Here is a 54,829-nt window from a genome sequence, read left to right as displayed (position 1 = left end):
GCCGGAGCCGGTGCTGGCGCCCGGCGACGACGAATGGCAGGCCTGGGAGTGGCCCGGCGGCTGCGAGGATCCGCGCGTGGTCGAGGCGCCGGACGGAAGCTTCGTCTGCGCCTACACAGCCTTCGACGGCAAGGCCGCGGCCCTGTTCATCGCCACATCGCCCGACCTGAGATCCTGGACCAAGCACGGCCCCGCCTTCGCGGGCACGCCGTATGTGCGCCGGGCCAGCAAGTCGGGAGCGATCGTCACCGAGCTGAAGGACGGGCGCCTGGTCGCCGCCCGCGTCGACGGGCGGTTCTGGATGTACTGGGGCGAGGGCATGACCTACGCGGCCACGTCCGACGACCTGATCCGCTGGACGCCGCTGGAGAGTGAGGTCGCGCCGGAGCGCTACCTGACCCTCAAGCCCGCCGCCGCCGGGCGACAGGCCGAGGCGGGCAGCACGCCCTCGTGGCGCATCGACCGCGTCCGCGGACCGCAGGCGCTGCGCCCGCTGGCCGGGCCCCGTCGCGGCCGGTTCGACTCCATGCTGACCGAGCCCGGTCCGCCGGCCGTGCGCACGGCGGACGGCGTGGTGCTGATCTTCAACGGCGCCAACCATCCGAGCCAGGGGGCGCCGGGTGTTCCCGGCTTCGCCTACCAGCCCGGCCAGATGCTGTTCGACGCCAGCGACCCGACGGCGGTGATCGCCCGGCCCGCCGACCCCTTCCTGCGCATCGACCCGGCGGAGGCCGACGGCCAGGTGGGCAACGTCTGTTTCGCCGAGGGGCTGGTGGCCTTCAAGGGTCAGTGGTTCCTCTATGTCGGCCTGGCCGACTCCCGTCTGGGCGTCTCGACCGCGCCCATGGGCGCCTGAGACCCACCGGCGGCCGGCGCGGACGCCACTGTGTCCCCCGCGCAACGTCGCCGAAGCTTCGATGAACGGCGGCTGACCGCCCCCTCCAGCGGCCGTTCAGGCTCCCCATCTGATGCTCAAGCTATGGGACGCCCGCCCTGACCCAGAGGCTCCTGATCTCCAGGAACCCGACGGAAGCGTCCCCTGGAGTGATGCGATGTCGACGCCCCTGCGTGTCGTGACGACCGGTGCGGTCCCGATGACCGCGACCCCGAACCCGGCCGCCCCTGCCCCCGCCCCCGCCGCGCAAAGCCTGGCCGAGCGCGTGCGGCTGCTGCAGGCCGAAGCCCGCAGCCTGGCCCGCGACCATGTGGACAACCTGCATGACAGCCTGCTGGCCGTCAGCCACCTGGCCGCCGAGGTGGCCGAGGGCGGCGAGGCCTATCCGCCGGGCGTGCGCGAACTGGCCCGGCGCATGGTCGAGGAGAACGCCGCCCGCGCCGCGACGCTGGAAGCGATCCTCGGCCGGGTCTGATCCGCGCCATCCGCCGCTTCGACGGGCGCGGGGGTCGGCCCCCGCCGTCGAGGGCTGGGAAAGCACGGCGGGAGCCGGGCCACCCGCCTGAGCAGCGTGGCCACTGGTCTCTACGCAGGCCGTCGGCGAACGGATCAGCCGGCGTTGATGTGCAACTGCAGCCCGTCGATCGGCGCCAGCATCGTCTGCGGCGCGCCTGGCGCGGCCAGATCGAGCCGCAGGGCGCCGGGCAGGCTGGCGACCACGACCAGCTGCGCAGGCCCGAGCGCAAACGCATGGGCGCCATCCACCGCCCAGGGTGACGGCAGGGCGCCGCAAGGCCGGCCGCCCAGATCGCTCAACGCAAGGCGCGCGGCGGCGGGGTCGTCGACCGGCAGCCAGACCCGGTCGAGACAGGCCGCCCCGGTGCATGGCCCGGCCGGATCGTAGAGCGGCACGGCGTAGTCGGCCGGGGTCGTGGCCCCGGGGTGATAGTCGATGGCGAACAGTTGCGAGAGCAGCCCCTGCCCCCGGCGGAACGAGACCAGCGACCAGGGCGGCTTGCGGTGGGGGTCGGCGGAGTCCTCCCGGCGATCCGGCTTCACCCGCCAGCCGTGGCGATCGGCGAGGCCGACGATCTCGTCCACCGGCGCCCGCAAAGCGACCAGCGCCCTTGCCGGCCCGGCGGGCGCGGCGTCTGGCAGCTGATGCACGTCCAGGAACGGCCCGTTGGCGAAACGCACGCCGCGGGCGACGACCTGGCCGTCCGGGCTGTAGCCATCGACCGCCGCCATACCCGCGGCATCGGCCAGGGCGGCCAGCAAGGCGTCGCGCCGGTGCGTCCAGATGGCGATGTGGTCGAGCGAGGGCACGCGCCAGCCTAGCAGCCGCCTCGAGCCGGGAAAGCCTCAGAGCGTCAGCACGACCTTGACGCAGTCGCCGTGGTGCTGGGCTTCGATGGCCTCATTGATGGCCTCGAAGGGATAGGTCTTCACCAGCTTTTCCAGCGGCAGGTTGCCGGCGCGCCATTCCTCGATCAGGCGCGGCAGGAACTGGTCGGGATCGCTGTCGCCCTCGATGATGCCGCGGACGGTCTGGCCGAAGGTCAGCACGGTCCCCATGTCGCCCGGCAGGCCCGACCCCGGCTGCGGGATGCCGACCACGCCCAGCACCCCCTTGGGCGCCAGGCAGGCCATGATCGCCGACAGCACGTCCGAGCGGCCGGTGGTGTCGAAGGCGTAGTCGACGCCCATGGGGACGATCGCGCGCACGGCGGTCGGCAGGGCCTCGCCGGCCGGGTCGAGGACGTGGGTGGCGCCCAGATCGAGGGCCAGCTGACGGCGCGCGGCGTGCGGCTCCAGCACGATGATCGTGGCGCAGCCCTGGATCCTGGCCCCCATCACCGCGGCGAGCCCGACGGCGCCGCCGCCGGTGATCAGGATCGCCGAGCCCGCCGGGGGCGCCAGCGCCAGCATCACCCCGCCGGCCCCGGTCTGGATGCCGCAGCCCAGCGGCGCGGCGAGTTCGAACGGGATGTCCTCGGGCAGCTTCACCACATTGCGCTCGTAGGCCAGCGCATGGGTGGCGAAGGACGACTGGCCGAAGAAGTTGGACGACACCGCCGCGCCCTCGTCGCTGAGCGCCTTGGAGCCGTCCAGGCGCGAGCCGATGTAGTTCATCGCCGGCATCATGTAGCAATAGGCCGGGTCGCCGCTGCGGCAGCGCGCGCAGGTTCCGCAGGAGCGGAAGGTGATGCCGACGCGGTCGCCCGGCTTCACCTTGCTGACCGCCTCGCCCACGGCCTCGACCACCCCGGCGCCCTCGTGTCCGAACACCGCCGGGAAGGCCATGGGCATGCCGCCATCGCGCGCCACAAGGTCGGTGTGGCACACGCCCACCGCAGCGATGCGCACGCGGACCTCGTCCGCGCGCGGCGGCTCCAGCTCCAGGGTCGCGATCTCGAACGCCTGCCCCGCCCCGCGGGTGATCGCCGCCTTGACCTGCATGGATGGTTTCTCCCGCGCCTGTTATGGCGCCGGCTTAGCACCCTGTCGGGGCGGCTTCCATTTCACGTAAGGTGAGGCTCGTAAGCCCTATTCCGGCGGGTTGGGCGGGATCTGGCGGTACCAGGCGAGCTGTTCGCTGGTGGCCAGCAGCTTGCCGTCGCGCCGCCAGTAGCTGGAGCGCTCGTCCGAGGCGCCGCCGCCACCGGTGCGCCCTTCGCACTCCACCAGGATGAAGTCGTCGCCGATGCCGGCCAGGTCCTCGACGGTGGCGTGCAGGTAGACGGTCAGCGACAGGGTGGTGGTCATCACCCGCGGGCCCAGGGCGTACATGGCGCGCGGCGCGGAATGGTCGGTGACCATGCCCAGCAGGGCCTTGTCCCAGGCGCCGGACCGGGCGCGCACCCAGGCCAGCGAGCGGGAGTCCTTGCCCGGCTGCGGCGGGAAGCCTTCCAGGGTGCGCCGCTCGAAGGCCGCCGCGCCGAAGTGCATCGCCACGCCAGCCCGGGATTCCGGAACCGGCAGGCTCTCCGGCTCGGGGGCCTCGGGAATGGCGGCGAAGGCGAACGGCGGGGTCGGCGGACGGCGGGCCATGGTGACCATGGCGTGCACCCCCACCTCCTCCGAGCCGGCCGGCGAGACCTGCACCTCCCACACGCCGATCGACCCGCCCTGGCGCAGGCGCCGGGTGCGGATGTCCAGCGCGCCGGACGGCAGGGCGGAGGCGTAGGTCAGGGTGATCGACAGCGGCTCGCCCACCGCCTCGGGCTCGGCCTCCAGCACCCGCACGGCCAGGCCGATGGCGTAGCCGCCCCACAGGCCGCCGCCGGGATTGCGCCAGGCTGGCGCGGCCTCGGTGCGCCAGCGGCCGGGGCCGGCGGGGATCAGGGTGATGTCGTGGTCGGGGGTCGCGGTCGGGCTCATCGGAGCGTTGTGTACTCAGCAGACGCAGGGATATGGAAGAGGGTGTGTGCAATCCTCTCTCCTGACGTCATGGCATGACGCCCGCCCTGCCGCGCCGACACTTGGCCTGGTTGATTACGGCCGTCCTTGGCGTCGCCGGCTGCAGCGGCCACCGCCTTCCGGCGGCCGGCCTCAGCGACGAAGACATCCTCGCTGCGATCGACCGGCGGACGGCGCCACAGGGGCCAGGGAGCGAAATGCATTTCCTGGTTCGCAGCGCACGTGGCGGAGAAGAGATCGCGTGCGGCTATGCCGGCCCACATCCCCACACTGCCGCCACAGGTCCGCCCGTCTTGGCGCACGACACCATCTTCATCGCGCGCGGCCATCGTCTCATGCTTGAAGGCGATGTGCCCGACGCAGACTTCGAGCGCTTGCAGAACAGATTTTGCGGCCCGGATTGGATCGCACCGCCTCACATCCCGGCCGTACCCTGATCGATCGGCTTCGGCCCGGATCCGGCCCCGCGGCGCAGCTTCCTAGCCGCCCGGCCGATGGGCGCGGCGGGCCGACCAGGCGGCGCCGTCAAGGACCAGGGTGCGCAGGGTGTCGTAGGCGCGGGCCAGCTGCGTTAGGTCGGCGGCCTTGTACTCGATGCGGCGGACAAAGCGGGAGTCCGGCGCCTCGGGCGTCAGGTCGATCTCCAGCCAGGTTCCGCACTGGGCCAGCCGCGGGTCGGCGGCGGCGACCACCTGTCCGGCGTAGTAGTCCGCCCCGACCGAGCTCCCCCGCGCGCCCAGCCCGAGGGCGCTCCTGCAGGCCTGCGCCAGCGAACCCGCCGGCCCCAGCCTGTCGAGGCCCTCGGGTCTCGCCAGGGTGATCACCGGCGAGGACGACCAGTAGAGCGCCCGGGGATTTCGCCGCGCATCGCGGACCAGCAGGTCCGGAGGGCCGAAGCGATCGGTAAGAGCCTGCAGGACGACCGTGAAGGTCTGGGCGTCGTCGGGATCGAAGACGTCGGCCTTGTGCAAGCCGATCACCCGGGCGGCGGTCGCGTTCGAAACCCACGGCACGCCCGCCGGTCCGGTCCCGGAGGGCGACGGGCCGCCGCCGAAGATCAGCCGGAAGCTGACCCCGTCGGCCTGCGCCGCCGCGCCGAACAGCACCTCGGGGGTGGCGTAGGCGCCCATCTGCGCCGCACCCCGGCGCAGACCGGCCCCGCGGGCGTCGGAGAGCTTGCCGAGCGCGGCCACCGCCTCGCCCGCCGGCGCACCCAGGGTGACGCCGGCCACCGCGGCCTGGGCGAAGGTCCCGCCCTGGGCCAGCGCGGACGCCGGCGCCAGCGCAAGCGCAACCAGGCAGAGGGTGACGGCCAAGGCGCCGCGCCCACGTCCGCCGCCGCTGTCCATCCCAGCCGCCCGCATCCCGGCCTCCCCCGCGTTCATCGCGCCACTATGCCGGTGATGCGACACCGCCCGCAAACCTTGCCGTGAGGCTGGATTCGCGGGCGGCGGTTGTGCAAGCGACGCGCGGGCCGGCCGGCCTTCGCCAGGAAGGCGGGCGGCGACGCCTCGATCAGTACTTGGCGCGCAGGCGGACGTACCAGAAGCCGCCGTTGATGCCGAACGGACCGCCGCTGCGCGGATAGATCTGGCCGTCGGCGGTCGAGCCGGTGATCGGATAGATCGGGTTCGACGACGACTGGGCGATCCGGTCCGGGTGGGCGTTGAACAGGTTCAGCACGCCGGCGGTGAAGGTGTAGTGCTCGCCGCCGAAGGCGTAGCTGACATCCAGGTCGGTGGTGCCCTTGGCGCCGAACTTCTGGCCCGGGTAGTCCACCTCGTCGCGCCAGGAGCTGTAGAAGTTCTCCCGGGCGTTGACCGACCAGGGGCCCATGCTCCAGTTCGCCGAGGCGACGATGCGGTGCGCCGGGGCCAGGCGGGCCACGTCGGTGATCTGCGCCGCGCTGATCACGGCGGGATCGAACTTGGTGACGTTGCTGACATTGTAGTTGTAGGCGAACGTCAGGTTCAGCCGGCCGCCGAGGGCCTCGGTGTGGTGGGTGGCCACCACGTCCAGACCGTGGGTCTCGGTGTCGAAGCCGTTGGTGAAGTAGTTCACCGCGCCGCCCACGCCCACGGCGGCCAGCGCCGGCTGGGCGATCACGTCGCCTGCCAGCACGGTGAAGTTCTGCGAGATGCCGATGCGGTTGTTGACCTTGATGTAATAGGCGTCGGCGGTGATCACCGTGGAGGGCGTGGGCTTGAAGATCACGCCGGCGCCGACGTTGGTCGACTTCTCGGGCTTGAGGGTGCTGGCGCCGTAGTACTGGGCGATGGCGCTGGTGACCGGGTAGGTGCCGGTCTGCACCTGGTTGCCGGCCACGAAGTTGGTGGTCAGGATCTCGTCGTTGGACTGGCCGGGCGACGGGGCGTGGAAGCCGGTGCCGACCGTGGCGCGGAACGAGAACTGGTCGGTGAACTTGTAGATGCCGTTGATCTTGAACACCGCGGTGCCGCCGAAGGTGTCGTAGTGCTCGTAGCGCACCGCCGCCCCGACGCTGAAGTTCTGCACCAGGTCGGCCTCGGCGTCGCCGTAGAGGGCGTAGCTGGTCTGGCTCCAGGTGCCGGCGGCGGCGGGGCTGGTGCCGCCGTAGCCGCTGGCCCCCGGCGACATCGCGTTGTTGGTCCCCGCGAAGGTGTAGACCCCCGGCGTCGCGGTCGGGGCGTACAATTGCTGGGCGACGGCATAGGGGCCGGCGCCGTAGGACTGCACGTCCCCGGCCGTCTGGGTGTAGCTCTCACGCCGATACTCGGCGCCGCCCGACAGGGTGACGGGGCTGGCCAGGCCGCCCACCGCCCAGGGGTAGCTCAGGTCCAGGTTAACGTCGGTTTCCTTCTGGATAAGGTTGCCGAACTTGAAGCTGGTCTGCGAGTTCGGGCCGTAGGACGGGCTGAGCGAGCCGGTCATCGACAGGTCGAGGGTGTTGCGGCTGAGCGTGCCGGACAGGTCGTAGGACAGGCCAAAGCCGGTCTTACCCTTGTAGCCGACGGTGCCGTACAGTTCCTCGGTCTCGCCGATGAACCTGGGCGTGAAGCCCGCAGGGTAGAGCGACTGGAACGAGAAGGTGGACCCGGTGCTGATGAAGCCGGTCGCCGGGCAGGTGGCGTTCGCGGCCGGGCACGGCGTCAGATAGAAGGTGTTGGCCAGCGCGCCGTTGGGGTTCAGCGTGTGCGACACGCCCGCGGAGTCAAGGAAGGTCCCCGAGTTCACCGGACGATAGTTGAAGCTCTCGTTGGTGTGCGACCAGGCGTAGTTGATGAAGCCGTAGAGCTTGCTGTTCTCGGTGACATCGATGCCGGCGTTGGCCAGCAGCTTGTAGCCGTGGCTGGGCGAGGAGCCCCAGATCTGCGCCGGCAGGGGATAGTTGGGGATCTGGCTGGCCAGGTTCGGGTTGGTCTGGGCCAGAAGGGCGGCCAGCGGGCGGGTCGCGCCGCGGCTGGTGCCGTCGTCGTGGTCGTATTCGCCGCTGATGTTGACGAAGGCGCGCTCGCCCAGGCCGAAGCCCGCGTTGGCGGAGATCTGCTTACTCTGGCCATCGCCGTTCTGGTAATACTGGCCATAGCGGGCGTCGACCTCGACGCCGCGCGAATTGTCCCGCAGGCCATAGTTCAGCACGCCGGCGATGGCGTCGGTGCCGTACTGGGCCGTGGCCCCGTCGCGCAGCACTTCCAGGTTCTTGACCGCGATCGCCGGGATGGCCGAAAGGTCCGACCCTTGCGAGCCGAACGACAGGCCGGTGTCGCCGCCGGTGTAGACCTGCACCAGGGCCGAGCGGTTGTAGCGCTTGCCGTTCAGCATCACGAGCACCTCGTCGCCCGGCAGACCGCGCAGCGACGGCGCGCGCACGAAGCTGGAGGCGTCCGAGATGGTGTTCTGCGGCACGAAGAACGACGGGACGATGTTCCTGATCTGATCGAGCATGTTGCCCGCCGGCTGCTGCTGCAGCTCGGCGTTGCTGATCACGTCCACCGGCGAGGGCGAGGTGGTGACGCTGCGGTCGCTTCGCCGGGTGCCGATCACCACAACCTGGTCGACGTTAGTGTTGTCGTTGGCGGTGGACGCCGCGGCGCCCGCCTGGGCGTCTGCGGCCAGGGCCGGCGTGGCGAACAGCGCCGCCACGGCGGCGGCCGACGCGTACACGGATACGGCAAGGAGAGCCTTGCGGCTGGTTTTCATGGTTTCCCCCGATTGCTTCTGCTGGAAGTGATCAGGGTTGAAATCAGCCCTGTCTCTCCCTTGGGGCCAAGGGTTAGGCCCAATCGGGGTCTTGTCAACGCGAGCCCCCAGTCAGGGCAAACTGACTTGTACCCATTTTGCCGCGAGATCAGCTGGATCGGCTGAAAATCAGCGTTGATTTCAACTTTCACAGCAGTCGATTTCTGCTCGCCAAGCCTTGCAGGACTTGGCGTTGACGGGGTTCGGCGACCTCTCAACCTCGCCATGCGAACGAACGCCAAAAGGTCGCCAATAGTGGCGCCGATGACACGATTCTATTGCTTGACTCAGGCAAGTTCATTGGCCGCCCGGCGCGTGAACCACGGCGCCGTCTCGCGGGATTCGGCCGTCTGTAAACATGGTTCAGATAGGCGACGACTTTCTCCAGGTTGCGTTCTTTCCCGCGAGTCCTTCAACCGGCGGGAGATTTGCTCACGCTCCGCGCGCGGACGAACGCCAGGGCGCCCCACGGCGCCGGCCCTTTCCTGGGCACACTCGCAGCGCGTGGCGTCACGCTGGGAAGCAAACTCAAGGCTGTGAGGAACCGGGGTCGGGATGGGACGTTCCCGAAGGTTGCCTGCCCTGCGCGCGGGCGGTTCGCGACCGGCGCGGTGGGGGGTGCAATGGCTCTGGTAAAACGAACGACGCTGGCCAGGTCGGCCGGAATGGCCGCCGCCAAGCCCGCGGCGACGCCCGCTCCGGCGCGCGAGAAACCGACCGCACGCCGCCCCAGCGGCAAGCGCCAGACCGCCGGCGAGCGCATCGCCGCGGCGACCCAGGAACTGGCCGCCGGGGTGGCGCAGTCGGCATCCGCGGCGGAAGAGCTGCGCCGCGCCCTGGAGCAGATCAGCGCGGCGGCCGAGGAGGCCGCCGGCGCGGCCCACGAATCCCTCAGCGCCGTCGGCAGCCTGTTCGAGAGCTTCGCCGAAGCCCGGCGCCAGGCGTCCGAGTCCCGGCACGCGTCCGAGGGGCTGCAGACCCTGCTGGCCGAGGTGGGCGGGCAGATCGAGGCCCAGGTGCTGGCGATCCAGCGCAACGCCGCGCGCCAGCTGGCGTCGGTGGACGTGGTCGTCGCCCTGGAGGGCAGCGCGGCCGGCGTTCGGGAGACCTCGCTGGCGGTTTCGGAGATCTCCGACCAGACCAACCTGCTGGCGCTCAACGCGGCCATCGAGGCCGCCCGGGCGGGCGACGACGGGCGGGCGTTCGCGGTTCTGGCCGATGAGGTGCGGACGCTGGCCGTGTCCGCCGAGGCGCGGGCCGCCGAAATCCAGCGCACCGCCGAGGCGATCGGCGACGAGGTGCGGCGGCTGGCCGAGCGGCTGCGCGCCGCCGCCGCGGCGGCGACCAGCGAGGCGGCGACCGGCAACGAGGTGGCGACCGCCCTCGCCGAGCTGCGCCAGGACATCGCCCGCATCGCCGAAGAGGCTCAGGGCGTGCTGGTGGCCGCCATCGAAGCCGAGGGCGCGGCCCGCGAGGCCCAGCGGGGCGCCGAACAGGTCGCCGCGGCCGCCGAGCAACAGTCGGCCGCCGCTGCAGAGGCGCAACGCGCCGTGCAGCAGCAGGCCATCGCGCTGGAAGAGAGCCAACGCACCGCCGAGGGTCTGTCGGAGATGGCCGACAGCCTGCGCGGCGACGGGTCCGGCGCGAGCCTGGCCAGCGAGATCGGCGCAGCCGCCGAGGAGCTGTCCTCGGCCGTACAGGAACTGTCCGGCGCGGCCGGCGAGATCCTGACTGCGCTGGACCAGATCAGCCGCGGCGCGCAGGCGCAGGCCGCCGCCGCCGCCCAGTCGCAGGCCGCGCTGGGCCAGATCCGGCGTTCGGCGGAGCTGTCGCGCGACAACGCCTCGGCCAGCGTCGGGCGGGTGGAGTCCGTGCGCGCGGCCCTGGGCGGCGGACGCGGGCGGATCCGGGCGCTGGGCGACGGCGTGGCCAACGCCCTGACGGAGGCGCGCGCCACCATCGACAGCCTGCTGGCCCTGGAGCGGGAGGCCCGCAGCATCGAGCGCGTTGTGGACGCCGTCGCGCTGACGGCGGTGCGGGTGGGCATGCTGGCGGTGAACGGGGCCGTGGAGGCCGCCCGCGCCGGCGACAAGGGCCGGGGCTTCGCCAACGTGGCCGGCGACATCCGCGGCCTGGCCGCCGACGCCTCGACCAACGCGGACGAGGCCAAGGAAATCGTCCGGGGCATCCAGCGCCAGATCAACGATGTGCGCCGCGACCTGGAACAGATCGCGGTGATCGCCGAGGAGGAGGCCACCCGCAACCTTGCCCTCGAACAGCGACTGAGCGCGCTGGAAGCCGAGGCCGCCACGGTCGCCGCCGGAGCGCGCGCGATCCAGGAGGGCGCCGGCGCGATCCTGGGCTCCGCCGCCGAGGTGCTGGCCGGGGCGGGACAGATCGCCACCGCGGCCAGCGAAGCGGACGCCGCTGCGGCCGAGTCCGCCGCCGCAGCCCGCCAGCAGGCCCAGGGCGCCGAGGAACTGGCGGCGGCCATCGAAGAGATCGCCCTGCTGGCCGACGAGCTGCAAGCCGCGGGGACCTGATGGCAACCCCCTCCTCCGCGGCCAGGCGCGTGCTGACGTTCGAGGTGGGCGGGCGGCAGTTCGGCATCGAGGCCTCCACGGTGGAGAGCGTCATCGCCGCCCCGTCCCTCACCCGCGTGCCCCAGGCGCCGGCGGCGCTGAAGGGCCTGGCCAATGTCCGCGGCCGGGCCGCCCCGATCGTCGCGGTCGAGCTGTTGCTGGAAGCGGGGCTCGGCGGCGCGCGACCCGATGCTCTCCGCGGCGGCGGCCGGGTGATCATGCTGGGCGGCGACACGCCGGTCGGGCTGGCGGTGGATGCGGTCAACGCCATCCGCGAGGCCCAGACCAGCTGGGCCGAGGGGGAAACCCCGGCCACCATCGAGACCGCGCAAGGCCCTGTGCGGCTGCTGCAGCCTCGGACCCTGCTGGCCTCGGCCTTCGCCAGCGTGGCGGCGCCCCGCGCCAACCGCCGCGTCGCGGCCCCGCTGGTGGCGACCGAGACGACAGCCCAGGCCCGGGACATCGCCTTTCTGGCGTTCGGTCTGGCCGGGCAGGCCTATGCCCTGGCGCTGGACGGCGTGCGCGAGATCAGCCGCGCGCCAGCCGAGATCCGGGCGCTGCCGGGGGCGGACGCCGCCATGCTGGGCCTGGTCAGCTTGCGCGGACGGCTGCTGCCGGTCGTCTCGACCGCCTCGGTGCTGGGCTTGCCCGTGCGCCCGCCGGCCTCCTCATCCCGGATCATCGTGGTGGCGGTCGGCGAAGCGGAAATCGGCCTGCTGGCCGACGAGGTGCGCGGCGTGGTGCGCGCGCCGCCCGAGCGGGTGTCCGCCGCGCCGGCGATCCTGAACCGGTCCGCCGGCGAGGCCCGCATCGATCAGATCCTGCGCACCGACGCCGGCCTGGTGTCGATCCTGGCGGCGGAGCGCGTGCTGGACGAGGCCAGCGTGGCCAGCCTGCTGGCCGATGGCGCGGGACGGGCCGGCGCGCCGGTGGCGGAACTGGGAGACGGCGCCGTGCAGAGGTTCGTGATCTTCCGCCTGGGCGAGGAAACCTATGGCCTGCCGATCGAGCAGGTGGACGCCGTGATCCGCCTGCCGGACGCCGTCACCCGCGTGCCCGGCGCCCCGCCGTTCGTCGCCGGGCTGATCAGCCATCGCGGCCAGGTGACGCCGCTGGTCGACCAGGCGCTGCGGTTCGGCGCCGCCTCCGCCCCCGGGGCCCGACGGCGCGTGATCGTCACCCATCTGGACGGGCTGGCCGCCGGCTTCATCGTCGACGCCGTCGATCAGGTGGCGTCGATCCCCGAGGCGGCGCTGCAGGAAACCCCCGGCCTCGCTGCGGGCGACTCCGGGATGTTCGATCGGGTGGCCAGCGTCGAGCATGACGGGCGCCTGGTGCTGCTGGTCGATCCGCGCCAGCTGCTGGACCAGGCCGAACGGGACATCCTGCGCGCGCTGGCCGCCGGCGCGGACGCCAGTCCCACCCCGTGATCAAGCTGCTCGTCGTGGACGACTCCCCCCTGATGCGCCGCCTGTTGGGCGACCTGTTCGCCGCCGAGGGCGACTTCCAGGTGGCGTTCGCGCGCAACGGCGCCGAGGCGCTGGCGGCGCTGCACGCCGACCCGCCCGACGTCATCACCCTGGACGTGCAGATGCCGGAGATGGACGGGCTGGCCTGTCTGGACCGCATCATGCTGGAGCGGCCAACGCCGGTGGTGATGGCCTCGTCCCTGACCCTGCAAGGCGCCGCCGAGGCGCTGAGCGCCCTGGAGCTCGGCGCGGTCGACGTGATCGCCAAGCCCAGCGGCGCGGTGTCGCTGCGGATGGATGAATTCGGCCCGCCCCTGGTCGAGAAGGTGCGCGCGGCGGCGGGCGCCAGGCTGTCCACCGCGCGGCGGCTCGGCGAGCGGATGCGCGCCCGCGCCGCCCGGACGGGGCTGGCGCAGACCCGCACAGCCCCGGCGCCGACGCCCCGCCTGCGGGGGCTGCGTGCGGGCGCCGGGGAAGCGGGACTGGTGATCATCGGCTGTTCGACGGGCGGGCCGCCGGCCCTGGACGCCGTGCTGTCGGCCCTGCCGGCGCACCTGCCCTGGCCGGTGGTGATCGCCCAGCACATGCCGGGCAGCTTCACCGGGCCACTGGCGCGGCGTCTCGACCAGCTGTCGGCGCTTTCGGTGGTCGAGGTGACCGAGCCGACCGTGCTGCAGGCGGGCTGGGCCTATCTGGCGCGCGGCGACGCGGACCTGATCCTGAGCCTGCGCCGGGACGGGCTGACGGCCCTTAACGCGCCGGCGGACCCGGACCACCGCTGGCACCCCAGCGTGGAGCGTCTGATGGAGAGCGCCCTGTCGGTGCTGCCGGCGCGGCGCATCGTCGGCGTGCTGATGACCGGCATGGGCAACGACGGCGCGCCGGCGATGACCCGGCTGCGCGCCCAGGGCGGCCAGACCATCGCCCAGAGCGAAGCCACATCCGTCGTTTGGGGCATGCCCGGCGAGCTGGTGCGCGCCGGCGGCGCGGGGCGGGTGGAGGACCTGGACCGGATCGGCGAGGCCGTGATGCAGGCGGTGGCGGCATGAGCGAGCCGGCCCGCCTGGAGATGGCGCTGTCGGCCGACGAGGTCACGCGCTTCTGCGAATTCCTCTACCGCCGCACCGGCATGACCTTCGGCGAAGGCAAGCGCTATTACATCGACCGGCGCATCGCCGAGCGGATGGCAGCGACGGGCGACGAGAGCTTCGCCGAGTACTTCGCCCGCGTGCGCAACGAGCCGGGCGAACTGGAGGCGGCGATCAACGCCTTCACCGTCAACGAGACCTATTTCTATCGCGAGCTGCACCAGCTGGAGGCGCTGTCGGCGCACATCCTGCCCGAGATCGTGCGCGGCAAGGGCGCCGGCGACCGCGTGCGCGTGTGGTCCCTGCCGTGCTCGACCGGCGAGGAGCCCTATTCGATCGCCCTCTGGCTGCTGGAGAACTGGCGGCTGGTCGACGCCTACCACATCGAGATCGACGGCTCGGACATCGACACCCGCGCCCTGAGCGAGGCCCGTGCCGGCCGCTATGCGCCCCGCTCGCTGCAGCGCCTGCCGCAGAAGGTGCTGGACGACTATTTCGAGCCGGAGGTCGACGGCCAGCGGACGCTGATCCGCGACATCCGCGAGTCGGTGACCTTCTCCACCGCCAACCTGGTGGACCGCGCCAGCCTGCAGCGGCAGGGCGCGTTCGAGGTGATCTTCTGCCGCAACGTGCTGATCTATTTCGACGACGCCGCGCGCCGGACGGTGGCGGAGAACCTGTACGAGAGCCTGGCGCCTGGGGGCTTCGTCTGCCTGGGGCATACGGAATCGATGGGGCGCATCGACGACCGTTTCCGGGTGCGCCGGTTCGGCGACACCGTGGTCTACCAGAGGCCGCCGGCATGACCGACGACGCCGAACTGCTGGAGGCCCTGCTGGTCGAGGGCCGCGACCTGGTCGGGCGCGCCGCCGAGGACCTGGCCGAGTTGGCGCGTGGACCGGATGCGCGCGAGGCGCTGGACGGGCTGTTCCGCAGCCTGCACACGCTGAAGGGCTCGACCGCCCTGTTCGACCTGCCGGTGCTGACCGGCCTGCTGCACGCGGCGGAATCGCGCCTGGAGGGCCTGCGCGATGGCGGCGGGCTGGACGACGAGACAGCCGGCGACATCACCGGCGTGCTGGACGTCACCGAGACATGGTTCGACGTCCTGGAGGCCGGATCGGAGCCCGGCGCGACCCTGCTGCAGGCCGCGGCGGCGCTGACCGTCCGGCTGGCGGGTGGCGCGCCCGGCCGCGACTGCCTGGAAAACGCCGTCCCGAAGAGCCCGGTGAACATCCCCACCTGGGCCGCCGCGCTGGCGCGCGCGCAGGCCCCAGGCGAGGCGGTGGTGGCGGTGCGCTATCGTCCTGACGCGGAAGCCTATTTCCGGGGCGACGATCCGCTCGCCGTGGCGCACGCCCTGCCCGGCCTGCGGGCCCTGGAGGTCGGCCTCGACGGAGCGCCTCCGCCCAAGGCCGCCTATGACCCGTTCCACTGCCGGCTGCTGCTGCACGTCCTGTGCGCGGCGCCGGAGGCGGCGGTGCGCGCAGCCCTGCGGCTGGTGTCGGATCAGGTCGAGGTGGTGAGGCTGGACGCCGGTGAAACGGCCGAGCCAGCGGACCTGGCCGAGGCGGCGGAGGAGGTCGAGGCTGGTCCGCTACGCGCCGCGGCCCAGACCGCCAGGGTGTCCACTGCGCGGCTCGACGATGTCGCCGCCCTGATCGACGAACTGGTGATCGCCAAGAACGCCCTCGACCACGCGGCCGCCCAGTTGGCGGCCCTGGCGCCGCCGGGCGCGGCGGCGCGCGACCTGGCGCTGCGCCAGGCGACGCTCGACCGGCTGGTGAGCGACCTGCACGGGGCCGTCGGCGATCTGCGGATGGTCAGCCTGCGCGGCCTGTTCGGCCGCTTCCCGCGGCATGTCCGCGAGGCCGCCGCGCGCCTGGGCAAGACGGTGGACTTTCAGACCGCCGGCCAGGACGTCGCCCTGGACAAGACCGTCGTGGACGCCTTGTTCGAGCCGCTGCTGCACCTGCTGCGCAACGCCCTGGACCATGGCGTCGAGGCGCCGGACGAGCGGCGCGGCGCGGGCAAGCCCGAAGCGGCCAGGGTGCGGCTGGCGGCCTACCCGGCCGGCGAGGCGGTGGTGATCGAGGTGTCCGACGATGGCCGGGGCGTCGATCCCGCCGCCGTCCGGGACCGGGCAATCGAACGCGGCCTGGTGGACGAGGCAACGGCCGGGCGGCTGAGCGAGGCAGAGGCCGCCGAGCTGATCTTCGCCGCGGGCTTCTCCACCGCCCGGCAGGTCGGCGAGTTTTCCGGCCGCGGCGTGGGCATGGATTCCGTGCGCGCCGCCCTGGCGGGCCTCGGCGGGCGGGTCGACCTGGACAACCGGCCGGGCGAGGGTCTGACCGTGCGCCTGACCCTGCCGGCGCGGACCGTCCTGGCCCGGGTGCTGGTGGTCGAGGCCGGCGGCGAGCGGTTCGGGGTGCCGCTGGAGGCGGTCGGCGAGACGCATCGCGTGCGCGCCGACGAGGTGACCGCGATCCGCGCCGGCCGGGCCTATGTGCGCCGCGACCAGGTGATCCCGATCCTGCGCCTTCGCGCCCTGCTGGGCCTGGGCGAGGCCCCCGATCCCGCGGTGTTCCCGGTGCTGACGGTGACCGCCGCCGGCGGCGCCCTGGGCGTGCAGGTCGATGCGCTGGGCGAGCGCCTGGAGGCGCCGCTGCGCCCGACCAGCGGCCTGCTGAAGGGCTTTCGCGGCCTGCTGGGCAGCATGCTGCAGGGCGACGGCCGCATCCTGCTGGTGCTCAACCTGGCGGAGATGGCGGCATGAGCGTGCGGCGCGACGGCGACATCATCCGGCTGGAAGGCGAGTGCCACGTGAACGACGCCGAGGCGCTGACGGCCCTTCTCGACGGCGACCTGGCGGCCGCGACGGTGGATCTTTCGCAATGCCTACGACTGCACGGAGCCGTGCTGCAGGCCCTTCTGGTGTTCGGTCCGCCCGTCACGGGGCAGCCGGCCGACGCCTTCCTGGCGCAATGGATCCGTCCGGCGCTGCTTCCCGCGCATGAGGACCAGGTCCGACCATGACCCGACCCCAACCGCGCGCCTGTCTGGAGCAGGCGTGTCCCTGGAGATGACGATGGCGATTACGATTTTGAATGTCGACGACAGCAAGCTGGCCCGGATCGTGGTGGGCAAGGTGGTGGCCGCGCTGCAACCCGACTGGCGGCGACTTGAAGCCTCCACCGCCGATGAAGCGTTAGGGCTGCTGGAACAGCAGACGGTGGACATCGTGATCCTGGATTTCAACATGCCGGGCCGCAACGGGCTGGATCTGGCCGAGGATCTGCGCCAGCGATTTCCCGACATGCCGATCGCCCTGGCGACGGCCAATGTTCAGGACGAGGTGATCGCCCGCGCCCGCGCCGCCAAGGTGACGTTCGTGCCCAAGCCCGTGACCGAGGAAGGGCTTCGCGGCTTTCTCTCCGGCGCCGCCCTGGCGCTGAGGTGACCGTGAGCAGCAACGCCATAGATCTGGAGGAGCTGGAACGCGACGCCCTGACGGAGCTGGTCAACATCGGCGTCAGCCGCGCGGCCTCGAGCCTGCGGCAGATGGTCAGCCGCCAGGTGATGCTGTCGGTCCCCGCCGTGGAGGTGGTCACCCGGCCGGCCGCGACCGCCCTGATCCGCGAGCGCGAGACCGGCCCCCTGGTGGCGGTGCGTCAGGACTTTCACGGCGCCTTCGAGGGCCAGGCCCTGCTGATCTTTCCCGAGCAGAACAGCCTGGCCCTGGTGCGCAGCGTCACCGGCGACGAGCTGAACGCCCAGGAACTGTCGGACATCGAGGACGAGGCGCTGTCGGAGACCGGCAACATCGTGCTCAACAGCTGCCTGGCGACCATGGCCAACATGCTGGAGCGGCCGCTGGAGATGTCGCTGCCGCTGGTGATCCGCGGCGAGGGCGCGCGCCTGTTCGCCCTGGACGACGGCGGCGCGGACGGGGTGGTGCTGTTCCTCTACATCAACTTCGCGATCGCCGAGCAGGACATCCGTGGCTACATCGCCATGCTGATGGACCTGCCGTCGCTGGACACGCTGAAGATCCTGATCCGGGAATTCATCAAGCGGGTGGTGGGGGACGATGTCTGACACCCGGCCGGCGGATCCGGCGCTGACGGCGCCTGGCGAGCACATGGACGCCCTGCGCGAAGCGGCCGGGGCGTGGGTGTGGGACGAGCCCGCCGGCCGGCTCTATGCGGACGCCCGCTTCGCCAACTTCTGCGGCCTCGATCCCGAGGAAGCGCGGCGCGGCCTGCCCACGAGCGATTTCTTCGCCGGGGTGATCCCCGAGGACCGGCTGCGGGTGCGCATCGCCCTGGCCGGAATCCTGCGCGGCTCGGAGACCTTCTCCAAGACCTACCGGGTGCGCGGCGCCGGCGGCGTGGTGCGCTGGGTCAGCGCCAGCGGGATCACCGAGCGTGACCTCTCCGGCGCCCTGCAGCGCTTTACCGGCGTGCTGGTCGACATCACCGAGCAGAAGCGCATCGAGGAACAGCTGCGCATCGCCCAGACCGCGGGCGGGGTGGGCACCTTCGAACACACCTACGGCTTCGGCACCGCCGAGGTTTCCGCCCAGTTCTGCCGCCTGCTGGGGCTGCAGCCCACCGACGCCCTGCCGGTGCGCACGATCAACACCCTGGTCGAGGCCGGCGATCCGCTGATCATCCGCAGCCTCGGCGAGGAGGGCGCCCTGCCCTATTCCGAGATGCGCATCCGTCGCGCCGACGACGGCGCCGAGCGCTGGCTGGCCCGCCGGGGCGAACGGCGTCCCGACAGCGTGAGCGGCGGCGAGCGGTTCATCGGCGTGATCTACGACATCACCCCCGCCAAGCTGGCGGAGGCGGAGCTGCGCGAGCTGGCGCGCACGCTGGAGGACCGGGTCGCCGAGCGCACGCGCGAGCGCGACCGCGTGTGGAACCGCGCCCGCGACCTGATCATGGTGCTGTCGCCCGGGCGCCAGTACCTGGCCATCAATCCCGCCTGGGGCGCCATCCTGGGCTACGAACAGGACGAGTTGCTGGGGCGGGCGCACGGCATCCTGCTGCATCCCGACGACGAGGCCGGGCGCGGCGATATCCTCGAGCGGCTGGGTCGGGGCGAGGCGGTGGAGGACCTGGACCTGAGGGTGCGGGCCAAGGACGGCGCCTACCACTGGATCAACTGGACCTTCATCCCGGAAGACGGCTTCATCTACGGCATCGGCCGGGACGTCACGGAGCGCAAGCAGCTGGAGGACCAGCTGCGCCAGAGCCAGAAGATGGAGGCGGTCGGGCAGCTGACCGGCGGGCTGGCGCACGATTTCAACAACATGCTGACCGGCATCATGGGCGGCCTGGACATGGCCCGGCGGCGCATCGCCCAGGGCCGTTCGGAAGAGGCCGAGAGCTTCCTGGAGACCGCGACCCAGGCGGCCGAGCGCGCGGCGGCCCTGACCCACCGGCTGCTGGCCTTCTCGCGGCGCCAGACCCTGGATTCCCAGCCCGTCGAGGCGAATGTCCTGGTGAGCTCGATGGAGGACATGCTGCGGCGGACCCTGGGCGAGCAGGTGTCGCTGGGCCTGGCGCTGCAGGCGGATATCTGGCCGACCCGCACCGATCCCAACCAGCTGGAGAGCGCCATCCTCAACCTGGCGATCAATGCGCGCGACGCCATGCCGGCGGGCGGCCAGCTGACCATCGAGACCGCGAACGTGCGCGTGGACTGGCAGACGAAGGTCGGCAACGAGGAGATCGAACCCGGCGAATACGTGATGATCGCGGTCAGCGACACCGGCCTTGGCATGGCGCCGGACGTGCTGGCCAAGGTGTTCGACCCGTTCTTCACCACCAAGCCGATCGGCCAGGGAACGGGGCTGGGCCTTTCCATGGTGTATGGCTTCGTGCGCCAGACCGGCGGGCGCGTGGGGGTCTACAGCGAGCCGGGCGTCGGCACGACCGTGAAGCTGTACCTGCCGCGGCTGCGCGGCGAGCGGGAGGCGGTGGAGAGCGACGCACGCCACGGCGCCACGCCGCGCGGCGCGGGCGAGAGCGTGTTGCTGGTGGAGGACGATCCGCAGGTGCGCGTGCTGGTGCGCACGGTGCTCGAGGAACTGGGCTATCGCGCCACCGAGGCGGTGGACTCACGACAGGCCCTGGCGATCCTGGACACCGCGGGACCCCTGAACCTGCTGATCACCGACGTCGGCCTGCCCGGGATGAACGGGCGCCAGTTGGCCGAGATCGCCCGCGCGCGCCGCCCGGATCTGCCGGTGCTGTTCATGACCGGCTATGCGGCGGGCGCCGCCGAGCGATCGGCGTTCCTGATGCCGGGGATGCAGATGATTTCGAAGCCGTTCGCGCTGGAGACCCTGGCCAAGGTCCTGCGCGAGACGCTGGGCGGGTCGCACTGAGGCTCGCCTCCTGTCCATCCTGGCGGCGCGCGACGGGGCGCCGCACCGCAATTGACCCAGATCAAGGTCGCCTCCCGGCCTCCGCTTCATGGCTCGAAGCGGTACAAGGGAACCGCCAATGCCGATCATGACCTGGGACGCCTCGCTGGATGTGGGCGTCGACGCGATGAACCATGAGCACCAGGAGATCCTGGACGCCATGAACAAGATCTATGACGCCCGGGCCAAGGGGATCGCCGGCTCGGTGGTGGACAATCTGGTGGCGCGCCTGGGGGCCATCACCACGCGCCACTTCGCCGACGAGGAGGCCTTCATGAAGAAGGTCGGCTATCCGGAGCTGGAGCGGCACAGGGCGCTGCACCAGCGCCTGCTGGAACAGTTCACCGCCCACGCCCAGCAGATCAAGGCCGCCGGCGGCGCGCCCAGCGACGACTTCTTCAACTTCCTGAAGTTCTGGCTGACCTCGCACATCAAGGGCATCGACGTGAAGTACGGCGCCCACGCCAAGGGCCGCACGGCCTGACCACGGACAGTTCGGCCGCAGGTCAGGGTCGCAGGCTCGGCAACCGACGCAACACCGCCCCGATCAGACGCCGGCGTACCACTCATAGCCCCGGTCCTCCCAGAAGCCGCCCTTGCCGCGGCCGATGGGCGCCAGGCTGTCCACCGCCTCGATGCGCATGACGTACTTGGCCATCTTGTAGCCCAGCTGCCGCTCGACCCGCAGGCGCAGCGGCGCGCCGTGGGCGATGGGGAGCGGGTGGCCGTTCATGGCGTAGGCCAGGATGGTCTGCGGATGATGGGCGTCGATCAGGTCAAGGCTCTCATAGTATTGCCCGGTCCCGTCGAGGGTCTGTTCCAGGCTGTCGGCGCAGTGGAACACCACGTAGCGCGCGGTCGGCAGCAGCCGCGCCTGGGCCAGCACATCGGCCAGGGGAACGCCGGTCCACTTGGCGATCCCGCTCCAGCCTTCCACGCAGTCGTGGCGCGTGATCTGGGTGCGCGCGGGGCGTCGGCGCAGGTCGCCCAGGGCGAGGCTGAGGGGCCGTTCGACCAGCCCCCCGACCTCCAGCCGCCAGTCGGCGAACTGGTCGGCCGCCAGGGCGCGGTAGACGGCGTCGTCGGGGTCGGTCGTGCCGTTGGCGCGGAAGTCGGCGGAGATGTCCGCCTCGGCGAACTCCGGCGCCAGGGCGAGGCGCTGCTGGATCAGGCGATGGGTGCGGCGGGTCACGGTCTCGGCGCGCTCCAGGACCCTGGCGACGGCGGGCGAACGCGAGAGCCTGTCGCAGGCCGCCAGGGGAACGGCCGCTGCGGCGGCCAGGGCGCCGAGCAGTCGGCGGCGGTCAAGCGGGGCCACGGGCATCGGCGTCCTCGCGCAGGTGATAGCGGCCGGTGATGATGGCGCGCAGGTTGTTGATCGGGCCCGAAGCCACCACCATCGCCAGGTGGACGGCGACATACAGGGCGATGCCGGCCGCGCTGATGAAGTGGATCGTCCGCGCCGTCTGTCGACCGCCGAGCAGGCCCGGCAGCCAGGGAAAGACGGCGTCGAGCCCCGGCGACAGGCAGAGCCCCGTCAGCAGCATCAGGGGCGCGAGCAGGCCCACGACGCCCAGATAGGCCAGCTTCTGCAGCACGTTGTAGCCGCCAGCATCCTGGGCGAAGCGCAGGCGCAGGTGGTCGACGATGTCGCGGCCGATGCCCCGCAGGTCGGCGAAGGATGGCGCCAGCATCGTCCGGTAGCGCCCGCTGGCGAGGCCATAGCCCAGCATCAGCACCAGATTGCCGGCGAACAGCCAGGCGAAGAAGAAGTGCCAGCGCCGGCCGAGGGCCAGGTCGCGGAAGTCGGGCAGGGTCGCCCCGTCTGGAAAGGTCGGCAGCGCCACCAGCGGATGGGCGAAGGCCGAGGCCGCGCCGAGATACAGCGCCGGATGGGCGTTGGAAATCTGCAGGCCGCTGGGCAGCAGGGCGGCGATGCACAGGACGTTGGTCCAGTGCGTCAGCCGCACCGCCAGCGGGTGCCGGTAGAGCACCCGGTGGCGGCGGGCCTGCGCCGGCGGATTGGTCTCGGTTCGGGGCATGGCTGGCCTTTCTCCCGTGACGCCGGGGATCAGAGGATCCCCGGCCCGTACCGACTTCAGCCGGGCAGCAGCACGGTGTCGACGACGTGGATCACGCCGTTGGACTGCAGCACGTCGCCGATGGTCACGTGGCTGACCCTTCCCTTCGCGTCGGTCAGGACGAGGCGGCCGCCAGCGACCGTGACGGTCAGGGGGCCGCCCTGGACCGTGCTCAGCGTGGCCCGGCCGCCACCGGCCTTGACCTTGGCCAGCAGGTCGGCCGCGGTCAGGCGGCCGGCGACCACGTGGTAGCCCAGCACGGCCGTCAGCTTGTCCTTGTTGGCGGGCTCCAGCAGGCTGTTCACCGTACCGGCCGGCAGCTTGGCGAAGGCGCTGTTGGTGGGGGCGAAGACCGTGAACGGGCCGGGCGCCTGCAGGGTGTCCACCAGGCCGGCGGCCTTCACCGCGGCGACCAGGGTGGTGTGGTCCTTCGAGTTCACCGCGTTCTGGATGATGTTGCGCGAGGGGTACATCGGCGCGCCGCCCACCATCTTGGTGTGCTCGTGAGCCATGGCGCCCATCGGCGCCATCTGCGCGAACGCTACGCCGGAGGTGGCGAGCGCCAGGGCGCCCAGGGCCGCCGCGGCGCGGCGCGGCGTGAGGATCGTTTTCATCTTGGGGGGTCGTCCTATTCGGATCACGCCACCCGATGTGGCGCGCCGCCGTTACGCCGCAGCCCCCCGATCCGGATGCATTCGCCGACGCAAAAAAAAGTTTTCGCCGGTCCTGCATCCGGATCGGACGACCGCTCCGTAGTCCCCTCGAAACCGGCCAGCCGCGGTCCTCAGCCGCCGGCCGCAACGCTGAAGGGGATAGAATGAGCCTGAGAACATCCTTGCTGGCGGCCACGACGGCCGCCCTCACCCTCGCCGCCGCGCCGGCCCTGGCGGAGGATCATCTGCTGGACAGCGGCAAGCTGCTGCTCACCGGCGGGGTGACCAACATCGAGGGCGCCAGCGGCGGCGGCGTGGCGACCTGGTCGACCATCACAGGCTACGAGACGCGCGACGGCGTCGCCCCCAACGCCCACTTCACCTATGTGCGGACCGGCGAGTACGAGCTGCGCGACTACGGCGCCGCGGTGGGGCTCTTCAACCGGGTCGAGCTGTCCTACACCCGCCAGGAATTCGACACCCGCGACGCCGGCGCGCGGCTGGGCCTGGGCCGCGACTTCACCTTCCACCAGGACGTGGTCGGGGCGAAGGTCAGGGTGCTGGGCGACCTGGTCTATGACCAGGACAGCCTGCTGCCGCAGATCGCCGTCGGCCTGCAGTACAAGCACAACGACCGCGGCGCGATCATCCACGCCATCGGCGGCAAGCATGACAGCGGCGTCGACTACTACGCCTCGGCCACCAAGCTGCTGCTGAACCAGAACCTGGTGCTGGACGCCACGGTGCGCTTCACCAAGGGCAACCAGACCGGGATCCTGGGCTTCGGCGGCGACCGCAGCGACAACTATTCGGCCCAGTTCGAGGGTTCGGCCGGCTACCTGGTGTCCAAGCGCCTGCTGGTGGGGGCGGAATACCGCACCAAGCCGAACAACCTCGGCTTCGCCAAGGAAAACGACTGGTTCGACGTGTTCGCGGCCTACGCGATCAACAAGCACGTCTCCGTCACCGCCGCCTACGCCGACCTCGGCGACATCGCCACCCAGCGAAACCAGCGCGGCGCCTACGTCTCGCTCCAGGTCGGCTTCTGACCGCCTCATCCAAGGGATCGCATCACATGACGACTTCCATCAATCGCGGCCGCATGGCCGTCCTCGTCGCCGTGGTCTCGGGCTTCGGCCTGGCCTCGGCCGCCATGGCCGAGCCTGACGCCCCGCCCCCGGCCGTCGCCAACCCCGCCGGCGCGACGCCCATCGAGGGCGACGCCACCTACAAGGCCTTCCACGAGAAGGACGGCATCCAGCGGATCATGGACGACTTCATCCAGCGCATCACCCATGACCCGCGCATCGAGCGGCGCTTCACGGACGCCAATCTGACCCGGCTGAACCTGCTGCTGGTGGAACAGGTCTGCTACCTGACCGGCGGCCCGTGCGAGTACGGCGGCAAGGACATGAAGAGCGCCCACGCGGCCATGGGCCTGCGCAACGACGACTTCAACGCCCTGGCCGAGGACCTGCAGCTGTCCATGGACAAGGAGGGGGTCTCGTTCGCCGCCCAGAACCGGCTGCTGGCCAAGCTCGCGCCCATGCAGCGCGCGATCGTCACGCGGTGAGGCCGGCCATGAGCATCGAAAGAGACGCCGCCGAGGCGAACGAAGGCCTGGATGTCGCCCGCCGGCGCATGCTGCGCGCGACCGCCGGGGTGGCCGTGCTGGGCGCCGTCGCCCTGGCGGCGAGCCGCGCGGCCGCGGCGGGCAAGATCAGCAAGGACTATGTGAAGTACCAGTATTCGCCCAAGGGCGCGGACCACTGCAGCCTGTGCGCCTCGTTCATCGCCAATCCGGAAGGCGGCGCGGGGACCTGCAAGCTGGTGGAAGGGGCGATCCAGCCGAACGGCTGGTGCGGCGCCTTCTCGCCGCGCCGCTAGGCTCGACGGATCCGCGGTGCGCCAGCCCGTCCCCCGTCCGACCGACCCCCGCGCCGCCGGGTCATGCCCCCCGGGCCCGACGGCGTCCCGGCGGACAACCGCGGACAACTCGACCAGGGTCTCGTGGCGCGGGCCCTGGTCCCCCTTTCACGCCGGCCTTGATGACCGGCCCTCACCCAGCCGCTTGACTTGCACGCGATGACGTCACTTCCTCGCAAGTCGACCGCCCTGGGGACCGGCCACCGCCGTCGTCCCCGACCAACCGGAAAGTCTGTCGCCCATGACGCCCGACCGCCATGACGATGACGCCTTCGCCGACACCGCCGCCGAATGGGATCGACGGCTCGCGGCCGCCGGAGACGCCCTGGACGCCGCCGCGCCCGGCCCGGCCGTCTGGGAGCGGGTCTCGGCGCGTATCGATCAGCTGGAGGCCGCGCGCCCGACCCTGACCGTCCGCGCGGGCGAAGGGGTCTGGGAGCCGGTGTCGCCCGGGGTGATGCGCAAGACCCTGCACGTCAACGACGCCGAGGGCTGGCAGGCCTTCCTGCTGAAGCTCGAGCCCGGGGCCCAGATCGAGCCGCATGGCCACACCCTGCTGGAGGAGTGTGTTGTGCTGGAAGGGGCTTTCGAGATCGGCGGCGAGTGGGTGCGCAAGGGCGATCTGCACCTGGCCTTCCCTGGCCACGATCACAGCCTGCTGCACAGCCCCGATGGCGCCCTGCTCTACATCAGGGGCGCGCTGGACACCTGATCCGCGGAGCCTTCCCAAGCGTAACAGCTTGGCCGGCGTGATCCCTGCGATCGCGCCGGACGCTCGCCGAGGCCGGCTTGACCCGACACAGCATTGATGTCATTAAAGGTGACATCATTTCTCACATAGTGACGTGCTGGAGTCTTTGGATTGAACTTTCGCCGAGAGGCGGATCTGAGAGGTCGACGGCGATGCCGCAAGTGCAACGACAGTCTGGACCAGGCGCCCCGGAAGCCGCCGACCTGGCCGCGCTTCTGACGGCGACGGCGGCCGGCGATCGGCGCGCGTTCAAGGCGTTGTACGAGGCCACCAGCCGTCGCCTGTTCGGCGTCGCGCTGTTCATGCTCAAGCGCCGCGACGCCGCCGAGGACGTGCTGCAGGAGGCCTATGTGCGCATCTGGACCGAGGCGCGGCGCTTCGATCCCGAGCGGGGCGCGCCTCTGGCCTGGCTGTCGCGCGTGGTGCGCAACCTGGCCATCGACTACATCCGCCGCGAGCGCGGCCCGATGGACGACATCGCCGACCACTCGGAGCGCCTCGCTGAGCCGCCGGCGCCGATCGCCGACCGGGCCGATCTGGCGCGGGGTCTGAACCGCCTGGGCCCCGAGCAACGCGAGATCCTGACCCTGGCCTTCGTCCAGGGCTATACGCACGAGGAACTGGTGGAGCGGCTGGGCCTGCCCCTGGGCACGGCGAAGTCCCGGGTTCGAAGGGGGCTGGCGCAGCTGCGCGCCTTCCTGGAGGCGGAGGGTTCGGCCGCGGGGCTGGGCCGGCCGCTGGCGCATTGACCGACGAGTCGGCGCGCGCCGCCTACAACAGCCCGCTGCGCGCGCGGCAGAAGGCGCAGACCGGCCAGCTGATCCTGGAGGCCGTCGCCACCATCCTGCGCCGCGCGGAGGTCGCGGACGTGACCATCGCCGAGGTGGCGCGGACGGCCGAGGTGACCGAGCGGACGGTCTATCGGCACTACAAGACCCGGGACGAACTGCTGCGCGCCTTCTGGCCCTGGCAGCTGGAGCGCATGGGCGGGCCGTACGTGAACGCGCCACGTTCGCTGGACGCCCTGCTGGACGCCCTGCCCCGCGTGTTCGACGGCTGGGATCGCGATGAGCGGCTGGTGCGGGCGGTGTTCTTCTCGGCCGACGCCCGCGCGTTCCGCTCTCCCGCCGCCGAGCAGCGCCGGGCAGCCCTGGACGGCTTCGTGTGCGCGCTCGCGCCGACCGCCCCCGAGGCCGAGCGTGCGCGGCTGGTGGCGGCGATCCTGTCGCTGACCAGCGTCACCAACTGGGCCTTCCTGCGCGATGTCTGCGGCTATGCCGGGCGGCAGGCCGCGGAGGTCGCCGTCACGGCGATCCGGCTGGCCCTGAAGGGCCTGGAGCAGCGCTGACCCTTCGGGCGGGACGTGGCGCGGGGGCGTGGCCCGTTCCCGCGCCAAGGGCGTCTCAGGCGCTGCCGGGGGCGAGGAATGGCTGCACCACAGCGGCGAACGCCGGCAGGGCCTCGCAGCGGGCGGCAAGCGCCGCGAGCGCCGGCCAGTCCCCGGCGGCCGCCAGACTCGGGTGCGCCTCGCCGAGGAAGCGCATGGCGCAGGCGGCGGCGACATCGGCGTGGCTGGGCCGCTCGCCGCCCCAGAAGGGACCATCGGCCCTGGCCCGCTCGCTTTCCAGCACGTCCAGCACCGCCCGGATCTGGGTCTGGCAGCGCGCGACCCAGTCGTCGGACACGGCGGCGTGCAGCACCCGCTCGTAGACCAGGGCGACCAGCTTGTCGCAAAGCCCCGTGGCCAGGGCGCAAAGGCGCAGGGTCTCGCGGCGGGCGGGACCGGAGGCCGCGATCATCGCCGCCGCCGGGCCGGCCAGCTCGTCGAGGAAGTCCAGGATGGCGAAGCTCTCGATCAGGCAGACCCCGTCGTCCAGCACCAGGGTCGGCACGCGGCGCAGAGGGTTGAAGGCGGCCAGGCGTTCGGCGTCGCCGAAGGTCGACCACGGCCGGTGCTCGTAAGCCTGGCCATAGGTCTGCAGCGCGATCGCCACGCGGCGCACGAACGGGGAGTCATACTGGCCGATCAGGATCATGGGCCTCGCCTGCCTTGAGGGTCTGCGGCCGAGCATAGCGCGCGGGACAGGCGGATGGCGCCCCGCCCGGCCGACGCCGCGCCCCCAATGCCGCACTGCACACGCCCATGCTGCGCAGCAGCAAGGCGCCCAGGTGTTACGAACTGCGCAAAAAGTATGATCGAGAGCGATTCTCACGTATTTGCGCCGATCGCAGTCGCACAGGGTGAAGATTGTGGAGATCGTCAGTGGGCAAGGGCTCGTACTGACCACGTAGAAGCCCACGCCGTGTCGTCATCGGGTTGATGTTCTCGGAGGGTGCAACCATGAAATACCGGAACATGCCGGGCCGATCAGGCCTCGCTTTCTCAAAGTTCAGCCCGCTCTAAAGTCAAGTTCGCCGAATTCGAAAGTGTTCGGCGGGGACCAGAGCGGGTTGTCCCGGGCGTCGGCGCCGCCGCAGAGCCCGGGGATGACCGATCCATACACCGTCGCACGGCCTTGAGGACGCCGTCGCCGGGCCTCCGCGACGCACCGCGGGCGGCCGCCGGAGACGCTTGGCCGCGGCGACCCCTACCGGAAAGTGACACCATGCCATCTCCCGCCCGCTTCCTTCGCCGCCGCAACCTGGTCAGCGCCCTGGCGCTGCTGGCCGCCCTGGACGTGGCCGCCGCGCCGCGCGCGGCCCATGCGGCGCAGGCCGCCGCCGACGCCGCCGCCACGGACAGTTCCGGCGGCGGCATGCTCAGCGAGGTGGTGATCACCGCCGAGCGCCGCACCTCCACGGCCCTGGCGACGCCGATCGACATCTCGGCGGTGACCGGCCAGGACCTCGCGAACGCGGGGGTGAAGGACTTCCACGACCTGACCCGGGTGGTGCCGGGCCTGGTCTACAACAGCGTCGGCATCCGCGACGGCGGGGCGACCAACAGCTTCATCCTGCACGGCCTGAACCTGGACTCGGTCAGCGGAAACGGCGGCGACACGCCGCTGTCCACCCAGCCGGCGGTGTCGGTGTACGTGGACGAGACGCCGACCTTCGTGAACCTGCACCTGGCCGACGTGCAGCGGGTCGAGGTGCTGCGCGGCCCGCAGGCGACCCTGTATGGCGACGCCTCGATCGCCGGCACCGTGCGGGTGCTGTTCAACCGGCCGGACCTGACCAAGACGGCGGCCAACGTCAGCGCCGACGTCGGCTACACCAACAACGCCACCGGGCCGAACTATTCGGTCGACGCCATGTTCAACCAGCCGCTGGGCGAACACGTCGGCTTCCGCCTGGCGACCGGCTACACCTTCGAGAACGGCTTCATCAACGCGCCCTACCTGTACAAGCTGGACGCCAACGGGGCGCCGATCCTGGCCAACCCCGCCGACCCGGTGCACAGCCTGCCGGTGGCGACCTCGAAGAAGGACGTGGACGACGCCGACCTCTGGTACGTGCGGCCGATGCTGCTGGTGGACGCCGGCAAGCTGAACGTCCTCTTCACCTACCAGCACCAGCACGAGTATTCGCAGGGCCCGGACCAGGACAGCTATCCGGGCGGCCCGACGCCCTCGGCCTTCTCGACGACCGGCGACCCGAACGCCTCGCCTGGGTTCCAGAACAACGGCTTCGACAACGCCTTCCCGACCACCTTCAAGAAGTATGAGACCGGCGACTTCATCCTGCAGCCGATGCACCGCGACGTGGACCTGGGCTCGATGGAGGCCAGCTACGACCTGGGGTTCGCCACCCTGACCTCGGTGACCAGCGGCTATCGCGAGCGCAGCGACGGGGTGGATGACTCGTCCGGCTTCTATCAGAAATCGCTCGGCTTCTTCTATCAGGGCTTCCCGCGCCTGCTGCTGGAGAGCGACCGGGTCTACAAGGACGCCGCGATCACCGAGGAGGTCCGGCTGGTGTCGAAGACCGACGGGCCGCTGACCTATTCGGTGGGCGCCTTCTACATGGACCAGAACAACCACCTGGTTCAGCAGGACATCATGCGCGGCTTCAAGGCCTACGAGGACGCGCTCGGCGAGCCCAACACCGGCACGGACCTGGGCTATGTCTATGACCGCAAGATCCACTTCCAGGACATCGCCGCGTTCGGCGAGCTGACCTATCACGTCACGCCGGCGCTGCAGGTGACCGGCGGGGTGCGGGTGTTCCGTCAGACGCTGGACATCACGGCCATCAACGAACTGCCGATCTGCGGCTCGTTCTGCTCCACCGACCAGATCAACCCGCTGGGCCTGGCCGAGGGATCGGAGACAGAGGTCACCAAGAAGGCGCTGTGGAAGTTCAACGCCTCGTACAAGTTCGGCGGCGGCTTCCTGGCCTATTTCACCTTCTCGCAGGGCGAGCGCCGCGGCGGCGCCAACGGCGTGCCGACCATGGGCCCGTTCGCCGAGAGCCCGGCCTTCGAGTTCTTCCAGCCCGACACGGTGAACAACTACGAGGTGGGCCTGAAGGGCCGCATCGGCGGGCGCTTCGAATTCTCCTCGGCCGCCTACTGGGTGGAGTGGAACAATCCGCAGGTGAACGTCTCGACGCCCAACGGCGCCTTCCCCGCCGTGGTCAACGGCCAGGGCGCACGTTCGCGCGGGATCGACCTGGAAGGCCGCTTCCAGGCGACGCCGGAACTGATCATCAGCGGCACCTACGGCTACACCAACGCCGAGCTGACCGCGCCGATCACCGTCGCCGGCGCCGTGTACGGGACCAAGGGCGCCGCCCTGCCCGGCACGCCCCACCACACGCTGAGCGTGGGGGCCGACTATCATCACCCGATCACCGACGACCTGAAGCTGCTGCTGCACGGCGACGTGAGCTATCGCTCCAGCATGTCGACGTCGCTGACCCCGTCGATGAACGTCAACCTGTCGGGGTTCGCGATCCTCAACGCCCAGGTCGGCGTGGAGAAGGGCCCCTACCGCGTCTCGCTCTACCTGAACAACATCACCAACGAGCGCGGCGTGCTGTCGGCCCAGAACCCGCTGCGCTACGACGTGCGGGCGCTGAACGAGCGGCTGTCGCGGCCGTTCACGGTGGGCCTGCGGGTGAACTACGCGTTCCACTGATGGGAGGAGAACAGGCGCCGCCATCATGCCGGCGCCTGCTTCCCGGGCGCTTGCGCGCGCGCAACCCCGTGATCCTGCTGGGCCTGCTGCTGGTGGGCGGCGGCAATGTGGTGACCCTCGCCTCGCATGGGCCCGGCCTGCTGACCGCGGCGCGGCTGGCGGCGGGGGCCGGCGAGGCGCTGGTCAATGTGGTGGTGGCGGTGCTGGTCGCCCGGCGCGCCGACCCCGACCGCGGCTTCGCCATGATCAGCATTGGCATCACCTTCGGCGCGGTGGCGGTGTTCCTGGCCGCCCCACCGCTGAGCCCTTACCTGGGCAAGGACGTGATCTTCTGGATCCTGGCCGTGCTGCCGGCCCTGGTGCTGCCCTGCCTTGCCGGCATCACCAACCAGCCGCTCGGCGCCGTGGCGCCGGAGGCGGCGCAGGCCGTCGCCAGGCGGGCGGGCTCGACCTGGTCGCTGATGGGCGTCACCGCGCCGGGGCTGGCGCTGCTGGCCGGGGTGGTGGGCTTCGGCATCGCCGGCAATGCGATCTTCATCTTCGTCGAGCGAATCGGCGAAGGGCTGGGCATCACCTATCCGCAGATGGTCTCGATGATGCTGTGGGTCACCGTCTGGACGGCGGTCGGCCCGGTGGTGGCGCGGATGGTGGGCACCCGCTTCGGACGCATGCCGGTGCTGGCCTTCGCCTTCCTCGGGCTGGCGGTCTCGGATCCGATGATGGGCGCGCCCACGTCCCCGGCGGTGCTGTTCTGGGGTCTGAATCTGGGCGGCTTCTGCCTGCTGCTGGCGGCGCCCTTCTACCAGGGGCTGATGGCGGCCATGGACCCCAGCGGACGGCTGATCGCCCTGTCGCGCGGGGTGCTGGGCATCGGCAGCGCCGTCACCCCCTCGATCGCCTCGGTGATGCTGCTGGCCGGCGGCGGCTTCGCGGCGATGGGCTGGTGGTCGGCGGTGATCTCGGTGCTGAGCCTGGGGCTGGTCTACGTGGCCTATCGGTCGACCCTGCCCGCACGCGCCTTGCCGGCAGGGGCGCCGGCCGCCGCCACCGTGCCGGCGGAGTAAGGCGCGAATGCATTCCACCTCGCGCCAGGGCGACGCCACCGACGGCCCGGTCTTCCGTCCGGCCCGCGCCGCGGCGGCGGTGTCGGACATGGACCTGCGGCTGCTGCGCGTGTTCATGGCGGTGGTGGAGAACGGCGGCTTCGCGGCGGCGGAAGTGGCGCTGAACAAGTCGAAGTCGGCGATCAGCGTCGACATCTCCGGCCTGGAACAGCGGCTGGGCATGCGGCTGTGCGAGCGCGGGCGGGCGGGGTTCGCCCTGACCGCTGAAGGCGAGACGGTTCGACAGGCCGCCATGGCCCTGTTCGAGAGCCTGGAGCGCTTCACCGCGGACGTCTCGGCCAGCGCCAATCGGCTGACCGGCCGGGTGACTCTGGCGGTGATCGACAACATCGGCTCGATCGCCGCCGAGCCCATGATCGCCGCCATCCGCGCCTATCGCCAGCGCCACCCGGCGGTGCAGCTGTCGATCCAGTCCGGTTCGGCGTCGGAGGTGGAGCGCGCGGTCCTCGACCGGACGGCGCAGGTGGGCATCTCGGTGTTGCCGCGCGTGGCGCCAGCGCTGGAGGCCCGGGAGCTGTTCGTCGAGGACCAGCTGCTCTATTGCGGCCGCGCCCATCCACTGTTCGAGGCGCGCGACGCCGCCCTGACGCCGGAGGTGATCGCCCAGCACCCGGTGACCTCGTTCACCCTGGGCGACCCGGCGCCGCGCGGCCTGGCCCGCGGCGCACAGGCCGACAACCTGGACTGCCTGATCCTGGTGGTGCTGGCGGGGGTGGACCTGGGGTTCCTGCCGCCGCACTACGCCCGGCGCTGGGCCGAGGCGGGTGAGCTGAGGCTGATCCGGCCGGACCTCTACCGGCGCCAGAGCAACTTCTACCTGATGAGCCTGAAGGCCTCGAACGCCGCGCCGGTGACCCGCGAGCTCATCGCCGTGCTGGGCGACGCCTTCGCCGCCCACCCGGTCACGGATGAAGCCTTTCTTTCGTGCGGACTGAAGCAGGCTTCAGAGCATCGGGATTTAACCGGCGCGCACGGGCCGGCAGTCTGGCAGGACTGACCGATGGTGGAGGTTCGACATGGATGAAGTCTTCGGCCCGCGCGGGGCGGTCTCGCAGGAGCGGCTCAAGGAACTGTCCGAAAAATCGGACCTGCGCGGCTGGCTGCAGGTGGTGACCCACTTCGGCGCCATCGGCCTTGCCGGCTGGGCGCTGCACCAGACCATGGGCACGTGGTGGATGATCGGGCCGTTCTTCGTCCTCGGCGTGCTGCTGAACTACCTCTATGCCGGGGAGCACGAATTCAGCCATTCGACGGTGTTCAGATCGCCGTGGCTGAACGAGTGGTTCGGCCGCCTGTGCGGGTTCATCACGCTGCACCCGCGCGACATGGACCAGATCCAGCACTTCGCGCACCACCGGTATACCCAGCGCTGGCGCCAGGACGGCGAACTGTACCGCCCGACCTATACGCTGAAGAGCTACCTGATCGGCCTGACCGGCCTCTGGCTGGTGCAGCGCTTCCCGCGGATGATCATCCGTACGGCCCTGGGCAAGGTCGACGCGCCCTATATCCGCGGCAAGAACCAGGATCGGGTGATCCTGGAGGCGCGGGTCACCCTGGCGATCGTCGGCGTGATCATCGCCGCCTCCATCGCGCTGCGCAGCTGGGACGCCGTGATCTACTGGATCGCGCCCCTGGGCCTGACCAAGTGGGCGCACAACATCCAGAACCTGATCGAGCACAACGGCATGCCGCATGAGGGCGGCATCTTCGAGAACACCCGCTCGACCCGGACCAACGCCCTGATGCGCTGGATGTGCTGGAACATGCAGTACCACACCGCGCACCACGCCTATCCGTCAGTGCCGTTCTACCGTCTCAAGCAGCTGCACCATGAGGCCTTCACGGCCAACGGCCTGAAGCCGGCGACCATGACCTACCTCGGCTTCCAGATCGCCATGATCCGCCAGCTGATGAAGAGTCCCGAGGCGGACTGGCCGCAGGACGCCGTGCACGTCGGCGTCGGTCTGACCCGGTTCGCCGAGGCGCCGGCCAAGGCGGCGGATGCGGACGCGGCCGCGGACACCGCCGCCGCATGAGCCAGCTGCTGGTCTACCAGTCCCTTTGGGCGGCCGAGCGGCGCACGCCCGGCGTTCCCGAACCCAGCTACGACGAGATCTTCGACACGGTGAAGGCGGCGGGGTTCGACGGCCTGTCGGTGGACCTGGGCGCCCTGCCCCTGCCGGCGGCCGAGGCAGTGATCCCCCAGTTCGCGCGCACCGGGTTGCGCGGCGGGGTGACGGCCTTCGCCCGCTCGATCGAGGACATCCGCCCGTCGATCGCCTTCGCCAAGGCCATCGGCGCGCCGTTCGTCGTGGTGGTCGGCCAGGTGATGCCGGTGACCATCGCCGGGATGATCCCGGTGATCCGCGCCTGGCTGGACATTGCCGGGGCCGAGGGCATGCCGCTGCAGTTCGAGACGCACCGGGGCTGCATCACCAACGACCTGTACATCGCCCTGCAGCTGCTCGATGCGATCCCCGAGATGCGGATGGCGTGCGACCTGTCGCACTACGTCGTCGACCGCGAGCTGTACCTGCCGCTGTCGCCCGACATCGCCGCGCAGTTCGACCGGGTGCTGCAGCGATGCGACTCCTTCCAGGGCCGTGTGGCGTCGGGCCAGCAGATCCAGCTGCCGCTGCACTTCCCGCTGACGCAGCGCTGGCTGGACCTGTTCACCGGCTGGTGGCGCGACGGATTCAGGCACTGGCGGGCGCGGCATGGCGCAGACGAGGACTGCGTGTTCCTGTGCGAACTGGGGCCGCGCGAGTACGCCATGACGGGCGCCGACGGGCTGGAGTTCTCCGACCGCTGGGTTGAGGCGCAGCAGCTGCGCGCGCTGGCGCAGACGCTGTGGTCGGAGACAGCCTGACGGCCACGCCCGGCCTTGCGTCCGCCCGGGCCTTCGCCCTTGCTAGAGCCAACCGCAACGCCAGGACCCCGCCATGCCCGCGCCGCTCACCCCCGCCGACTACGTCACCGCGGAGGCCTATGCCTGCGAGCAGGGCCTGCTCGGGCGCGCCTGGACGCCGGTGTGCCGGTCCGAGGAGCTGGCGGCGGCCGGGGCGCAACGGCCGGTTCAGGTGGCGGACACGCCGATCCTGCTGACCCGCGACCGCGACGGCGTGGTGCGGGCGATGTCCAACGTCTGCCGGCACCGGGGGATGATCCTGGCCAGCGAGCCCCTCCAGGCCGAAGTGGTGCGGTGTCCCTACCACCTGTGGGCGTTCGGCCTGGACGGGCGACTGAAGGCGGCGCCGTTCATGGCGCCCGGTTCGGTGAGCAACTGCGATCTGCCGCTCTACCAGGCCGGCGAGTGGGGCGGCTTCGTGTTCGTCAGCCTCGACCCGGACGCCCAGCCGCTGTCCGAGGCGATGGCGCCGATGGCCGAGGCGCTGCAGCCCGACCGCCTCGAGGGTCTGCGCATCGGCTGGCGCGTCGCCTTCGAGCACGCCTGGAACTGGAAGGTGCTGGTGGAGAACTTCGGCGAGTCCTACCACCACATCGGCCCGCACGCCGGTACGCTGCAGCCGTTGTGGCCCGGCGGCCAGACAGACTCCACGCCGGGCGGCCCCGACTGGTTCGAGATCACCCACCCCGAGCATCCCGAGGAAGGCGCCCTGAGGGTGTGGGTGATCTTCCCCCTGTTCCTGCTGGCGACCACCACCCGCAGCACGGGCGCAGTGTGGTACCGCATCACCCCGACCGGTCCGCAGTCGATGAGCCTGGAGGTGCTGGGCCTGGAGCCGCCGAAGGCCTGCGCCGACGCGGAGAAGATGGGCGCGGCCCGCGAATTGCTGACGGCCGTGCACCTGGAGGACATTACCGTCTGCGACGGCGTTCAGGCCGGCCTGCGCTCCCCTGACGCGATCCTGGGCCCGCTCTCGCCGCTGGAGGCGGGGGTGGCGCGGTTTCGCGGCTGGATCGCGGCGAGCCGCGCCCGTCCTGGCCGTTAACCGCGCCGCGCGGCCATCGGTCGCGCGACCCTGTGCCGGTTCGACGCCCGGGCGCCGCAGAGTTTAGATCCAGGATGGCCCGAACCCTGAGTTGACCGGCGGGCTTCGGGGAGACACAGCGTGTTCAGGGACGGATCGACGCCGGCCGCCGAAGTGGCGCAATTCATCTGCGACCACACCGCCGACGTGATCGTCCAGGTGAACATCGATGGCGTGGTGACCTATGTCTCGCCCTCGATCCGCAACTATGGCTACGCGCCGGAAGATTTGCTGGGGACCGACGGCGCGCAGTTCGCGCACCCCGACGACCGCGCCCATCTGCTGGCCAACAACGCCGCCCTGTTGCGCGGCGAGGAAGACCCGGCGGCGAGTCGCGTGCACCGGATGTTGCGGGCGAGCGGCGAGGTGGTCTGGATGGAGGGCAACCCGCGGATCATCCGCGACGGCGACGGCCGGGCCTGCGCCTTCGTCAACATCTTCCGGGATATCACGGCGCGCCGCGCGGTCGAGGCCCAGGCCAGCGAGCAGCTCGCGCAGTTCGAGGCGGCCTTCAAGTACGCCGCGGTCGGCAAGGCGCTGGTCAGCCTGGACGGGCGGTTCCTCAGGGTCAACGACGCCTTCTGCAGGATGACCGGCTATGCCGAGGCGGAGATGCTGGCGCTGGACTTCCAGGCCATCACCCATCCGGACGACCTCGACCTGGACCTGGGCAACGTCGACCGTCTGACCCGCGGCGCGATTGACAGCTACCACATGGACAAGCGCTATCTGCGCAAGAACGGCTCGGCGGTGTGGGTGCAGCTGACGGTCTCGATGGTGCGCAACGCCGATGGCTCGCCGAAGGGCTTCGTGGCCCAGGTCCAGGACCTGACCGAGCGGCGGGCGGCAGAAGAGGCGTTGCGCGACAGCGAGGCGCGCTATCGGCTGATCGCGGACAATACCTCGGACATGATCGTCGTGACCGACCTGACCGGCGAGGTGCGCTACGTCAGCCCGTCGGTGCGCCACACCGGCTGGACCCGCGAAGCCCTGGTGGGCGCCTCGTTCGCCCGACAGATGCACCCCGAGGACGCCAGGGCCGTGGGCAAGGCCTTCGCGGGCCTGCTGAAGGGCGTGGATCCGGGCAGCGTCCGCTGGCGCGGTCGCCACGGCGTGACCGGCGAATGGATGTGGATGGAATCGCGCCCGGTACTGCTGCCCGATCCGCAGACCGGCAGGGCAAGTGGTTTCATCGACGTGGTTCGCGACATCACCGGTCAGGTGGAACAGGAAGAGGCTCTGGCGGCGGCGCGGGCGCAGGCGGAAGTGGCGGCGGCGGCCAAGGCGCAGTTCCTGGCCAACATGAGCCACGAGATCCGCACGCCGCTGACGGCGGTGCTCGGCTTTACCGGACTGCTGCGCGACCACCCGAGCCTGGACACCGTGGCGGCAGGCTACGTGTCGCGCATCGCCACGGCCGGCAGCGGCCTGCTGGCGCTGGTCAATGACATCCTCGACTTCTCCAAGCTGGAGGCGGGCGAGATCAGACTGGAGCATCGCCCCCTGGCCGTGCGCGAGGTGGTCGAAAGCGTCACGCAGATCTTCGAGGCGCAGGCGGCGGCAAGAGGCCTGACGCTGACAGCGGCTGTGGCGGCGGACATGCCGGCCAGCGTGCGAGGCGATGCACAGCGGCTGAGACAGATTCTGCTCAACCTGGTCGGCAACGCAGTGAAATTCACGGCATCCGGATCGATCCAAATCGCGGCGACGTGGGACGCCGGGCGCAACACTGCGATCTTCTCTGTCCGCGATACCGGGCCCGGCATCTCGGCCGAAGGCCAGGCCTGCCTGTTCCAGAGGTTCTCGCAGGTCGACGGCGGCGCCAGCCGCGCGCAGGGGGGCACGGGCCTGGGCCTGGCGATCTGCCGCGGCCTGGTGGAAGCGATGGGCGGCGAGATCGGCGTCACCAGCACCGAAGGCTCAGGCAGCGACTTTCATTTCGAATTCCCCGCGCCGCCGATGGCCGCGCCGTCGATCCAGCCGGCGGCGGCCCACGGCCCCCTGCCCTGCCCGGGCTCCCGGGTGCTGGTGGTGGACGACAACGCGGTCAACCGCGAACTGGTGACGGCCCTGCTGGGCGCCTTCGACCTGGAACTGACCACCGCGGACAGCGGCGAAGCGGCGCTGTCGCTGTGCGCCACGGATGTCTTCGATCTGGTGCTGATGGACATACGCATGCCGGGCATGGGCGGGCGTGAGGCGCTGCAACGGCTGCGGGCGGCGCCCGGTCCCAACGCCGGCGCGCCGGTGATCGCCTTCACCGCGGACGCCGACAAGGCCTCGGTCGAGGGGCTGCTGGCGGACGGTTTCGATGGCCATCTCGGCAAGCCGATCGATCCGGACACGCTGCTGTCCGAAGTCGCCCGGTGGACCAGCCCCAACCCCTGGGAGATGGCGCTGGAGCGGCGGCATGGGTAGGCCCAGGATCGTCGTCGCCGACGACAGCGAGCCGATTCTGGAGCTGGTGGTGACCCGGCTGGAACTGGCCGGCTACCAGACCTTCGCCGCCCGCACCGGCCTGCAGGCAATGCGCACGATCACGGAAGTGCAGCCGCAGGGGGTGATCCTCGATATCAACATGCCGGGCATGGATGGCTTCGCCGTGCTGATGGCCCTGAAAGCCGCCTCGCGGACCCGGGAGATTCCCGTGCTCATGCTGACGGGGAGCAACGCCCAGGCCGACGTGCGCCGGGCGCTGAGCTGCGGGGCGCGGGACTATCTGGCCAAGCCGTTCGACGATCAGTTGCTGCTGACCCGCGTCGCCCGGCTGCTGCGCAGCCGGCCGGTGACCAGCGCGCCGGTCCTGCTGACCTAGGGACCGCCCGCCCGGGCCAGCGGACCGCCGACCGCGGCCTCTTGCCCCCGCCGGCCCGGACCTGCACTAACGGCGAATGCCCTCCCCCGCGACGCCCCTGGACGGTGAGTACGACTTCATCGTCGTCGGCGCGGGCTCGGCGGGATGCGTGCTGGCCAACCGGCTGTCAGCGGACGGGCGCCATCGGGTGCTGGTGCTGGAGGCAGGCGGCCGCGACGACTGGGTCTGGTTCCATGTGCCGGTGGGCTACCTGTTCGCGATCGGCAACCCGCGGTCGGACTGGATGTTCGAGACCGAGCCCGAGGCGGGGCTGAACGGCCGGGCGCTGAAGTATCCCCGCGGCAAGGTGATCGGCGGCTCGTCGGCGATCAACGCCATGATCTCGATGCGCGGCCAGGCGGCCGACTATGACCATTGGCGCCAGCTGGGCCTGTCGGGCTGGGGCTGGGATGATGTGCTGCCGGTGTTCCGCCGCCTCGACGATCACTTCCTGGGTGATAGCGAGCATCACGGCGCCGGCGGCGAATGGCGGGTGGAACAGCCGCGCGTGCGCTGGGCGGTGCTGGAGGCGATCACCGAGGCGGCCGTGCAGATGGGCGTGCCGCGGACGTCCGACTTCAACACCGGCGACAACCTGGGCGTCGGACCGTTTCACGTGAACCAGCGGCGGGGCCTGCGCTGGTCGGCCGCCACGGCGTTCCTCAAGCCGGCGCTAAAACGCAAGAATCTTCGGCTCGAGACGGGCGTGCTGGCCGAGCGGGTGCTGGTCGAGGGCCGCCGCGCGATTGGGGTGCGCTTCCGCCGGGGCGGCCAGACGTTCGAGGCGCGGGCGCGAGGGGAAGTGATCCTTGCGGCGGGCGCGGTGGCCTCGCCCGTGCTGTTGCAGCGGTCCGGCATCGGACCGGCCGACTGGCTGGGCGAGCACGGGGTCGACGTGGTCGCCGATCGCTCCGGTGTGGGCCGCAACCTGCAGGATCACCTGCAGCAACGGGCCATCTGGAAGGTGTCCGGGGTCAGGACCCTTAACGAGGCCTATCACAACCTGCCGAAGCGGGCGCTGATGGGGCTGGAGTACGCGCTGCGGCGCACGGGCCCCCTCACCATGGCGCCCTCGCAGCTGGGCATCTTCACCCGCTCGTCGGACGAGCACGAGCGGCCGAACATCGAGTTTCACGTGCAGCCGCTGTCGCTGGACCGGTTCGGCGAGCCGCTGCACCGGTTTCCTGCGGTGACGGTGGCGGCCTGCAACCTGCGCCCCTCGTCACGCGGGACCATCCGGCTGCGCTCGGCCGACGCGGGCGCCGCGCCGCGGATCGCGCCGAACTATCTGTCCACGGCGGCGGATCGGCAGGTGGCCGCCGACGCCATCCGGGTGACCCGCCAGCTGATGGGCCAGCCCGCGCTGGCGCCCTACCGGCCCGAAGAGTTCCTGCCCGGTCCGTCGGTGGCGGACGACGAGGCCTCGCTGGCCAAGGCCGCCGGCGACATCGGCACGACCATCTTTCATCCGGTGGGCACGGCCAAGATGGGCTTGCCGTCGGACCCGATGGCCGTCGTCGACGCCCGGCTGAAGCTGATCGGGCTGGAGGGGCTGCGGGTGATCGACGCCTCGGTGATGCCGACCATCACCTCGGGCAACACCAACACGCCCACCATCATGATCGCCGACCGGGGGGCCGGGTTCGTGCTGGAGGACGTGCGGTGAGCCGCCGTTTCGAACCGCTCAGTTGAACCGTGGCTTGCGCAGCAGGGCCGAACGGTCGGCGGAACGGATCTCGACGTCGAACACGTCACCGTCGCGCTGCAGGGTCAGAGGGATCGTGACGCCGGCGGGTCCCTGGGCCCAGAGCGCGGTGTAGAAATCAGGCAGATCGGCGACGGCCTCCTCGCCGACGGCCAGGATAAGGTCGCCGGGGCGCAGCTCCGCCCGGGCGGCCGGGCTGCGCGGGTTCACACCGACGACGATCACGTGGTCGCCGTCGTCCTGGGCCATGACTCCAAGCCACGGGCGGGGCGGATGGGCGGGCCGGCCGCGCGACAAGTCGTCCAGAATCGGCGGCAGCAGGTCGATGGGCACGCACATGTTCAGCGGCGAGGTTCCCCGCTTGGTGCGCCGCTGAAGGCTGAGGGAACCCACGCCCATCAGCTCGCCATCCGCGCCGATCAGCGCCGCGCCGCTCCAGTGCGGATGCGCCGGCTCGGTCATGATCGCGTCGTCGAGCATGTATTCCCAGTAGCCGGCGAATGGCATGCGGGTCAGAACGACGCCGGCTGCGGCGTGCGCCCGCCCACCGGCCCCGGCGATCACCACGGGACTGTCGCCGCGCAGCGACGAGGACTTCCCCAGTGGCAGCACGGGCAGATTCAGCGGCTCAAGCGCCTGAACCAGCCCGAAGCCGGTCACGGGGTCGGCGCCCAGGGCATGGGCGGGCACGCGACGGCCGTCGTTGCGGGTCAGCGTGATCTCCTCGGCCTCGGTGATCAGGTAGCCGATTGTCAGCACCAGGCCGTTCGGCCCGATGACCGTGCCGTTGCCGATCCGCTCGGTGCCGAGGCCCTGGGCGGTGAAGGCGTCGTCCGGGATGCGCGCTTCCAGCGCCACCACCGAGGCCAAGGCGCGATCGAGATCGAAGGCCCACGCCTCTGCCGTGGGCCGCTGGTCCTGCTCGACCTCGAAGCCGTCGAAAGGTTGTGTCACGCGGTGGCCTCCTGAGTGGAGCGGTACTGGAAAGGGGCCTGAATCTGGGGCCGGGCGCCTGACGGCGCAAGGGTGTGGCCGGCCGCGTGAGCCGGGCTCCCGTGGAGGCGGCGCGCCAAGGCCTGACTGCGCGTGAACGCCCTCAGCGGTTCCCGAACGGGTAGAGCGTCAGCATGGTCATGCGACTGTTGACCGGAAAGCGGCGGAGAACGAGCCCCCTGCCCTTCGCCGTTCCCGCCTGGATACCCTGCGCCGCCGCGCGCACGTCGCGCAGATCCTGCAGCGTCAGCCATGGGGCCCGCGGCGGGGCGTCGTTGCGGCAGCAATGGGCCGTGTAAAGGCGCGTGTCCGGCGGCAGCGTGGACAGCAGGCGGTCGGCGGTGGCGACGTAGTCCGAAAGACTGGAGTCCGGCATGAAGGCGTAGAGGGTGGTCGGGTAGATGTAGTCTCCCGTGAACAACAGTTTCGCCGCCGGGTCGCTGACCGAGACCGAGGTTCTGGTGTGGCCCGGCGTGGAGAGCACCGTCACCACGCGCCCGCCGAGGTCGATCGCCTGGCCAGGCATGACCCATTCGGTGACGTGGAAGCGCGGCGGCTCCTCGCCCATATACTGATGACGGGTGAGTTGCACCCAGCCGTCGAGCCCCGCCCTTGCACGCGTCTGCGGCAGGTCGATCAGGGCGACCGAGCCGAAGCGCGGCAGGCCGTTCACGTGATCGAAGTGCAGGTGCGACGGGATCACCGTCACCGGGAGCCGGGTGAGGCCGGCAAGCACCGGTCGCAGGTCGTGGTCGCGCGATGATCCGGCGTCGATCAGCAGCGCCCGGCTCTTCCCCGCCAGCAGGTATTCATAGTTGTCTGGGTGATCCTGCGGCTCGCCCAGCGCCCACGTATCCGGGGCGATCTGCTCCACCCGCCAGCGCCCGTCGACGACCGCGCCCGCGGCCGGGCCCGGACGTGGGCGAAACGCCGCCGGATCGGCCGGTTCGGGCTGCAGCATCACGCCGCGCGCATTGAGGAAGATGAACACCTCGGCATAGACCGCCGGCGCGAACACCAGGGCTGCGGCCATGAGCGCCGCGACGACGACCGCGAGACCCAGGAACCATCGCGGGATGCGGCGATGGCTGCGGGACGGATAGGCGGCGGCGCTCATGTCCAAGCTTGTCCGGCCGTCGGCGCGGCCTGTCGAGGCCGAACACCGCCGTCGACGCGAGCCATTGCCGGCTGCCCGGCAATCGGGCGCCGCGCCGCGGGGGAGGCGCCGTCGCCCGGCCGAGGTCCGCGGCTACCAGGGGCGGCGTTCGTCGTTGTTGCGCAGCCAGTGCATCTCGTCATTCAGCCGGTCGAGCCGCGCCTGCAGCTGGTCGCGCTGGTCGCCGCGCAGGAAGCCGGCGTTGCGGCGCTCCATGCGCGCCTTGTCGCGGCGGATGTCATCCAGCCGAGCCTGCACGCGCCCGGCCTCGCGCCGATCCAGCGAACCGTCCCGCCGGCCGCGGTCGATGCGCTGCTGCATCCAGTCGATGCGGCGGTTCAGGTCCCACGCGCGCGGACCGTCATCGCGGCCGCGGTCGTGATAGCCACCGTAGCCACCGTAGCCACCGTGGTGGTCGGGCTGCGCTACCGCCGGCGCCGCAAGGGCCACGGCGCCGGCTACGGCCAGGATCGCCAAGCTGACAGTCTTCATGTCTCTCATCTCCAAGAGGCCCCCGGCGTCGCGGGTCGGCCGCACGAACACCACGACTGCGGCGTGATGTCCTTGATGCGGGTCAATGAGATTCGGGCAGCGACGGCGACCCGCGGCGCTACCCCAGCACGAAGCCTTCGTAGCCGTTCGCGGCGATCTCGTCGCAGCGGACCTTATACCCCGGCCCCACATAGGGCATGAACACTCGCGGCTTGCCGGGCACGTTTGCGCCCAGGTACCAGGAGTTGGCCTGCGGATAGAGCGTCTCCGCGGCGACCTCGTTCACGTGCTGCACCCAGGCCTCCTGGGCGGTCGGGTCGGGCTCCATGGTGGTGTGGTTGGTGGCGCGCAGGTGGGTGATGGCGTCGGCGATCCAGTCGACGTGCTGCTCCAGCGAGACGATCATGTTGGACAGCACCGACGGGCTGCCCGGGCCGGTGACGGTGAACAGGTTGGGGAAGCCCGCCACCTGCAGGCCCAGCAAGGTCTTGGGTCCCTCGGCCCAGGCGTCGGCCAGCGAGCGGCCGCCACGGCCCCGGATATCCATCTTCAGCAGGGCGCCGGTCATGGCGTCGAAGCCGGTGGCGAAGACGATGGCGTCGACGTCGTACTGCCCCTCGGTGGTCCTCACCCCGGCGGCGTTGATCTCGACGATCGGCGTCTTCAGCAGGTCAACCAGGGCGACGTTGGGCCGGTTGAAGGCGGCGAAATAGTCAGTGTCGACGCACGGCCGCTTGGCGCCGAGAGGATAGTCCCGCGGGATCAGGGCCTCGGCGGTGGCGGGGTCCTGCACGATCTGGCGGATCTTGTCGCGGACATAGTCGGCGGCGATGGCGTTGATGCGCGGGTCCTTGGTGAGGTTCGGCAGGGCGATCAGGGCCAGCAGGCCGTCGCCGCTCCACAGCGCCTCGGCGCGTTCCTTCAGCTCGGCCTCGGTCGGTTGCCAGTCCTCCGGCGGGGCCGGCAAGGCCGGCTGGCCGCTGTCGAGCAGCGCCTTGTAGGCCGGGAAGGCGGCCATGAATTCGTCGATCTCGGCGTCGGTGAGCTCGCGGTTGCGGGCCGGCAGGCTGAAATTGGGGGTGCGCTGGAAGATGGTCAGCTGGGCGGCCTGGTCGGCGATCAGCGGCGTGGACTGGATCGCCGAGGAGCCTGTGCCGATCATCGCCACCCGCCGGCCGGTGAAGTCGACACCCTCGTGCGGCCAGAGGCCGGTGAGATAGGACGGCCCCGCGAAGCTGTCGGCGCCGGGGATGTCGGGCGCCTTGGGCACGGACAGGCAGCCGGTGGCCGCCACCACCCAGCGCGCCGCGAAGCGGTCGCCCCGGTCGGTCTCTACCCGCCAGACCGCAGCCCCCTCGTCATAGGTCATGGCGGTGACCCGGGTCTCGAACAGGAAGCTGGAGCGCAGGTCGAAGCGGTCGGCAACATGGCCGGCGTAGGCCAGGATTTCCGGCTGTGGCGAGTACTTCTCGCTCCAGCGCCAGTCGTCACGCAGGCCCCGGTCGAAGGAATAGGAGTACAGCAGCGAGGGGATGTCGCAACGCGCGCCCGGGTAGCGGTTCCAGAACCACGTGCCGCCCACGTCGTAGCCGGCCTCGATCCCCTGTACGGACACCCCGGCCTGGCGCAGGCGGTGCACCATGTAGAGGCCGGAGAAGCCGGCCCCCACGACAACGCAGTCGACGGTCTTGTCCACCGGATCGCGGGTGGTCTGACAGATGCTGGCGGGCGCGTTCATGACGATGTTCCTCTTCCCGCGGGCTCAGGCCGGCTGGACCAGCTGGGCCTCGGCGGCGGCCTTGGCGGCGGGATAGTCGGCCTTGCCATTGGCCGCGCGCAGCGGGCGGTCGGCGACGATGATGCGCTTGGGGGTCTTGTAGCCTGCAAGCGACTTGCGCACGTGAGCGCGGACGGCCGCCTCGTCGAGGTCGGCGCCGGGGGCGAGCAGGACCACGCCGGTGACCGACTGGCCCCACTTTTCGTCCGGCAGGCCGACCACCAGGGCGTCCTCGATGGCGGGATGGGTCTTGAGCGTCTCCTCCACTTCCTCTGGGAAGACCTTTTCGCCGGCGGTGTTGATGCAGGCGTTGCCGCGCCCGAGCAGGGTCAGCGACCCGTCGGCCTCGACGGTCACCCAGTCACCCGGGATGGAGTAGCGCTCGCCGTTGATGGTGCGGAAGGTGCGGTCGGTCTTGGCCTGGTCCTTGTAGTAGCCCAGCGGATTGGGTCCCTTGATGGCGATCATCCCCGAGACGCCGGAACCGGGGACCACTTCCTGATCGTTCTCGTCGAACACCTTGCAGCGTTCGCCGAGCACGAACTTGGCGGTCTGCACCTCGCCGCCCTTGGTCATCACCGAGGCGCCCATGCCCAGAGCCTCGGAAGAGGAGAAGCCGTCGTTGAGCATGGCGTTGGGCATATGCTCCAGAAGGCCGCGCTTGACCTCCAGGCTCCACATCACGCCGGACGAGACGATGGCCGCGACCGACGAGACATCGTACTTGCCGGGGCTGGCGTTGAGCGCGTTGAGCATCGGGCGGCCGAAGCTGTCGCCGACGATGGCCATCGACTGCGGCCGGTGGCGATGGATGGCGGCCAGCAGTTCCTCGGCGTCGAAGCTCTCGCCTTCCAAGGTCACCACCGAGCCGCCCGAGAGCATCGCCCCCATGGCGGTCAGCAGGCCCGTGCCGTGCATAAGCGGCGGGGCCGGCAAGGTGCGCATGCCCGGGCCCGTCGCGGCGTGGGCGGCGGCAAGCTGCTCCAGGGTCTCCGGCACGGCCACGCCCATCCGGCGCTGGCCCTCCAGGGTGATTTCGCGAAGGTCGTGGTGAGTCCACATCACGCCCTTGGGCATGCCAGTGGTGCCCCCGGTGTAGATGAAGAACTGGTCTTCGCCCGAGCGCTGGATGTCGAGCGGGCCGCCGTTGCCTTCGGAGGCCAAGGCCTCGAACCGCTGGGCGAAGGGCGCGACCGAGCCGTCCGAGCTGACTTCGACCCAGGTCTTTACCTTGGGCAGGCGCGGCCGGATCTCGGTCACCGCGTCGCGGAATTCCGAAGCATAGACCACGGTCTGGGCGTCGGAGTTGTCGAAGATGTACCAGACCTCTTCCGGCGTATAGCGGTAGTTGACGTTGACGTGGGTCATCCGCGACTTGAAGCCCGCGGCCAGCGCCATCAGGTATTCGGGACGATTGCGCATGTAGATGGCGATCTTGTCGCCGGGCTGGGCCCCGCGGGCGATCAGGGCGCGGGCCATGTTGTTGGTGGCCTGGCGCGCCTCGCCGATGGTTATAACGCGGTCGCCGTGCAGGAACGCGGGCGCGTCCTGCGGCATCACCGGCTCGATGGCGTCGAGGATATCTCCGAAATTCCAGCCCACGCGTAGGTCTCCCTTGCAGGCGCGCCGGTCTGCCGCCGGGTGCGCCGATGACAGGAGACTAGACGGGCGCCGTAGGGGCAAGCCAAGCCCGGTGAAAATGCGAGGGTCAGCGCCCGACCTTCACCTCCCGGAACGGCACGTCACGGTCGACTTCGGGCTCCTTGGGCAGGCCCAGCACACGCTCGCCGATGATGTTGCGCTGGATCTGGTCGGTGCCGCCGCCGATCGATGTGAAATAGGCGTTGAGGGTCAGGAAGTTGGCGTCCTCGGCGCGCGGATGGGACGGGCCTTCGAACAGGCTGGCGGCGCCGAGGATGGCGGTGCGAACCCGGGCTTCCTCGTGCAGGATCCGGCTCATCGCCAGCTTGCCCAGGCTCATCACCGGGGCCGAAGTGCCCTGGGCCAGATCCGCCTTGGCGCGGGCGTTGTTGAGGGCGTTCAGCTTCTTGTAGGCGATGACCTTGGCGATGTCCTGGCGCAGGACCGGGTCGTCCAGCACCCCGGCCTCACGGGCGAGCGCGATCAGCGGCTCCTCGTTCACCGCCTCGGCGACGCCGCTTCGGGGCCCGCGGGCGCCGTCGCCCATCACCGAGCGCTCGTAGGCGAGCGCGGTCTGCAGCACGCCCCAGCCGGTGTTCAACGGGCCCAGCAGGTTTTCCGCCGGGCAGAGCGCGTCGGTGATGAACACCTCGTTGAAGTGGCTCTCGTCGGTGATCTGGCGCAGCGGCCGCACCTCCACGCCCGGCTGCTTCATCGGCAGGAAGAAGAAGCTGATGCCCTTGTGCTTGGGCGCATCCCAGTCGGTGCGGGCGATCAGCATGCCGTAGTCTGCGGTGGCGGCGCCGGACGTCCACACCTTCTGGCCGTTGACCACATAGTGGTCACCCTGCAGGTCGGCGCGGGTACGGATGCCGGCGAGGTCGGACCCGGCGCCCGGCTCGGAATACAGCAGGCACATGCCGACCTGGTTCTTCAGCAGGGCCGGGATGATCTTCTTCTTGAACGTCGGCGTGGCGTGGGCGAGGGCGGTGTTGGCCCAGAGGTTGGAGCGGTCCTGGCCGGCGCCTGGCGCGCCGACGGCGGCGAACTCGCGCTCGATGATCCTGGCCTGGGCGTCCGACAGGCCGCGGCCGTACCATTCGGTGGGCCAGCGCGGCACGGCCCAGCGCGCCTCCACCACCTTGTCCAGCCAGGCCTTCTGTTCGTCCGAGACCGTCCAGCCCGCGCCGCCGGCTCCCGGCTCGCGCTTGGGCAGCCCCTTCCAGTGCTCGCCCAGCCAGGCGCGGACCTCGGCGCGCAGCACTTCATCGGAAACATGTTGTCCGTCAGCCATGATCAGGCTCCCAGGGCTTGCAGGTAGCGCTCGCGATGTACGGCGGGGGCGCCGAACAGCTGGGCGTCGGCGCGGGCGCGGCGCAGGTAGAGGTGCGCCGGATGGCTCCAGGTGAAGGCGATGCCGCCATGCATCTGGATGGCCGTGGCGGTGACCTGCGTGAAGGCGTCGGCGCAGGCGAAGGCCGCCAGCGACACCGCGGCATCAGCGTCAGCGGCCCCCTCTGCCAGCCGGGCCGCGGCGTTGCGAGCGGCCGAGACGGCGCTTTCGGCCTCGAGCAGGATGTCGGCGGCCATGTGCTTGACCGCCTGGAACGAGCCGATCGCGCGGCCGAACTGGAAGCGGCCCCGGGCATAGTCGACGGTGAAGTCCACCACCCGCTTTGCGCCGCCTGCCTGTTCGCCGGCCAGGGCGACCAGCGCCAGCCGCATCGCCGCCTCCGCCGCCGGCCACGCACCGCCGGAAAGCCGTCGGCCAGGCGCGGACTCCAAGGTGATGCGCGCCAGTCGCAGCGTATGGTCGAAGGTGGGCAGCGGCGCGATGCCGACGCCGGGGCTCTTTGGGTCCACCTCGAATACCGCCAGGGTCTCCCCATCGCCGGCGAGCACCAGAAGGATATCCGCGTTCTGGCCATGCAGGACGAAGGAGGCGACGCCGGTGAGGGTGGCACGGTCGCCGGTTCCCGAGGCCGTGACCGAGACGCCCTCCGGCGCCCAGGTTCCGGCGTCGCCGGTCAGGGCGACCGTTGCGATCGCCGTTCCGTCCGCGATGCGGGGCAGCAGCCGGGACTTGGCGGCCTCGTCGCCGAGCGTACGTAGAAGCTCGGCCGCCAGCACGCCGGAGGCCAGCAGCGGCGCGCAGAGCAGGGCTGCGCCCGCAGCCTCCATCACCGTCTCGAGCTCCACGGCGCCGGCGCCGGAACCACCGAACTCCGGATCGATGACCAGGCCTGCGATCCCCATCTCCGCGAGCTCGGCCCATAAGCCGGGATCGTAACCCGCGGGCGTATCCATGGCTCGGCGAACATCCGCCTCGGTGGAGCGATCGCCCAGCAGCCGACCCACGGCGTCCTGCAGGGCCGTCCGCTCCTCCGCCGAAAGGGTCGCCATCCGTCGCCTCCTCGAATACGCGCCTGCCGCTTGATTATCGGACGGCTTTCGTCTGAATTTAGGCGCATGACGAGAGAGGTGGCAAGCGGTGGCGGCGCGATGGCTGAGGAACCCCCTCCGTCCGGCGCGGCGCGGCGCGGCCGCCCGCGCGATCCGACTCTGGAAGCGCGGGTGTTCGACGCCGCCATCAGCCTCTACGCCCAGGCGGGATGGGCCGGGTTCACGTTCGAGGCGATTGCCCGGCGTTCGGGTGTCGGAAAGGCGGCGCTGTACGGTCGGTGGCCAGACCGCGGCGTGCTGCTGCGTCAGACTCTGGAGGCGCGTTGGCTGGCCCCGGCGGCGATTGACACCGGCGGTTTGGGCGGGGATTTGAAGGCCTTGGCCGAACAGGTCTTCGCCGCCCGCGCCGGCCTCCACGCCCGGACGGCGTCGTGGATGAACCTGGACGGCGAGGCGCACCCCGAGGTGCGGGCCGTGGTCGCGCCCTACGTTGAATCCACCATTCGCGAGGGGCGCGCCATCGTCAGGCGCGCCATCGCGCGCGGCGAGATCCCCGGCAGCGTCAATCCGGGCCTGCTGATGGACCTCGTGGTGGGCGCCGTCTCCAACCACATCACCACGACGCCCGAACGCCTCCGCGGCACGATGATCGCGCGGCGCGAGGCGTTCATCGAGACCCTGGTGGCGACCGTGTTGAAGGGTGTCGGCGAAAGCTGAACATCACGGCCCCGCGGTTCTGGCGCCAGGAGCACACGCTCACGCCTTGCGACCAGCCCAGGCTGTGTCAGGATGCCACCGGAAGTTGGGGGACTTTTCCATGACCGACACGAGCGTCGGCGGCGCCGACGGGCCGATCTTCCGCGAGATTGGTCAGGCGCAGCCTCAGGCCGCCATTCCGTTCCTGTCGCCGCAGGGCCTGGCGATCGCCACGACGACAGCCCTGGCGCTGAAGGCTACCCTCAGCCTCGTCGAGATCGTCGGCCTGGCCATGCGCGTGAAGGTGATCAGCGACGCGCGCCGGCTGGGCCCGGGACTGGCCGCCACCCTGCAGTCGGATGCGCACCTCGCCGATACCGTCGTCCAGGCCAGCGGCGCGATCGGCCTGCTGTCGCTCATCGCCTGCTACGTGATCGCCGGCATGTGGATCTACCGCGCGGCGCGCAACGTGCGGGCGCTGGGCGCGCGCGGCCTCGACGTGACGCCCGGATGGGCGGTGGGGTCGTACGCCGTCCCGATCATGAACTGGTTCCGCCCCCTGGTGGCGATGTCGGAGATCTGGCGCGCGAGCCGGTGGCCCGACCGCTGGCGCTCGCAATCAATGCCGCCGATGATGGGGTTCTGGTGGGCCGGCTGGCTGGCCACGGGCGTCCTGGGGAACATCGTCTATGCGATGTCGAAGGCGGGAAGCGACCTTGGCCTCTTGATGACGATCAACGAGCTGTCGCTGCTGGACCTGACGTTCGAGATCGCCACGATCGGCCTCTTCCTGACCATCGTCTGGCAGGTGACACGCGCCCAGAAGGCCTCGCGCCACCAGGTGCAACAGGTGGCGGAGACGTTCGCCTGAGCGCGCGGCTCGAGCCTCCCGGAATCTAGTCAGCGCCCGCCTTCGGAGGCGTCGAACAATCGGCGAGGCGCTGGCGCTTGCCGCGTGGGCCGGTCCAGATACGCGCATGAATGCCGCGATCTTCGCCGCTGTCCTGGTCGCCGCCGCCTTGCACGCGACGTGGAACGCCATCGTCAAGCGTGGCGGCGGCGAGGGTGGCGATCCGCAGGCGGCCACGGTGCTGGTGACCGCAGGCGCGGCCCTCGTCGCGGCGGCCGCCCTTCCCTTCCTGCCGGCGCCCGCCCAGGCAAGCTGGGGCTTCATCGCCATCTCGACCGGGCTGCAGGTGGCTTACTTCATGCTGGTGGCCCGCGCCTATCAGGCCGCGGACATGAGCCTGGCCTATCCGCTGATGCGCGGTGGCGCGCCGCTGATCGTCGCCCCGGCCGGACAGCTCCTGTTCGCCGAGCCGCTTGCGCCCCTGGCGTGGGGCGGGGTGGCGATGATCTGCGGCGGCGTGCTGAGCATGGCGTTCGGCGGACCGAGGGATCCACGGGCCGCCCGCGCCGCGCGGGGAGAGGGGCGAGCCATCGCGATCGCCCTGGCGAACGCGGTGGTGATCGCCGCCTACACCCTGGTGGACGGACTGGGCGTGCGCCGCTCGGGCGCACCGGCGGCCTACACCCTGTGGCTGTTCCTGCTGACCGGGATCGTGCTCGTCGTCGGCGCCCTGGCGACACGCGGCCCCGCATTCGTCGTGCAAGCGCGGCGGCGGTGGCCGACGGGCCTGGCCGGCGGCGCCGGTGCGACGGCATCCTATGGCTTGGCGCTCTGGGCCATGACCGAGGCGCCGGTCGCGAAGGTGGCGGCGCTGCGTGAGACCTCGATCGTCTTCGGCGCCGCGATCTCGGTCCTGGTCCTGAAGGAGCGGCCTCGGGTGATCCGGCTCCTGGCCGCCTGCGCGATCGCCGCGGGGGCGGCGACCTTGCGCCTCGGCTAGCCCCTCGCCTCGCGCATCACTGACGCTTAGACCAGGGCCGAACCATCCGCGTAGCGCCCCACCGGCGCATACGGTCGTGGCGTGGGATCGGGCAGCATCTCCACCGAAAGCCCCACCCGGGCCTTGAGGAACGGATCGACGACCACCTTGTCCGGAAAGGCGCGCGGGCGGCGGGGGGTGTTGTTGAACGGAAAGCGCGCGCCGTCGTCGCGGGCGACGTCCGCGGGCCTGGGCGCGATCGGCGGGGTGATCAGGGCCGGATTGGCCGGCAGGCCGACGCCGACCAGCTGGCCCAGCATCCAGTCGAGGGCGGCGTCGGAAAGTCCCCGCTCCGGATAGCCGCCGCCGACATTGGAGTGGGTGCCGGGGAAGACATGCTGGGTGACGTTCGGCCCCTCCGCCCAGAAGGTCGGGCTGAACAGGTCGCGGGATTCGTCGGCCGCGAGCGCATGGAAGCCGTTCAGCACGAATGGACTGAGGGTGGTGTCGCAGATGGAGAAGTCGAACCGGGCGTCGCCGTCGGAGTCCAGGTGCGGCAGTCCCAGCGAGCTCACCGTATCGAACACGCCCACGGCCTTGATCGTCGGCGGAGGCTGGAAGTCAGCGGGGACCAAGGACGGAATCTGCTGGCCGATCGTGCCGGAAATGATCTCCAGTCGCGCCTGCTGGGCGAAGTTCGGCCTGGGCTGGCGATATTGGTACCAGGCCGCGATCGCGCGGACGTAGGCGGCGTCCTTGTCGTTGACGTCATACCGGGTCGGATCGAGCAGCCCCTGGGCGACCACGAAGCCCGCCAGCGCCCGAGCCGCCGTCGCGCCCCGACTGAAGCCGGTGATGTAGATCTCGTCGCCCGACGCCCAGGCGCGCGACAGGAAGGTGTAGCCGCGCACGATCGGCTCGGCGATGCCGTCGCCGAACGCAGCCCCGAGCGCCTTGAGGAAGATGTTGCCCTGCGTGCCGACCCCCGGCAGGTACTTCCCCTGGCCGGCGGGCAGGGTGGTCTCGAAGGAGCCGTTGCCGGCCGCCGACGCCGCGCCGCCCAGGGCGGTGAAGATCAGGGCGATGTTGGTCGGATGCGGCTGGTTAAGAACCTGGTCCGTTCCGTCCAGGCAGACGACAAGCTTGGCCATGGTGGAGCCCTCCCCCGGCCGCCTCGCGCGGCGCTGAAGCTTCCTGGGACGACACACCAACTCAAGATTGCGGCGACGGCGCGGCGAAGCTTGCGCGACGGCGTGCGGCTAACGCTCAGCTAGCGGGGTGTGCGGCGGCCGTAGATTGCCCGTCGATGGTCACCGCCCTCTCCGACACCGCCCTGGAAACGCCCGCCGACTTCGGGGATGACCCCGCCGGCGTCGCCGCGCGCTGGATCAGCGAACTGGAGCTGGCCGACAAGGCCCAGCGTCCATGGCGCGAGACCTGCCGGTCGATCATCAAGCTCTATCAGGCGATCTATCCTGACGACGGCGCAGTGGCGAGGAAACGCCGGTTCAGCCTGCTGTGGAGCAACAGCCAGAACCAGGCGGCGGCCAGCTTCGGCAACACCGCCCAGCAGCAGGCCTACCAGCAGAATCTGCAGAACGCCCAGCTGTGGAACAGCGCCGCGCAGCAGAACTTCCAGAACCAGGCCTACGCCCAACAGCTGCCCATCAACGAGCTGTCCGCCCTGCTCGGCATGGGTCAGACCCAGCTGCCGCAAGGCTACGCCGGGGCCCAGACCTCGGTCGCGCCGACGGACGTCCTTGGCGCCTACAGCCTGCAACAGCAGGCGCTGCAGAACACCTACGACGCCCAGATGAAGAACTACCAGTCTTCCATGGGCGGACTCTTCAACCTCGGCTCGGCGGCCATGAGCCTCCTGCCCTTCGCCTGAGGACGTCGCCCATGGCCCCCTACAGCTTCGTACAGCCGGGCGTCGGCGCGCTGGCCCAGTCCGTGCCTGATATCGCCGCCGGCGACGGCGCCCTGCCCGCCCAGGCGGCGCAGCGCCCGCTGAGCCAGCAGGCGCCACAAACCTACGGCGCCGCCCCCTTGGGCGCCGCCCAGGATCCCCGCAGCCAGTACCTGATGGCGGCCTTGAACGCGCTTCGCCAATCCGCGAGTCAGGATGCCCCACGAACGCCGATGGCGCTCGGCTCCGACCTTCTGGCTGAGGCGCTCGATCGCTACGGCCTGGCGCATCAACAGAAGCAGGCGCAGCAGCAGGCCTTCGGCCAGCAGCTGGGCCAGGACTTCGACGCCCTGCAGGGCCGCAACCAGGCGTTCGCGGCGAGCCTGGCCAACACGCCCGGGCCCAACATCATCCCGGGCTGGTGACCATGTTCATCGCCTCACCGTTGTCCCCTCCCTCCCGCCTGACAGCCTCGGCGGCGCCCCGATGGGCGTTCGCCGTGGGCGGCGGTGGCTTCAGAGCGCCGGCCGCGTCCAGACGCCGCCCGACCGCGCAGGGGGCCGCACCGCCCCCGCCACTGCCGCCCCACCCAACTCGTCCCTCCCTTAACAATGGAGCCGTCTGATGCCCGACCCCACCCAAGCCGTGCCGGCCGCCGCCCAACCGAAGTCACCGATGTCCGATTCCGAACGCGACCTGCTGGCGCGGCTGATCCTCGGCGAGGGTGGGGACAGCGTCGATGACATGCGGCAGGTCGGCTCGGTCGTCCTCAACCGCGCGCGCATGGGCAACCAATCCATCGCCCAGGTGATTGCCGCCCCCCACCAGTTCGAGGCCTACGACAACCCGACGGCGTGGAACCGCCAGTTGGGCACCCCCCAGGACAGTCCGCGCTTCCAGCAGGCGCTGGGGGTGGTCGACGGCCTTATCAACAATGGCCCCGCTGGCCCCTACGACCACTTCTACGCCCCCCGGGCCCAGGCCGCACTTCATCGACCCAAGCCCGCTTTCGACAACGGAACCGGCGTGGACTACGGCGCCCAGCGCTTCTTCTCCCTGGGATACGCCGGCCATCCGGCGCTCCCCGCAGCCGGCTACGCCGCGCAACAGCCTCAGGCGTCCCAGCCTCAGACGCCTCAGCCTCAGGCGTCGCCGCCGCAAACGCCGCAGTCGCCGCCGGCGGGCGCGCCGACCGGCGGCTTCTGGGCCCGGGATGCGAAGGGCCAGGCCCACTACATCGCCATCGACCCCGGCGCGCCGGGCGTGCCCGTGCCGTGGAACTGATCCGCGCTGACGTCACGCCCCCCCAGCCCGAAGGATGCCGCCATGCTTCCTGAAGACCCCGGCCGCCCGCATTTCCGCATCACCTGGGAGATTCCGATCTGGGTTGTGGCCGGCTTCCTGAGCCAGGCCGTCGCCATCGGCTGGTGGGCCGCCGGCGTCGACGGGCGGGTGAAGGCGCTCGAGGCGCGGGCTGACCAGATGAACACCGTGCCGCCGGCGCTTGCGCGGCTGGACGAGCGTACGCGCCAGCTCTCCGACAGCCTGACCCGCATAGAGGCGCGCCTCGACCAGCCGGAGAGAGGCCGATGAGGCTTTCGCTTCCCGACGCCCAGGGCTGCTTCTCGCTGGGGCTCTTCCTGCTCACCGTCCTG

Annotated in this window: 53 protein-coding genes and 1 pseudogene (2 of these 54 running past the window's edge); 37 read left to right on the top strand and 17 right to left on the bottom strand. The window is 70.9% G+C overall.

The genetic code is table 11. The features are described from left to right. On the top strand, positions 1 to 856 hold the 3' portion of the coding sequence (locus ACO2Q3_RS21275; RefSeq protein ID WP_423310241.1) for a glycoside hydrolase family 130 protein. It extends 257 nt beyond the left edge of the window; only the last 856 of its 1,113 coding nucleotides appear in the window; its start codon lies beyond the left edge, outside the window; it ends in the stop codon at positions 854 to 856. Positions 857 to 1,052: 196 nt separating this feature from the next. Then, on the top strand, positions 1,053 to 1,370 hold the full coding sequence (locus tag ACO2Q3_RS21270; RefSeq protein WP_423310239.1) for a hypothetical protein: 318 nt from the start codon (positions 1,053 to 1,055) through the stop codon (positions 1,368 to 1,370). Between the two features lie 134 nt (positions 1,371 to 1,504). On the opposite strand, the gene ACO2Q3_RS21265 is transcribed toward ACO2Q3_RS21270, so the two are convergent. The 3 genes from ACO2Q3_RS21265 to ACO2Q3_RS21255 all read right to left on the bottom strand — a co-directional run bounded on the left by ACO2Q3_RS21265 (position 1,505) and on the right by ACO2Q3_RS21255 (position 4,276). Beyond that, a complete protein-coding gene (locus ACO2Q3_RS21265) occupies positions 1,505 to 2,221 on the bottom strand; it encodes a hypothetical protein (protein ID WP_423310237.1) in 717 nt (238 codons plus the stop codon). Positions 2,222 to 2,257: 36 nt separating this feature from the next. Then, a complete protein-coding gene (locus ACO2Q3_RS21260; RefSeq protein ID WP_423310235.1) occupies positions 2,258 to 3,355 on the bottom strand; it encodes an NAD(P)-dependent alcohol dehydrogenase in 1,098 nt (365 codons plus the stop codon). Positions 3,356 to 3,442: 87 nt separating this feature from the next. Then, complete coding sequence (locus ACO2Q3_RS21255) at positions 3,443 to 4,276, bottom strand: acyl-CoA thioesterase (RefSeq protein WP_423310233.1); 834 nt, start codon at positions 4,274 to 4,276, stop codon at positions 3,443 to 3,445. Between the two features lie 74 nt (positions 4,277 to 4,350). Here ACO2Q3_RS21255 and ACO2Q3_RS21250 point away from each other — a divergent pair, with 74 nt between their 5' ends. Then, positions 4,351 to 4,752 (top strand): hypothetical protein, encoded by a 402-nt coding sequence (locus tag ACO2Q3_RS21250; protein WP_423310231.1) that lies wholly within the window; start codon positions 4,351 to 4,353, stop codon positions 4,750 to 4,752. 42 nt (positions 4,753 to 4,794) lie between these two features. Here the strand turns inward: ACO2Q3_RS21250 and ACO2Q3_RS21245 are convergent, their stop codons facing one another. Further along, the gene (locus ACO2Q3_RS21245) at positions 4,795 to 5,679 is read right to left on the bottom strand and encodes a hypothetical protein (RefSeq protein ID WP_423310229.1); all 885 of its coding nucleotides are present in this window, start codon (positions 5,677 to 5,679) and stop codon (positions 4,795 to 4,797) included. 151 nt (positions 5,680 to 5,830) lie between these two features. Continuing rightward, positions 5,831 to 8,494: a TonB-dependent receptor plug domain-containing protein gene (locus ACO2Q3_RS21240; protein WP_423310227.1), complete on the bottom strand. Its 2,664-nt coding sequence runs from the start codon at positions 8,492 to 8,494 to the stop codon at positions 5,831 to 5,833. Positions 8,495 to 9,657: 1,163 nt separating this feature from the next. On the opposite strand from ACO2Q3_RS21240, the pseudogene ACO2Q3_RS21235 reads away from it, so the two are divergent. The 11 genes and pseudogenes from ACO2Q3_RS21235 to ACO2Q3_RS21185 form a co-directional block, all read left to right on the top strand. After that, positions 9,658 to 9,972, top strand: a pseudogene (locus ACO2Q3_RS21235) (methyl-accepting chemotaxis protein); the annotation flags it as partial. Positions 9,973 to 10,143: 171 nt separating this feature from the next. Next, positions 10,144 to 11,076, top strand: a complete 933-nt coding sequence (locus tag ACO2Q3_RS21230) for a methyl-accepting chemotaxis protein (protein WP_423310402.1) — start codon at positions 10,144 to 10,146, stop codon at positions 11,074 to 11,076. Further along, positions 11,076 to 12,545 (top strand): chemotaxis protein CheW, encoded by a 1,470-nt coding sequence (locus ACO2Q3_RS21225; protein WP_423310225.1) that lies wholly within the window; start codon positions 11,076 to 11,078, stop codon positions 12,543 to 12,545. The genes ACO2Q3_RS21230 and ACO2Q3_RS21225 overlap by 1 nt, the downstream gene beginning before the upstream one ends. After that, entirely contained in the window at positions 12,542 to 13,633 is a 1,092-nt protein-coding gene (gene cheB / locus ACO2Q3_RS21220; RefSeq protein ID WP_423310223.1) for a chemotaxis-specific protein-glutamate methyltransferase CheB, read from the top strand. Before ACO2Q3_RS21225 ends, cheB begins: the two co-directional genes overlap by 4 nt. Beyond that, on the top strand, positions 13,630 to 14,478 hold the full coding sequence (locus tag ACO2Q3_RS21215; protein ID WP_423310221.1) for a CheR family methyltransferase: 849 nt from the start codon (positions 13,630 to 13,632) through the stop codon (positions 14,476 to 14,478). The genes cheB and ACO2Q3_RS21215 overlap by 4 nt, the downstream gene beginning before the upstream one ends. Then, positions 14,475 to 16,448 (top strand): chemotaxis protein CheA, encoded by a 1,974-nt coding sequence (locus ACO2Q3_RS21210; RefSeq protein WP_423310219.1) that lies wholly within the window; start codon positions 14,475 to 14,477, stop codon positions 16,446 to 16,448. Before ACO2Q3_RS21215 ends, ACO2Q3_RS21210 begins: the two co-directional genes overlap by 4 nt. Beyond that, positions 16,445 to 16,708 carry a hypothetical protein gene (locus ACO2Q3_RS21205; RefSeq protein WP_423310218.1) on the top strand — a complete coding sequence of 88 codons (264 nt, stop codon included), beginning with the start codon at positions 16,445 to 16,447 and terminating at the stop codon, positions 16,706 to 16,708. Before ACO2Q3_RS21210 ends, ACO2Q3_RS21205 begins: the two co-directional genes overlap by 4 nt. Before the next feature lie 34 nt (positions 16,709 to 16,742). Further along, positions 16,743 to 17,132 carry a response regulator gene (locus ACO2Q3_RS21200; RefSeq protein ID WP_423310216.1) on the top strand — a complete coding sequence of 130 codons (390 nt, stop codon included), beginning with the start codon at positions 16,743 to 16,745 and terminating at the stop codon, positions 17,130 to 17,132. A 2-nt stretch (positions 17,133 to 17,134) separates the two neighbouring features. Next, positions 17,135 to 17,770 (top strand): chemotaxis protein CheX, encoded by a 636-nt coding sequence (locus ACO2Q3_RS21195; RefSeq protein WP_423310214.1) that lies wholly within the window; start codon positions 17,135 to 17,137, stop codon positions 17,768 to 17,770. Beyond that, positions 17,763 to 20,069, top strand: coding sequence for a PAS domain S-box protein (locus tag ACO2Q3_RS21190; protein WP_423310212.1), 2,307 nt, complete (start codon positions 17,763 to 17,765; stop codon positions 20,067 to 20,069). The genes ACO2Q3_RS21195 and ACO2Q3_RS21190 overlap by 8 nt, the downstream gene beginning before the upstream one ends. Before the next feature lie 118 nt (positions 20,070 to 20,187). Next, on the top strand, positions 20,188 to 20,592 hold the full coding sequence (locus ACO2Q3_RS21185; protein WP_423310210.1) for a bacteriohemerythrin: 405 nt from the start codon (positions 20,188 to 20,190) through the stop codon (positions 20,590 to 20,592). Positions 20,593 to 20,655: 63 nt separating this feature from the next. On the opposite strand, the gene ACO2Q3_RS21180 is transcribed toward ACO2Q3_RS21185, so the two are convergent. Genes ACO2Q3_RS21180 through ACO2Q3_RS21170 form a run of 3 tightly spaced genes read right to left on the bottom strand, consistent with a single transcriptional unit; the run spans position 20,656 to position 22,803 of the window. Beyond that, positions 20,656 to 21,432, bottom strand: a complete 777-nt coding sequence (locus ACO2Q3_RS21180; protein ID WP_423310208.1) for a molybdopterin-binding protein — start codon at positions 21,430 to 21,432, stop codon at positions 20,656 to 20,658. Next, positions 21,413 to 22,150 (bottom strand): cytochrome b/b6 domain-containing protein, encoded by a 738-nt coding sequence (locus ACO2Q3_RS21175; RefSeq protein WP_423310206.1) that lies wholly within the window; start codon positions 22,148 to 22,150, stop codon positions 21,413 to 21,415. Before ACO2Q3_RS21175 ends, ACO2Q3_RS21180 begins: the two co-directional genes overlap by 20 nt. Before the next feature lie 56 nt (positions 22,151 to 22,206). Further along, complete coding sequence (locus ACO2Q3_RS21170; protein ID WP_423310204.1) at positions 22,207 to 22,803, bottom strand: fasciclin domain-containing protein; 597 nt, start codon at positions 22,801 to 22,803, stop codon at positions 22,207 to 22,209. A 203-nt stretch (positions 22,804 to 23,006) separates the two neighbouring features. Between ACO2Q3_RS21170 and ACO2Q3_RS21165 the strand changes: the two genes are divergently transcribed. From ACO2Q3_RS21165 to ACO2Q3_RS21140, 6 genes are all read left to right on the top strand, one after another. Then, the gene (locus ACO2Q3_RS21165; RefSeq protein ID WP_423310202.1) at positions 23,007 to 23,891 is read left to right on the top strand and encodes a DUF3034 family protein; all 885 of its coding nucleotides are present in this window, start codon (positions 23,007 to 23,009) and stop codon (positions 23,889 to 23,891) included. Positions 23,892 to 23,917: 26 nt separating this feature from the next. Next, positions 23,918 to 24,415: a group I truncated hemoglobin gene (locus ACO2Q3_RS21160; protein WP_423310200.1), complete on the top strand. Its 498-nt coding sequence runs from the start codon at positions 23,918 to 23,920 to the stop codon at positions 24,413 to 24,415. A gap of 8 nt (positions 24,416 to 24,423) precedes the next feature. Beyond that, positions 24,424 to 24,729, top strand: coding sequence for a high-potential iron-sulfur protein (locus ACO2Q3_RS21155; protein ID WP_423310198.1), 306 nt, complete (start codon positions 24,424 to 24,426; stop codon positions 24,727 to 24,729). A gap of 280 nt (positions 24,730 to 25,009) precedes the next feature. Next, the gene (locus ACO2Q3_RS21150) at positions 25,010 to 25,480 is read left to right on the top strand and encodes a cupin domain-containing protein (protein ID WP_423310196.1); all 471 of its coding nucleotides are present in this window, start codon (positions 25,010 to 25,012) and stop codon (positions 25,478 to 25,480) included. Positions 25,481 to 25,671: 191 nt separating this feature from the next. After that, complete coding sequence (locus ACO2Q3_RS21145) at positions 25,672 to 26,268, top strand: RNA polymerase sigma factor (RefSeq protein WP_423310194.1); 597 nt, start codon at positions 25,672 to 25,674, stop codon at positions 26,266 to 26,268. Then, positions 26,265 to 26,867, top strand: coding sequence for a TetR/AcrR family transcriptional regulator (locus ACO2Q3_RS21140; protein ID WP_423310192.1), 603 nt, complete (start codon positions 26,265 to 26,267; stop codon positions 26,865 to 26,867). Before ACO2Q3_RS21145 ends, ACO2Q3_RS21140 begins: the two co-directional genes overlap by 4 nt. Before the next feature lie 55 nt (positions 26,868 to 26,922). Here ACO2Q3_RS21140 and ACO2Q3_RS21135 read toward each other — a convergent pair whose 3' ends face one another. Continuing rightward, the gene (locus ACO2Q3_RS21135) at positions 26,923 to 27,555 is read right to left on the bottom strand and encodes a glutathione S-transferase family protein (protein WP_423310190.1); all 633 of its coding nucleotides are present in this window, start codon (positions 27,553 to 27,555) and stop codon (positions 26,923 to 26,925) included. Positions 27,556 to 28,125: 570 nt separating this feature from the next. Between ACO2Q3_RS21135 and ACO2Q3_RS21130 the strand changes: the two genes are divergently transcribed. The 9 genes from ACO2Q3_RS21130 (at position 28,126) to ACO2Q3_RS21090 (ending at position 40,239) form a co-directional block, all read left to right on the top strand. Further along, positions 28,126 to 30,600: a TonB-dependent receptor gene (locus ACO2Q3_RS21130; protein ID WP_423310188.1), complete on the top strand. Its 2,475-nt coding sequence runs from the start codon at positions 28,126 to 28,128 to the stop codon at positions 30,598 to 30,600. Beyond that, positions 30,600 to 31,664 (top strand): MFS transporter, encoded by a 1,065-nt coding sequence (locus ACO2Q3_RS21125; RefSeq protein WP_423310186.1) that lies wholly within the window; start codon positions 30,600 to 30,602, stop codon positions 31,662 to 31,664. The genes ACO2Q3_RS21130 and ACO2Q3_RS21125 overlap by 1 nt, the downstream gene beginning before the upstream one ends. Positions 31,665 to 31,671: 7 nt before the next feature. After that, complete coding sequence (locus tag ACO2Q3_RS21120) at positions 31,672 to 32,721, top strand: LysR family transcriptional regulator (RefSeq protein ID WP_423310184.1); 1,050 nt, start codon at positions 31,672 to 31,674, stop codon at positions 32,719 to 32,721. Between the two features lie 19 nt (positions 32,722 to 32,740). After that, the gene (locus ACO2Q3_RS21115) at positions 32,741 to 33,763 is read left to right on the top strand and encodes a fatty acid desaturase (protein ID WP_423310182.1); all 1,023 of its coding nucleotides are present in this window, start codon (positions 32,741 to 32,743) and stop codon (positions 33,761 to 33,763) included. Continuing rightward, the gene (locus ACO2Q3_RS21110; RefSeq protein ID WP_423310180.1) at positions 33,760 to 34,596 is read left to right on the top strand and encodes a sugar phosphate isomerase/epimerase family protein; all 837 of its coding nucleotides are present in this window, start codon (positions 33,760 to 33,762) and stop codon (positions 34,594 to 34,596) included. Before ACO2Q3_RS21115 ends, ACO2Q3_RS21110 begins: the two co-directional genes overlap by 4 nt. A gap of 73 nt (positions 34,597 to 34,669) precedes the next feature. Further along, the gene (locus ACO2Q3_RS21105; protein ID WP_423310178.1) at positions 34,670 to 35,680 is read left to right on the top strand and encodes an aromatic ring-hydroxylating oxygenase subunit alpha; all 1,011 of its coding nucleotides are present in this window, start codon (positions 34,670 to 34,672) and stop codon (positions 35,678 to 35,680) included. Positions 35,681 to 35,800: 120 nt separating this feature from the next. Continuing rightward, positions 35,801 to 38,137: a PAS domain S-box protein gene (locus ACO2Q3_RS21100; protein ID WP_423310176.1), complete on the top strand. Its 2,337-nt coding sequence runs from the start codon at positions 35,801 to 35,803 to the stop codon at positions 38,135 to 38,137. After that, positions 38,130 to 38,534 carry a response regulator gene (locus ACO2Q3_RS21095; protein WP_423310174.1) on the top strand — a complete coding sequence of 135 codons (405 nt, stop codon included), beginning with the start codon at positions 38,130 to 38,132 and terminating at the stop codon, positions 38,532 to 38,534. Before ACO2Q3_RS21100 ends, ACO2Q3_RS21095 begins: the two co-directional genes overlap by 8 nt. Positions 38,535 to 38,610: 76 nt before the next feature. After that, positions 38,611 to 40,239 (top strand): GMC family oxidoreductase, encoded by a 1,629-nt coding sequence (locus tag ACO2Q3_RS21090; RefSeq protein WP_423310172.1) that lies wholly within the window; start codon positions 38,611 to 38,613, stop codon positions 40,237 to 40,239. 18 nt (positions 40,240 to 40,257) lie between these two features. Here ACO2Q3_RS21090 and ACO2Q3_RS21085 read toward each other — a convergent pair whose 3' ends face one another. From ACO2Q3_RS21085 to ACO2Q3_RS21055, 7 genes are all read right to left on the bottom strand, one after another. Continuing rightward, a complete protein-coding gene (locus ACO2Q3_RS21085; RefSeq protein ID WP_423310170.1) occupies positions 40,258 to 41,232 on the bottom strand; it encodes a S1C family serine protease in 975 nt (324 codons plus the stop codon). Positions 41,233 to 41,374: 142 nt separating this feature from the next. After that, the gene (locus ACO2Q3_RS21080; protein ID WP_423310168.1) at positions 41,375 to 42,388 is read right to left on the bottom strand and encodes an MBL fold metallo-hydrolase; all 1,014 of its coding nucleotides are present in this window, start codon (positions 42,386 to 42,388) and stop codon (positions 41,375 to 41,377) included. Between the two features lie 132 nt (positions 42,389 to 42,520). After that, entirely contained in the window at positions 42,521 to 42,919 is a 399-nt protein-coding gene (locus ACO2Q3_RS21075; protein WP_423310166.1) for a hypothetical protein, read from the bottom strand. Between the two features lie 118 nt (positions 42,920 to 43,037). Next, positions 43,038 to 44,657, bottom strand: coding sequence for a flavin-containing monooxygenase (locus tag ACO2Q3_RS21070; RefSeq protein ID WP_423310164.1), 1,620 nt, complete (start codon positions 44,655 to 44,657; stop codon positions 43,038 to 43,040). Positions 44,658 to 44,681: 24 nt separating this feature from the next. After that, complete coding sequence (locus tag ACO2Q3_RS21065; protein ID WP_423310162.1) at positions 44,682 to 46,298, bottom strand: acyl-CoA synthetase; 1,617 nt, start codon at positions 46,296 to 46,298, stop codon at positions 44,682 to 44,684. 106 nt (positions 46,299 to 46,404) lie between these two features. After that, on the bottom strand, positions 46,405 to 47,631 hold the full coding sequence (locus ACO2Q3_RS21060) for an acyl-CoA dehydrogenase family protein (protein ID WP_423310160.1): 1,227 nt from the start codon (positions 47,629 to 47,631) through the stop codon (positions 46,405 to 46,407). 2 nt (positions 47,632 to 47,633) lie between these two features. Beyond that, the gene (locus tag ACO2Q3_RS21055) at positions 47,634 to 48,740 is read right to left on the bottom strand and encodes an acyl-CoA dehydrogenase family protein (protein ID WP_423310158.1); all 1,107 of its coding nucleotides are present in this window, start codon (positions 48,738 to 48,740) and stop codon (positions 47,634 to 47,636) included. A 171-nt stretch (positions 48,741 to 48,911) separates the two neighbouring features. On the opposite strand from ACO2Q3_RS21055, the gene ACO2Q3_RS21050 reads away from it, so the two are divergent. From ACO2Q3_RS21050 to ACO2Q3_RS21040, 3 genes are all read left to right on the top strand, one after another. Further along, positions 48,912 to 49,457, top strand: coding sequence for a TetR/AcrR family transcriptional regulator (locus ACO2Q3_RS21050; RefSeq protein WP_423310156.1), 546 nt, complete (start codon positions 48,912 to 48,914; stop codon positions 49,455 to 49,457). Positions 49,458 to 49,557: 100 nt separating this feature from the next. After that, positions 49,558 to 50,307, top strand: a complete 750-nt coding sequence (locus ACO2Q3_RS21045) for a DUF4328 domain-containing protein (RefSeq protein WP_423310154.1) — start codon at positions 49,558 to 49,560, stop codon at positions 50,305 to 50,307. A 106-nt stretch (positions 50,308 to 50,413) separates the two neighbouring features. Then, positions 50,414 to 51,286 (top strand): EamA family transporter, encoded by an 873-nt coding sequence (locus ACO2Q3_RS21040; RefSeq protein WP_423310152.1) that lies wholly within the window; start codon positions 50,414 to 50,416, stop codon positions 51,284 to 51,286. A 26-nt stretch (positions 51,287 to 51,312) separates the two neighbouring features. Here ACO2Q3_RS21040 and ACO2Q3_RS21035 read toward each other — a convergent pair whose 3' ends face one another. Continuing rightward, the gene (locus tag ACO2Q3_RS21035; RefSeq protein WP_423310150.1) at positions 51,313 to 52,416 is read right to left on the bottom strand and encodes a DUF2235 domain-containing protein; all 1,104 of its coding nucleotides are present in this window, start codon (positions 52,414 to 52,416) and stop codon (positions 51,313 to 51,315) included. 155 nt (positions 52,417 to 52,571) lie between these two features. On the opposite strand from ACO2Q3_RS21035, the gene ACO2Q3_RS21030 reads away from it, so the two are divergent. The 5 genes from ACO2Q3_RS21030 to ACO2Q3_RS21010 form a co-directional block, all read left to right on the top strand. Then, entirely contained in the window at positions 52,572 to 53,156 is a 585-nt protein-coding gene (locus ACO2Q3_RS21030; protein ID WP_423310148.1) for a hypothetical protein, read from the top strand. A gap of 11 nt (positions 53,157 to 53,167) precedes the next feature. Next, positions 53,168 to 53,599, top strand: coding sequence for a hypothetical protein (locus tag ACO2Q3_RS21025; RefSeq protein ID WP_423310146.1), 432 nt, complete (start codon positions 53,168 to 53,170; stop codon positions 53,597 to 53,599). Between the two features lie 199 nt (positions 53,600 to 53,798). Further along, positions 53,799 to 54,458, top strand: coding sequence for a cell wall hydrolase (locus ACO2Q3_RS21020; protein ID WP_423310144.1), 660 nt, complete (start codon positions 53,799 to 53,801; stop codon positions 54,456 to 54,458). 42 nt (positions 54,459 to 54,500) lie between these two features. After that, on the top strand, positions 54,501 to 54,767 hold the full coding sequence (locus tag ACO2Q3_RS21015) for a hypothetical protein (protein WP_423310142.1): 267 nt from the start codon (positions 54,501 to 54,503) through the stop codon (positions 54,765 to 54,767). Next, a protein-coding gene (locus ACO2Q3_RS21010) for a hypothetical protein (RefSeq protein ID WP_423310140.1) crosses the window boundary here: on the top strand, positions 54,764 to 54,829 show its 5' portion. 225 nt of this gene lie beyond the right edge of the window; 66 of the gene's 291 nt are visible here — the first part of the coding sequence; the start codon lies at positions 54,764 to 54,766; the stop codon falls past the right edge of the window. The genes ACO2Q3_RS21015 and ACO2Q3_RS21010 overlap by 4 nt, the downstream gene beginning before the upstream one ends.

The sequence above is a fragment of the Caulobacter sp. KR2-114 genome, from assembly GCF_049446115.1.
Lineage (GTDB): Bacteria > Pseudomonadota > Alphaproteobacteria > Caulobacterales > Caulobacteraceae > Acaudatibacter.
This window is presented reverse-complemented; position numbering and strand designations above follow the sequence as displayed.

What these genes read in the sequence shown, in the direction of transcription:
- ACO2Q3_RS21030 (WP_423310148.1), top strand. Translation starts at nt 52,572, where the DNA reads ATGGTCACCGCCCTCTCCGACACCGCCCTGGAAACGCCCGCCGACTTC.
- ACO2Q3_RS21075 (WP_423310166.1), bottom strand. Translation starts at nt 42,919, where the DNA reads ATGAAGACTGTCAGCTTGGCGATCCTGGCCGTAGCCGGCGCCGTGGCC.
- ACO2Q3_RS21190 (WP_423310212.1), top strand. Translation starts at nt 17,763, where the DNA reads ATGTCTGACACCCGGCCGGCGGATCCGGCGCTGACGGCGCCTGGCGAG.
- ACO2Q3_RS21165 (WP_423310202.1), top strand. Translation starts at nt 23,007, where the DNA reads ATGAGCCTGAGAACATCCTTGCTGGCGGCCACGACGGCCGCCCTCACC.
- ACO2Q3_RS21215 (WP_423310221.1), top strand. Translation starts at nt 13,630, where the DNA reads ATGAGCGAGCCGGCCCGCCTGGAGATGGCGCTGTCGGCCGACGAGGTC.
- ACO2Q3_RS21025 (WP_423310146.1), top strand. Translation starts at nt 53,168, where the DNA reads ATGGCCCCCTACAGCTTCGTACAGCCGGGCGTCGGCGCGCTGGCCCAG.
- ACO2Q3_RS21120 (WP_423310184.1), top strand. Translation starts at nt 31,672, where the DNA reads ATGCATTCCACCTCGCGCCAGGGCGACGCCACCGACGGCCCGGTCTTC.
- ACO2Q3_RS21185 (WP_423310210.1), top strand. Translation starts at nt 20,188, where the DNA reads ATGCCGATCATGACCTGGGACGCCTCGCTGGATGTGGGCGTCGACGCG.
- ACO2Q3_RS21260 (WP_423310235.1), bottom strand. Translation starts at nt 3,355, where the DNA reads ATGCAGGTCAAGGCGGCGATCACCCGCGGGGCGGGGCAGGCGTTCGAG.
- ACO2Q3_RS21130 (WP_423310188.1), top strand. Translation starts at nt 28,126, where the DNA reads ATGCCATCTCCCGCCCGCTTCCTTCGCCGCCGCAACCTGGTCAGCGCC.
- ACO2Q3_RS21205 (WP_423310218.1), top strand. Translation starts at nt 16,445, where the DNA reads ATGAGCGTGCGGCGCGACGGCGACATCATCCGGCTGGAAGGCGAGTGC.
- ACO2Q3_RS21160 (WP_423310200.1), top strand. Translation starts at nt 23,918, where the DNA reads ATGACGACTTCCATCAATCGCGGCCGCATGGCCGTCCTCGTCGCCGTG.
- ACO2Q3_RS21055 (WP_423310158.1), bottom strand. Translation starts at nt 48,740, where the DNA reads ATGGCGACCCTTTCGGCGGAGGAGCGGACGGCCCTGCAGGACGCCGTG.
- ACO2Q3_RS21150 (WP_423310196.1), top strand. Translation starts at nt 25,010, where the DNA reads ATGACGCCCGACCGCCATGACGATGACGCCTTCGCCGACACCGCCGCC.
- ACO2Q3_RS21245 (WP_423310229.1), bottom strand. Translation starts at nt 5,679, where the DNA reads ATGCGGGCGGCTGGGATGGACAGCGGCGGCGGACGTGGGCGCGGCGCC.
- ACO2Q3_RS21250 (WP_423310231.1), top strand. Translation starts at nt 4,351, where the DNA reads ATGACGCCCGCCCTGCCGCGCCGACACTTGGCCTGGTTGATTACGGCC.
- ACO2Q3_RS21270 (WP_423310239.1), top strand. Translation starts at nt 1,053, where the DNA reads ATGTCGACGCCCCTGCGTGTCGTGACGACCGGTGCGGTCCCGATGACC.
- ACO2Q3_RS21020 (WP_423310144.1), top strand. Translation starts at nt 53,799, where the DNA reads ATGCCCGACCCCACCCAAGCCGTGCCGGCCGCCGCCCAACCGAAGTCA.
- ACO2Q3_RS21095 (WP_423310174.1), top strand. Translation starts at nt 38,130, where the DNA reads ATGGGTAGGCCCAGGATCGTCGTCGCCGACGACAGCGAGCCGATTCTG.
- ACO2Q3_RS21255 (WP_423310233.1), bottom strand. Translation starts at nt 4,276, where the DNA reads ATGAGCCCGACCGCGACCCCCGACCACGACATCACCCTGATCCCCGCC.
- ACO2Q3_RS21040 (WP_423310152.1), top strand. Translation starts at nt 50,414, where the DNA reads ATGAATGCCGCGATCTTCGCCGCTGTCCTGGTCGCCGCCGCCTTGCAC.
- ACO2Q3_RS21210 (WP_423310219.1), top strand. Translation starts at nt 14,475, where the DNA reads ATGACCGACGACGCCGAACTGCTGGAGGCCCTGCTGGTCGAGGGCCGC.
- ACO2Q3_RS21180 (WP_423310208.1), bottom strand. Translation starts at nt 21,432, where the DNA reads ATGCCCGTGGCCCCGCTTGACCGCCGCCGACTGCTCGGCGCCCTGGCC.
- ACO2Q3_RS21060 (WP_423310160.1), bottom strand. Translation starts at nt 47,631, where the DNA reads ATGGCTGACGGACAACATGTTTCCGATGAAGTGCTGCGCGCCGAGGTC.
- ACO2Q3_RS21230 (WP_423310402.1), top strand. Translation starts at nt 10,144, where the DNA reads ATGGCCGACAGCCTGCGCGGCGACGGGTCCGGCGCGAGCCTGGCCAGC.
- ACO2Q3_RS21110 (WP_423310180.1), top strand. Translation starts at nt 33,760, where the DNA reads ATGAGCCAGCTGCTGGTCTACCAGTCCCTTTGGGCGGCCGAGCGGCGC.
- ACO2Q3_RS21090 (WP_423310172.1), top strand. Translation starts at nt 38,611, where the DNA reads ATGCCCTCCCCCGCGACGCCCCTGGACGGTGAGTACGACTTCATCGTC.
- ACO2Q3_RS21145 (WP_423310194.1), top strand. Translation starts at nt 25,672, where the DNA reads ATGCCGCAAGTGCAACGACAGTCTGGACCAGGCGCCCCGGAAGCCGCC.
- ACO2Q3_RS21125 (WP_423310186.1), top strand. Translation starts at nt 30,600, where the DNA reads ATGGGAGGAGAACAGGCGCCGCCATCATGCCGGCGCCTGCTTCCCGGG.
- ACO2Q3_RS21225 (WP_423310225.1), top strand. Translation starts at nt 11,076, where the DNA reads ATGGCAACCCCCTCCTCCGCGGCCAGGCGCGTGCTGACGTTCGAGGTG.
- ACO2Q3_RS21135 (WP_423310190.1), bottom strand. Translation starts at nt 27,555, where the DNA reads ATGATCCTGATCGGCCAGTATGACTCCCCGTTCGTGCGCCGCGTGGCG.
- ACO2Q3_RS21015 (WP_423310142.1), top strand. Translation starts at nt 54,501, where the DNA reads ATGCTTCCTGAAGACCCCGGCCGCCCGCATTTCCGCATCACCTGGGAG.
- ACO2Q3_RS21115 (WP_423310182.1), top strand. Translation starts at nt 32,741, where the DNA reads ATGGATGAAGTCTTCGGCCCGCGCGGGGCGGTCTCGCAGGAGCGGCTC.
- ACO2Q3_RS21080 (WP_423310168.1), bottom strand. Translation starts at nt 42,388, where the DNA reads ATGAGCGCCGCCGCCTATCCGTCCCGCAGCCATCGCCGCATCCCGCGA.
- ACO2Q3_RS21155 (WP_423310198.1), top strand. Translation starts at nt 24,424, where the DNA reads ATGAGCATCGAAAGAGACGCCGCCGAGGCGAACGAAGGCCTGGATGTC.
- ACO2Q3_RS21035 (WP_423310150.1), bottom strand. Translation starts at nt 52,416, where the DNA reads ATGGCCAAGCTTGTCGTCTGCCTGGACGGAACGGACCAGGTTCTTAAC.
- ACO2Q3_RS21045 (WP_423310154.1), top strand. Translation starts at nt 49,558, where the DNA reads ATGACCGACACGAGCGTCGGCGGCGCCGACGGGCCGATCTTCCGCGAG.
- ACO2Q3_RS21105 (WP_423310178.1), top strand. Translation starts at nt 34,670, where the DNA reads ATGCCCGCGCCGCTCACCCCCGCCGACTACGTCACCGCGGAGGCCTAT.
- ACO2Q3_RS21175 (WP_423310206.1), bottom strand. Translation starts at nt 22,150, where the DNA reads ATGCCCCGAACCGAGACCAATCCGCCGGCGCAGGCCCGCCGCCACCGG.
- ACO2Q3_RS21240 (WP_423310227.1), bottom strand. Translation starts at nt 8,494, where the DNA reads ATGAAAACCAGCCGCAAGGCTCTCCTTGCCGTATCCGTGTACGCGTCG.
- ACO2Q3_RS21070 (WP_423310164.1), bottom strand. Translation starts at nt 44,657, where the DNA reads ATGAACGCGCCCGCCAGCATCTGTCAGACCACCCGCGATCCGGTGGAC.
- ACO2Q3_RS21170 (WP_423310204.1), bottom strand. Translation starts at nt 22,803, where the DNA reads ATGAAAACGATCCTCACGCCGCGCCGCGCCGCGGCGGCCCTGGGCGCC.